Consider the following 48097-nt stretch of genomic DNA (forward strand, 5'->3'; position numbering starts at 1 on the left):
CACCCGCGTCGGTGAGGATCGCGGGAATCCAGGTGAACATCGTGTAGGTGATCAGCGAGGTCACGCCGAACATGCCGGCCAGACCCCATGCGACCGGCGAACGCCAGATCTTGCCGCGTGGCTCGGCCGCCTTGGTGACGTGCTCGAGTCCGTCGTCGCGGCGGTTACGCAAGATCAGCAGCCACGGCAACATCGCGGTGAGGCCGAGCAGCGCCCACATACCTATCGAGATGCGCCACCCGTTCGCTTCGGCCACCGGAACTGCGACCAGTGCAGGCGCGACGGTGCCGAGCTGAACCATCGTGATGTAAATCGTGCTCATCACCGCGAGCCGGTCCGAGAAGTAGCGCTTGACCAGCGGCGGGACGACGACGTTTCCGATTCCCATGCCGCCGAGCGCGAGCGCCGACAGAAACAGCAGCGACCACACATCGGAAACCACAGCGCGCGCCAGCATTCCGAAACCGGCCATCGCCATGGCGAGAAGGGCGGTGCGCTCGAGTCCGAGACGCCGCGCAATTGTCGGCGTGAGCAGGCCGAACACCGCGAACATCGCAGGCGGGACCATGCCGAAGATGCCGACGATGGAATGCGAGAACCCGATCTCGTCGCTGATTCGCAGCGCGAGCGGGGTGAATGCTGTGACAGCGACACGCAACGTGAGTGCAGAGATCAAGATTGCGACGAATACCAGAATGCGTCGTTCGACAAGGCCGCGCCGGGTGGCGACTCGTTGGGACAGCACGCGTTCGGGTTCGGCGGTCACGGTCATCGTCAAATCATAGGATGACCGGATGACATGAGCAAATAGCTGTATCCTCCTTCACATGCAGCCTGTTCAGCGCACCAGTCTGATCGCGCAGGTCACCGACCTACTGCGCACCGAGATCCGCGACGGTCGGTGGGCGGTCGGCGCAAAGATTCCTACCGAACCCGAGCTGACCGAGCTCGCAGGCGTCGGCAGAAATACCGTCCGCGAAGCCGTCCAAGCACTTGTGCACGCCGGCATGCTCGAACGCAGACAGGGGTCGGGCACTTTCGTCGTCGCCAACTCCGACCTCGGAAGCACACTCGGCAAGTACTTCGCCGACGCGCACGAGCGCGATGTTCTCGATTTGCGACAGGCACTCGACACCACAGCAGCCGCATTGGCGGCCCGCCGCCGCGACGACGCCGACATCGCCAACCTGCTGCAGTTGCTCGACGCCCGCCGCAAATCGTGGGACGACGCCCATCCCGGCGCGATCGAAGCAGACGTGCAACTGCACCGCGCAATCGTCGTCGCCAGCCACAATGCCGTCTACCTCGAGTTCTACGACTCACTGCTCAGCGTCATCGAACAAGGCATCCGCCAGCGGACAGCCAAGTCCGGCGAGTCTTTTCACGAGGAGCACGCCGCATTGGTCCACTCCGTGATCGACGGCGACGCCGAGCGAGCCGCGCAGTCGGCGCGTTGCTTCTTCAACGAATTGCTGGCGATCTATCCCGACTAGCCGGGTCTGGCTTTACCGTGACGCTGAGAGACCACTCGATGACTTTTGGAACGGGATCCCGTCCCAAAACCTCAGGAATGGGCGCTCAGCGTCACCGCCGCCACGCCGGCCGCCCGGCGATGGTGATTGCACGCAACACCCATTCCGCCGGACCGTAGCTGTGCGACCGCAGCCACCATCGACTCAGCCAGAGTTGCGCACCGAAGACGACCACGGCTATCCCGATGGTGCCCAGTGGGCTCACGTCAGCGGTCAGCCGAAATCCATAGGCAGTGAACACAATTCCGAGGACCAGCGATTGGCCGATGTAGTTGCTCAGCGCCATCCGGCCTGCTGGAGCGAACCCACGCACCACCGCCGCACCGATACTCGTACGAAACAAGGCAAGACCGAGCGCGACGTAGGACGCCGTCAACAGCGGACCCGTGACTTCGCTGATTCCGAAACCCAGCCATTCCCAACCGGTTCCGGGTCGCATCGTCGCGGAGTAGGCGTAGAACACTGCGCCACCGAGTCCGATGGGCAGTCCGAAGCGCAGGATGCGAGCCAGCAGGGTTCGATACCTGTCGACATCGGCGAAGAATTCGACTTTGCCCGCTGCAAGCCCGAGCAGGAACATGGCGAGCGCGCCCGCTCCCTGCAGGCCGATGATGGCAACGATCGCAACCGGCAACTCGCCGAGGTGGTAGCCAACGACGGTACCGATGCTGCCGTTGTAGGCATCGCTCATGCGGCTCGCGTTGTCTGCTGCGGCAACAGGATCCGCTGAGCCACCCGAGGCGATCGCTGCCGTACCGAGCGCAATCCAGAGTGCCCCTGCGAGGCCGATCAGCGATGCGGCTGCCACGATCGCCGCCCGCGGTGAGATGCGCCTCGCAGCAAGCAAGATCAATCCGAGTACGGCGTAGGTCGAGAGGATTTCGCCGTGATAGAGCAGTGCCCCGTGCAGCAGACCGATGACGAACAGGCCACCGAGACGCCGCAACATACGTGGCCGGAACGAGCGCCCTGCCCTCTCGGCCGACGCCAGCTGCAGCGTGAAGCTGTAGCCGAACAGGAACGAGAACAGCAGATAGAACTTCGTTTCGAACAGCATGGTCACGACGAAGCGCGCAGTGTGGTCGACCCAAGAGTCGAACTGGGGATTCGCGACTCCGCTGCCGTAGTAGCCATCGGCGAACACGCAGATATTCACGGCGAGGATTCCGAACAGCGCGAATCCTCGCAACGCGTCGACGTTCATCAGTCGCGACGAGGTCGCGGTGGAGGCGGGAGCCGACGTGATCATCGGGTTTCCGTCCTGCCGAGTACGCGCGAGACGATCGTCAGCAACGCCTGCGCTTCGTCTGCCGGCCTGAACTCGGGCTGGACCGCACGTCTCGCAAAGACGCCGTCGACGAGGGCCGCGATCCAGGTCGCTGCCGATTCAGCAGACATCGGCGCGCTGATCTGCCCAGCATCGCGCGCTCGTGCAACCAGATCTGCGACGCCGTCTCGCAGCGCAGCGTCGTTCGCACGCAACAACTCCGCGACGACCTCGTCCCGGTGTGCGATTGCGGACGATTCGAGCGCCAACCCCGCGACCATCGGATCGGCGGCAAGTTCGCAGATGGTCGCGAGAAACGCCGTCAGCGCGAGGAAGGGGTCGGCGGCGCTGCGCAACTCCTCGAGCCACACGTCGGCCTGCTCGCCTTCGCGCTCGACGAGCGCACACAGGACGGCATGTTTGGTCGGAAAGTAGTGAAACATGTTGCCCGCGCTCATACCCGCCGCTGCACAGATCTCGGCAGTACGCGTGGCCCGAAACCCTGCCGCTGCGAAGCACCGTGCCGCTGCGTCGAGGATTGCGCGACGACGTGACTCGTTCGCTTCTGGATCGACGGTTCGCATTCGGCAATATTAAAGTGACCAGTCAATTAAAGCGACGCCATCCACTCGTCGTAACTCCCCAACCCCAACAACTAGAACGTGTTCTACACTGAGCGCACTGCCCGACCGGAGGAGTGCGGTTATGAAATTCGGAATCGTGTTGTTCACCAGCGACCGTGGGATCACACCTGCAGCAGCCGCTCGCGCGGTCGAGGCCAACGGATTCGAATCTTTCTTCGTCCCCGAGCACACCCATATCCCGGTGAAGCGAACCGCTGCGCACCCACTGACAGGCGACGCGAGCCTGCCCGACGATCGCTACATGCGCACACTCGATCCGTGGGTCTCACTCGCGATGGCCGCTGCCGTGACCGAGCGCATCGAACTGGCGACCGCCGTCGCGCTGCCCGTCCAGCATGACCCGATCACCCTTGCCAAGACGATCGCCTCGCTCGACCATCTGTCCGGCGGTCGCGTCACACTCGGCGTTGGATTCGGCTGGAACACAGACGAACTCGCAGACCACGGCGTGCCTGCGGGCCGACGCCGAACGGCCCTTCGCGAATATCTGGAAGCGATGCACGCACTCTGGTCACAGGACGAGGCAAGTTTCGACGGCGAGTTCGTGAAGTTCGGACCGAGCTGGGCATGGCCGAAACCCGCCCGCTCGAAGATTCCGGTACTGGTCGGCGCAGCGGGAACGGACAAGAACTTCAACTGGATCATCCGGTCCGCGGACGGCTGGATCAGCACACCACGCGAGGAGGACATCAGCGATCGCGTCCTTCGCCTTCAGCAGATGTGGTTCGACGCCGGCCGCAGCGGCTCACCTCGTATCGTCATCCTGGACGGCAAACCAGACCCGGCGAAACTCGCGCACTGGTCCCAGATCGGCGTCACGGATGTGGTGTACGGCATGCCGGACCGATCGGAGGAAGAAGTTGTGGCCTATCTGCAGCGGCTGGCAGGAAAGCTGTCCGTGCCAGCCGGTTAGAGCATCATCCTGACCAGCTCCGCAGTCCGGGCCAGGCCAGGAAACGCCTCAGCCGTCGAGCGTGGATGCAACGCATGGACCGCGAGACGGAATACCAAGGCACGCAACAACATCTGCGGCCACTCCGGTAGGTCGTCCCAGCGGGCGAGCAGTCCGTCGTCGGCACCGCCCCACGAGATGGCGTCGACGACCGCGACCCCGGCTGCCCAGGGTGCGGGTCGCCAGTAGGGCGTGATGTCGGCCAAACCCGGTGCCGCGTTGCCCGCGAACAGGACAGTGCCGAACAGATCGCCGTGCACGAGCTGCGACGGTGTTTCGACAGGCTTCCGCAGACTGGCCAGCTGCCCGATCAACTCGATACTGCGTTGCCCGTCGGGCGATGTGGACTGCGGCGGACCCGCTCCACGAATGCTGCGCAACGGCACGGTTTCCCACGCTGCGCGGTCGGCAGCAACGAATACATCGACGTCGACCCACGGCGCCACCGGTGGCTGTGCGAGAAACCGCGGACGCTCCAACGTCGCCGTCGCGGCGTGCAACCGCAGCCCGACCGAGACGACCTCGTCGTGGCGTGGCTCTGGAGCGCCCTCGATGAACGTGTCGGCACGCCAGCCGGAAACGACGTACCGACCGTCGGTACCCCGAACAGGTCGCGCCAAACGCACGCCTTCGACCGTCAACGTCTCCCGCACCTTGGCTGACCACGCGGCGCGCGCATGGTCGGCGACCGGAGACAGCACGACGTCACCGCAGCGCCAGCCACCGTCCCAGTCGGGGCCGAGTGCTACCGGAGTCACCTCGCGCAGACCGAAGGTCGAGCGCACGTGTTCAGGGGGTTCTGGTGTGCTCACGACCGCAGGTTACCGCCGCAAACCCGCAGCACCGGGGAGGCGCTGCGCGATCGTGCGTCTTTTCGGCGTGCGGGACCGCCGAAAGGACTCACGAGCCGCGGAGCGGCATCAGTAGACCGGCAGGCTGGTATCGACCTGGCGGGCCCACGCAATGACGCCGCCCTGCAGGTGCGTCGCGTCGGAGAAACCAGCCGCCTTCAGCGCGGCAAGTGCTTCGGCAGAACGAATTCCGGTCTTGCAGTGCAACACGATCGGCTTGTTCTGTGGCAGTTCGGCGAGCGCATCGCCCGACAGAATCCGATCCTTCGGGATCAAGGTCGCACCCGGAAGGTGCACGATGTCCCACTCGACCGGTTCGCGGACGTCGATGATCGCCAGGTCCTTGCCCGCTTCGAGCATGTCGTGCAGTTCCTGCGCTGTGATGGTCGAGCCGACAGCAGCCGCCTGACCTTCGTCGGACACGACGCCGCAGAAGGCCTCGTAGTCGATCAGTTCCGTGATCGGCGTACGTGCGGGGTCGCGGCGCAACTTGATCGTCCGATAGTTCATGTCGAGCGCGTCGTAGACCATCAGCCGACCGAGTAGCGAATCCCCGATCCCGGTGATCAGCTTGATCGCCTCGGTGACCATGACCGATCCGATCGACGCGCAGAGCACGCCGAGCACGCCACCTTCGGCGCACGACGGCACCATTCCCGGCGGCGGCGCTTCGGGATAGAGGTCGCGGTAGTTCAGGCCCAAGCCGTCCGGTGCGTCCTCCCAGAAGACCGACACCTGACCCTCGAAGCGGTAGATCGAACCCCAGACGTACGGCTTGCCTGCGAGCACGGCGGCGTCGTTCACCAGATAGCGCGTCGCGAAGTTGTCGGTGCCGTCGAGGATGAGGTCGTACTGCTTGAACAGCTCGATCGCGTTCTCGGGCTCCAACCGCAGCTGATGCAGCTGGACGTTCACATAGGAGTTCGCTTCACGAATCGAGTCGCGGGCACTCTCCCCCTTCGGCCGACCGATGTCGGACTCGCCGTGGATGATCTGCCGCTGCAGGTTGGACGAATCGACTTCGTCGAACTCGACGATTCCGATCGTGCCGACACCGGCTGCCGCCAGATAGAGCAGTGCAGGCGATCCGAGCCCGCCCGCGCCGATGACCAGCACCTTCGCGTTCTTGAGGCGCTTCTGTCCGTCGACACCGAGGTCGGGAATGATCAGATGCCTGCTGTACCGCGCGACTTCGTCTCTGGTCAGTTCCGCGGCCGGCTCGACCAGCGGGGGCAATGACGCCACGTCCACTCCTCACATCCGAAACAGTTCAACGGCTACAACACCACCGTCGCTCGCAATCATCCCCCGCGAACATCATCCCTCTCGAAAACGCGTCAGCCGCGTGGGTAGGGCCAGGGATTGAATCGACACACCTTGCCGTCCATCGGGACTACACCTTCGGGGTCGAGCGTGGCGATGTCGTTGTTGGCGGTTCCGAACGACTGTTGCATCATCACCGGCGCCAAGCCACCGTCGGTTTCGCACGGCTGATGCTGTTCGTAGCCGATGGCATGACCGACCTCGTGGTTGATCAAATATTGGCGGTAGGAGCCGACGTCGCCCTGGTAGGACACCGCACCCCGCACCCAGCGGGCCTCGTTGAGAACAACGCGGTCGGTGTTGAGGTTGTTGCACGACGTATCGAGCGGAATGTCGTAACCACAGACGTCGCGTGTCGTCATCGTCGAAGTCAGCGACACCCGAAAGTCGGGCTCTCCCTGGTCGATCCGACGAAATCCGAAACGTGGGTCCTGAGTCCAGCTCTTCGGATTGGCGAGGGTCTGATCGACCATGACGGCGAACGATTGATCACCGCCGTAACTCGCGGTGTCCACCCCGTTCTCGACCTCGACCGTGTAGGTGAACACCCGCTCCGTCCCCGCGCCGATCTGAGGCGTCGTGCCTGCGACGACGTGCCATTCGCCCGCTCCCTGTGGCGAAAAGTTACCGCCGGGTGGAAGAACGCCGGTCGGAACATTCTGGTCGAACGAACCGTCTCCTCGCGGCGGCACACCGACGACGCCGGTTCCGTCGGAATCATGAGACAGCTCGCCGAAACCCGGATTGCGGTCCGGGTCTGCCGCTAAGGCGGTATCCACGCTCCGAACAGCATCGACGACGACGAAGGCGGTCACCGCGAGAAGAATTGGAATTGCATATGCGCGCCAGCCGTAATTGGCTGCGAATCGCCCGATCCGACTCTGCCTTTTGGTTCGACGTTCCGGTCGTGGCTGACGGGCGCGACCTTCGTCGCGTGTCGTCGGATCCCATTGCGCGCGAAGCGGTTGATGCGACCGCGCAGGCCCGTAGCCGCCGCCTTTCGCCTCGAAAGGGGACGGAGAACGGGCTCCACTGGGCATGGAGCCACGCAGCCGCGGTCCGCCTTGCTCGGTCACTGTTTCAGAATGTCACAGTCCCGTCGCGGTGCGAATTGCCCCGCCGGGTTCGCACACCGTGAAAATGTGCGCCGACATCGCTCCCTTGCGGTTGCCGAGTTCTGTCCGACGAAACAGCCCTGAATGTTTCGCGTCCACTTCGCGGTATCCTGCAAGATCAGGCGCGCACACAACCGTGCCCAAGCAAAACAGACTGCACACGTGACGATTCAGACCAGAATCAAGACGTCCGAAACGATGGGAACCGAAATGACCGAAATCGCCGACCCGATGTCGTCGATGGGTCGTGCGCCGGCCAAACGCGGTAGCAGGTTGCCCAAGATCGAGCGCCGCCAGCAGTTGCTCGCTGCGGCGAGCGAGGTCTTCGTGACGCGCGGTTATCACGCGTCCGGCATGGACGAGATTTCCGAATGTGCCGGCGTCAGCAAACCGGTTCTGTACCAACACTTCCCGAGCAAACTCGACCTCTATTGCGCCGTGCTGCAGAGTTATGTCGACAGTCTGATCTCAGGGGTTCGGCAGGCACTGCGTTCGACGACGGACAACCGGCAGCGCGTCCGCGCCGCTGTGGCAGCGTTCTACGAATTCGTCGACCACGAACAGCAGGGCTTTCGCCTGATCTACGAATCCGACCTGATGGGTGAGCCGCAGGTCCAGCGTCGCGTCGAGGAAGCAACCGAGGCTTGTGTCGACGCGGTCTTCGATCTGGTCAGCCATGATTCGGGGTTGGACCCCTACCGCGCTCGCATTCTTGCGGTCGGGCTGGTCGGCGCAAGCCAGGTGACTGCTCGGTACTGGCTCGACGCCGATCGCCCGATCCCCAAGGAAGATGCAGTCGAGACGACGGTCGCCCTCGCGTGGGGCGGCCTATCGCACGTGCCGCTGCAACACGGCTGAAGCGAACTTCACTAGCGAGACGTGAATCCGACCCGAGCACCGACGGTCGGTCCAAGTTCCACGTAGGCGATCTTCGCGGCCTGGACGAGGTACTTGCGTCCCTTTTCGTCGGTCAGTGCGACGACGCCGCTGTTGCCACCCGCGAGCGCCTCGGTCACCACAGCCTCGACCTCAGCCGGCGTCTGTTCGCTGGCGATAACCAGCTCGCGCGGGCTATCCGAGATACCGATCTTGACCTCCACGGCCAACCTCCGAACGTTTCGAAATCACTTGTCACTGGTCAGGCTAGTGCAGCCGAGCAGTCACCGAACGCGGCGCAGCTGTGCTGTCAGCGAACAGCGATGCGGGCACTGCACGGGACAGGCGGCCGCCAACTACATGAGGCCGAGGACCTGCATCCGTTGCGAATGGCTTTCCTGCATGCGGTCGAACAGCGCGACGATGCCGTTCAAGGTCCCCGTCGCGGTGATCAAGAGATCGGCGAGCTCTTCGCGCTGAGCCATGACGAATTGCGCCTGAGTGATTGCCTCACCGAGCAGTCGGCGTCCCCACAGCGTCAGCCTGTCCTTCTCCTGGCGGTTTGCGGCGACAGCACTTCGAACCTCGTCGACGACGAACTCCGAATGCCCGGTCTCGGCCAGTACGTCGCGGACGACATCGGCGATTTCCGGCGGCAATGCTCCCGCGATTTCACGATAGAAGTCTGCGGCGATTCCGTCGCCGACGTAGAACTTGACCATCGATTCCAACCAGGTCGACGGGTTCGTCGAGGCGTGGTAGGCGTCGAGCGCCCGAACATAGGGCGCCATCGCATCGAAAACGTCGACGTCGCGTTCCGACAGAGCGCGTTCCAGTGTCGTGAAGTGATTCATCTCGGAGGCGGCCATCTTCGCGACCGCGACCTTGCCGCGCAGGCTCGGAGACAGCTGCGCCTCTTCGACGAGGCGGTAGAAGGCAGATATTTCGCCGTAGGCCAGGACGGCGAACAGATCCGAGATCCCCGGCTGATCCGGTGCGATTTGCGGGGTCACTGACGCGGACGAATTGGCTCCCATAGGTGCCAAGCGTAGCCGTTGCGCGGTTCCGCTGCGGCTGGCGTGCGCAGCCTATTCGCGCGACGCTCGCTCGTTCGATTCCAGCATTTGGACTGGACAAGTTACCATTGGGTTGGGCATCCGATAGTTACCGCAGCAGTCGTAGGTTTCGAGGGTCTTCGAGAACACCGACCAATCGACGCTGCAACCCGAATCTTCACCGCGGATTCCCACAGATAATGTGCGCGCACCTGATCCGCGTCGCAACCGAGCTTCGCCGAATTTCTCCACATTCTGCGCTGAGGCCGGCAGCGAAATCACACCGGATTCGATGGCAGTCTGTTACCGAATACAGACACCGGCTGACAACTCGGCCCGGCCCCACACCTCGTGCGCGCGTGCTGAACGAGGAAGGCCAGACCCCTGAGCAAGATCACCATCGACGACGAACCCGGCGTAGCCGAGACGTTGATCGACGCAACCATCGACGATTCACACACTCCCCCAACCTTCGCTGAGCTGGGCGTTCGCGACGAAATCGTTCGCGCCCTCGCTGAGATCGGCATCGACCGAACCTTCGCAATCCAGGAACTCACCCTCCCGCTCGCACTGAGCGGTGAAGACCTCATCGGCCAGGCTCGAACGGGCATGGGCAAAACGTTCGGCTTCGGCGTCCCGCTGCTTCATCGCATCGCGACTGCGGACACCGGAACGGCCGTGCTCGACGGAACACCTCGCGCACTGATCATCGTGCCGACCCGTGAACTCTGCATTCAGGTCACCAAGGACCTCGAAAACGCCGGCAAGCATCTGCAAGCCAACGACCGCAAACTGAAGGTGCTCGCCATCTGCGGCGGCCGTCCGTACGAGACGCAGATCGACGCGCTTCGCAACGGCGTCGACGTTGTCGTCGGTACGCCGGGGCGCCTGCTCGATCTCGCGAATCAGGGACATCTGATCCTCGGCAAGATCGCAGTGCTCGTCCTGGACGAGGCCGACGAGATGCTCGACCTCGGCTTCCTGCCCGACATCGAGCGGCTGATGAGCATGGTCCCCGACCAGCGCCAGACCATGCTGTTCTCGGCCACCATGCCGGGCCCGATCATCACCCTGGCCCGCACGTTCCTCAACCGGCCGACGCATATCCGTGCGGAAGAGGCGCATTCGTCCTCTGTGCACGAGAGCACGACGCAGGTCATCTACCGAGCACATGCGTTGGACAAGGCCGAAATGATCGCTCGCGTGCTGCAGGCTCGCGGCCGCGGCGCCACCATGATCTTCACGCGCACCAAACGCACAGCGCAGAAGGTGTCCGACGACCTCGCCGAGCGTGGGTTCGAAGTCGGCGCCGTCCACGGTGACCTCGGTCAGGTGGCACGCGAAAAGGCGCTCAACGCATTCCGCAAGGGCAAGATCGACGTGCTGGTCGCGACCGATGTGGCCGCGCGCGGCATCGACATCGACGACGTCACGCACGTCATCAACTACCAGTGCCCCGAGGACGAGAAGACCTACGTCCACCGGATCGGCCGGACCGGACGCGCCGGACGCACCGGTATCGCCGTGACGCTGGTCGACTGGGACGACATGCCACGCTGGCAGCTGATCGACAAGGCGCTCGGTTTGGACAAGCCGGAGCCGGTCGAAACCTACTCGAGTTCACCGCACTTCTTCGCCGAACTCGACATCCCGACCGAGGCGAAGGGCACGATCCGCAAGGCGCGGCCGGCCGCCGAACCGGCACGCGAGGCGCGCACTCGCGACGACAACGCGCCGGCGGCCGAGAAGCCCGCAGGCGAACGTCGTAAGCGAAATCGTCGTCGTACCAGGTCGGGAACTCCGATCACAGGTGACGTCGAGCAATCCGGATCGAGCAAGGAAGCCTCGGCGCAGCCGAATTCCGAGCAGGCAACAGCGGCCACCGCCGAGACTGCCACCGAGTCGACCTCCGACGCTCCTGCAAGGCGCCGCCGCAGGCGTCGGCGTCCGTCCGACACAGGCTCGAGCACGCAGGCAGCCGACGCCGTTTCGGCAGGCGCGGAGTAACCTCCACCCGTGCTTGCACCTGAGCGACGCAGCCGCGGCGACCTGATCGCGGCTGCCCTGATCGTGGTGTTCGTCATCGTTGCAGCAACCGTCGTCTGGTTGCGCAGCGATGCTCGCGGCACCACCTCCATCACCGCCGAATTTCCGGCCGTCCAGCCGGAAACCGCACTATCCGTTCCCGAGAACCTCGGCGAGCGGTGGCGCGCGGACAGCGGTGTCACCGATCTCCCTCTCGTTGCAGAGGGTGCGGTCGTCACCGCGGACGGCGACGCCGTGATCGGTCGTGATCCGGCTACGGGCGACGAAATCTGGCGCTACCAGCGGAACATGCCACTGTGCGATGTCATCAGTGCGTGGGGCGACGTCGTTGCCGTCTATCGAGACCGGCGAGGCTGCAGTCAGGTGACTGCGCTGCGCGGCTCCGACGGTCTGCGGCAGGGCAACAGAACGAGTGACGCCGACGATGCTGTGACCCTCGGCTTCGACGGAACGTACGTGCGTTCGCAGGGAGCGACGAGGATCGAGTTGTGGCGATCCGACCTGGTCCGCACCGTCGAATACGGCAGGATCGACGCACCCGTCAACCCGAACAGCCAACCGCGGTCGGGATGCACGATCGACTCCGCGGCGTCGAGTTCATCCAAACTTGCTGTGCTGGAACGCTGTCCCGGAGAGCCAACCGACCGGCTGACCGTTCAGAACCCCGCTCCGAAAGATGCACAGAAGCCTGAGGAATCAGGTTCGGTTGTGCTGGAGGAACTTTCGCCCGGCACCAGCGGCGTGCGGATCCTTGCAACGGCAGGAGACAAGACCGCTCTCTACCTGCCCGGCGACGGCGGAGCCTCGAAACCGCGGATCGGCGTGTTCGACGGCAACGCGAAAGCTATTGCGCAGTACCCCCTTCCAGCGTTGCTCTCCCCCGACGCGAAAGTATCGAAAGTCGGCACGGGGTACAACATCTGGACGGGTTCGCAGGTCGTCGCGCTGAGTTCGACGGATCTGGCACCGCTCTGGACGTTCGACGGTGCACTCGGCCCGGGTGGTGCTATGGCGGGTCGAACGTTGATTCCCGTCGCCGACGGTATAGCCGTCGTCGATCCGATCACCGGGCAGCAGCAATCGCGAATCACCTTTGCACGCAACGATTCCGCGTCAGGACCCATCACGACAGCGGTGCTCGGCAACTACGTCTTCGAACAGCGGGGAAGCCAGCTCGTCGCGCTCGGTTGACCGTGTCGAACCACCGGTTCACTCAGGCGAACGTCTGCAGATCCTTGCCACCCCACCAGTAGTCGCACAGCGACCCGGCCAGTTCGCGGTACGCGTCGGCGCCCTTGCTGCGTTTGCCTGCCATAACCGACGCACCTGACGCCGATGCTTCGGCGAAACGCACCGTACGCGGAATGGCGGGCGCAAGCACCGGAAGGCCGTAGCGATCCGACACGTCCGCCAACACGTCGCGAGCGTGCGTCGTCCGTGAGTCGTAGAGGGTCGGCAACGCGCCGAGCAGTTCCAGATTCGGATTCGTGATCTCTTTGACCTCGGACACGGTCCGAAGCAGTTGGCCGACGCCGCGGTGGGCGAGGGTCTCGCACTGCAGTGGAATCAATACCGAATCAGCGGCAGTCAGACCGTTCAGCGTCATGATGCCGAGCGATGGCGGACAATCGATGATGATCACATCGAACTCGTCGCGCAGCGGAGCAAGCGCCCGCTTGAGCGCAAATTCGCGACCTGGCTTCATCAACAGCACAGCATCAGCGCCCGCGAGATCGATGGTCGCAGGAAGCAGCGAAACACCGTCGACCGTGTCGAGCAAAACTTCTTTCGCGTGCACACCGTCGGTGAGCACGTCGTAGATCGAGGCCTCCAGTCGATCGGGATTGTGCCCGAGCGAAAACGTAAGACACCCTTGGGGATCAAGATCAACCACGAGGACTCGCTGGTCACGGGCCGCGAGCGCTGCACCCAGTGAGGCCACCGTCGTCGTCTTGGCTACCCCACCCTTTTGATTCGCCACCGCGAGAACCGTAGTCACCGCACCGATCCTTCCGTAGTTTCATGAATCCGGCGACTATTTGCTGGTAGCTAGCACTCTGCGAGCACTATCAGCGTCGGCACGGCCACGTTTGGACACCCTCGCCACGAGCCGCGTCGGTAGAGGTATACCCCGTCGTGGTCGCATTGGAACGCGCGACACCTGATACCCGCCCGAATGCGGTCCAGCGCGAGGCATGATTGGACCATGATTGCCCCGATCGGCCGCCTGATAGTGATGCGTCACGGCGAAACCGAATGGTCGAGATCCGGTAAACACACCGGACAGACCGACCTCCCGCTCACCGACCTCGGCGAGGCTCAGGCCCGTGCTGCCGGTGCCGAGCTGGCACTGCTCGAGTTGGACAACCCGCTTGTGCTTTCCAGTCCGCGAACGCGAGCTCTTCGCACAGCAGAGTTGGCGGGAGTGACCGTCGATCGAGTGTGGGACGACCTCGTCGAGTGGGACTACGGCGACTACGAAGGCCTCACCACCCCCGAGATCCGCGAGACCGTTCCGCATTGGACCGTGTGGACCCACCCCTGTCCCGGCGGCGAGTCCGCCGAGTCGGTGCAAAGCCGGGCCGATACCGTGCTGTCCGTCGTGACGCCGCAACTCGAGGAACGAGATGTGCTGCTGTTCGGACACGGCCACTTCACCCGCGCCCTGATCGCGCGCTGGACCCAATTGCCCGTGTCGGAAGGTCGCCGATTCGGGATGGCGGCCGCATCCCATTCGGTCCTCGGATACGAGCACGGCTGCCAGCAGATCTACCTTCACAACGTGTTTCCACGAGGAGTAACACAGGGAGTTGCATGATCCGCCGCGCCACCCGCGACGACGTACCCGCGATCGCCGAACTCGTCTACGAGTTGGCCGAGTACGAGAAGGCGCGCCACGAGTGCACCCTGACCGTCGAGCAACTCGACGTCGCGTTGTTCGGTCCTTCTCCTGCGCTGTTCGCACACGTCGTCGAAGTCGACGAAACCATCGTCGGAACGGCTGTCTGGTTTCTCAATTTCTCGACGTGGGACGGGGTACACGGCATCTACCTCGAGGACCTCTACGTCACCCCACAGCAGCGGGGCGCCGGGCACGGCAAGGCACTGCTGGCCGCGCTGGCGCGCGAATGCACCGAGCAGGGCTACAGCAGGCTCAGCTGGGCGGTTCTCGACTGGAATGCGCCGTCGATCGCGTTCTACGAAGCACTCGGCGCCCGCCCGCAGGACGAGTGGACGGCCTACAGGCTCAACGGCGAGGTGCTTACTCGACTCGGCTCGATGCCCACATAGGTTTGGCCGACGATCGAAGAACAGCACGAGCGCCCGACACCGCCGAGTACGGCGGGCGAGCGGTTACGAGCACCTCCCCAGACCGCAGGACAACTGTTTCGGATTATCCGTGAAAGGTGCCCAATGGCCCTGACGAATACCTTCGCCGTTTTTCAGACCGTCGTGCTCGCCGCATGGTTCGGTGCGATGGTCTATTCGATCGTCGTCGTACAGCAGTTCCAGCTACGGGTGGCCGATCCGGAATCCTACGAAGACGTCGGTCAGTTGATGGCGAGCGGCTCCCGCAGACGGATCCTGCGACTGGCTTTCCTGATCGGTGTGTCCGGGACCGGTCTCGCGATCAGCCGTGCCACCGCTGACCCCGGTCCGAGCGATACGTGGGTCGTCTTGATGTGCGTCAAGCTGGCGCTGTACGTCGTCGCGTGCAGCGCCTTCGCCTACCAGTCGTGGTGGGTGTGGCCGCGTCGAATCTTCGCGCTGCCCGCAGAAATGCCGGCCGTGCGGCGCACGTTCCTGATCACGTCGCTGGTGATGGCGACAGCACTCGGCCTGATGCTTGCCGTCGACGTGATCGCGGCGACGGCCTGACTCAGGCGCCGCCCGCCATCGCCGACAGGATGGTGATCGCCGAGCCTTCCTTCACCTCGGTGTCCAAGCCTTGCTCGTTGCGAACGTCGTTGTCGTCGACGTAGACGTTGACGAACCGGTGCAGCTTGCCGTCGGACGCGATCCGGCCTTCGAGGCTGGCGTACCGGGACTCGAGGTCGGCAAGCACCGCAGCTACCGTGGATCCGGACGCCTCGACCAGCTTCACCCCGCCGGTGTGGCGACGAAGCACCGTCGGAATTGTGACCGTAACCGCCATGACGAATGTGTCCTCTCCTTGGCCCAGCTTGCTCCGGCACGAGACTGCGCTTGGGCGATGCTACGCCGAGTCGGCATCACGGGATTGGAAATCTCGTCACCGTCTGGACCGACTCGACGCTACGGTGGGAGAATTGGCCCGGCAGGACGCGGCGAATCGGACCGAGAGGACCCCATCGTGAACGACGAGTACGACGTGCTGGTCGCCGGTGGCAGCCTGGCGGGCTGCGCAACGGCAATCAATCTCGGTCGCAAAGGTTTTCGTGTCGGCGTGCTGGAAGCGCATCGCAATCCCGACTTCTACAAGCGTGTGTGTACCCACCTCATCCAACCGACGGCGCTGCCGACGTTGCAGCGCCTCGAGCTCGACACCGCAATCGAGGCAGCCGGCGGAGTCAAGATGCACGCCTCCTTCTGGACGCCCGTCGGCTGGGCGCACGAACGCGACGCAGGCGAAATGGACCGCCACGGCTACATCCTTCGGCGGTCGGTGCTCGACCCCGTGATTCGTGAGATGGCCACCGCGACGCCTGGCGTCGACATGTTGCTCGGCGCGAAGGTGCTCGATCTCCACCGCGACGGCAACGGCCGAATCGACGGTGTGGTGACACGCATCGACGGCGCCGAGCACACGTTGCGCGCACGGCTGGTTGTCGGCGCCGACGGCGCCAACTCGCGAATCGCCGACGCCGCAGCGCTACCTGCGAAGCTGTCACCGAACCGCCGCGCCAGTTATTTCGCGTACTTCCGCAACGTGCCGATTCCCGAAGGCAACTTCCGGGTTTGGTTGATGCCACCCGATGCACTCGGCCTGATCGGCTCGGACGACGGCGTCACCCTCGTCTCGATGTTGATCGACAAGTCACGGGTACCGGAACTGCTCGAAGGCGGCGAAGACTACCTTCGGCGACGCTTCGCCGAGCTTCCCGATGCACCGGATCTGTCTCAGGCACATCGTGTTTCCGACATCGTCGGAACGAAAGACCGACCGAATATGACGCGGTTCCGGGTTGTTCGCCCAGGTTTAGCGCTCGTCGGTGATGCGGCGCTTGCGGCCGATCCGCTGCGCGGTGTCGGGTGCGGTTGGGCGCTCGAAGGTGCCGAGTGGCTCGCCGACGCCATCTCCGACGCCCTGGCCGAGGGCGATCCACAGGCGATCGATGCCGGCTTGAAGCGCTACCAGCGCAAGCATCGCAGGCAGTTGCTGCCGCAGCAGGCGATGTTCAACCGGAACAGCCGCCAGGCCGCACCACCGCCACCTGTGCGAAAGTTGCTCGCGACCGTTGCGGCAGATCCCTATGTCGCGCAACGATTCTGGCCGGTCATTGCCCGAAGCGCGTCCGCGCGGACCCTGCTGGATCGGCGCGTGTTCTCGGCTCTTCGACGCTCCGGTGGTCGCAGCCTCGACGCGTGGCGGATTCCAGAACGCACTCCAGCGGACACGGTCGACACCCGGGCCGACGTCGGCTGATCAGAACGATCCGAATTCCTCGTCCACCAGGTCGAACAGTTCGTCGTCTGTCACCGAGTCGAGCGCCGTCGCCTCGTCTTGTTTCGATCCGAGCTGCGCCCGCATCTCTGCCTCGAAGCGACTCAACGTAGCGCGTGCCGACTCTCGATCGTCCTCGTCGGTCAGCGATGTCAGCAGAGTTTCTATCTGGCGCAGCGCACCGCTGATCCGTTCGAGCGACGACGGAGCCGACCGGGTACCCAGTGCCGACGTCACGAAATCCGCGACCGCACGCGGCGTCGGGTAGTCGAAGACGAGGGTCGACGGCAGTCTGAAACCGGTCGCGCGTGCCAGCCGGTTACGCAATTCGACCGCGGCAAGCGAATCGAGGCCCAGGTCGGCGAACGTCGTTGCCGGATCGACAAGTTGGGTGTTCGCAACCACCGCAACATGTTCGCGCACCAGGTCCAGGACTGCCTTCGCACGGTCCGCGCCGTCCATTACTGCCAACTGCGCCGAGACTCCGGAATGGTGTGGGGCGGATCGAGGTGCCAGTCCACCGAGCAGTTCGTGTTCTTGCCCGGCCCGACGTGCCTGCGGGTCGGTCCGCAGCGCTGCCAACACGGCCTTGTCTGTCGACAGCGCGGCATCGAACAGTTCGAGGCCCGCGTCGCGCGTGAGCGGGACCAGACCGAGCCGTTGCCAACGGGCGAGGTCGGTCGCGGCGAGTTTCGCGGACATTCCGCCGTCGGTCGTCCCATCGATGCTCCAGGGCCCCAAGCCAACGACGTCGCCGGATAACCGGCAGCTCGTCGATCGCGTGCCAGTGCATCGAGTGCGGCGTTCGCCGCAGCGTAATTGCCTTGTCCCGCAGTACCAAGCAGCCCCGCAATCGACGAGAACACAACAAAGGCCGACAGATTCAGACTTCGTGTCAACTCGTCCAGCGCCAGCGCACCGTCTACCTTCGGTGCCCACACCCGATCCAGTTGCGTAGGTGTCATCGACTCGATCGTGGCGTCGTCGAGGACCCCGGCCGCGTGGATCACCACAGAAAGTGGTTGTTCGGTCGGTATCGCCGCCACGACCGATTCCAGCGCGGGTCGATCGGTGACATCGCACGCCGATACCGTTACTGCACAACCCAACTCGGTGAGTTCCGCGATCAGCTCGTTCGCCCCCTGCGCTGCTCGACCACGACGGCTCACCAATACCAAGCGCCGTATTCCGTGCGTCACGACGAGGTGCCGCGCCAACGCCCCACCCAACCCACCGGTGCCGCCGGTGATCAACACGGTCCCAGCCCATTCCATCGGCGCGCGCGTTTCGACCGCGAGGCGGACCAATCGGGGTACCTCGACAACGCCTGCACGGCAACGCACCTGCGAATGTGGCGACGCCAAGATCGCAGCAAAGTCGGTGCCGTCCGGATCGTCGGTATCCACAAGCACGAACCGGCCCGGATGCTCCGATTGCGCCGAGCGGACCAAACCCCACACACCCGCAATCGATTCGGTCGTCAACACGACCATGCGTGAATCGTCGGAGGGTTCGGCGAGGAATTTCTGCAGTTCCGCCAGCACCGACGCAAGGTCGCCGGCACCGTCGATGCGCAGTGTCTGCGTATGGGGTTCTTGGGTGGTCTGGTCGTCCAACTGCACTGGCACCCAGTTCAATTCATAAAGTCCGTCGTTGCGAATCGAGTGGTGGTCGGTCAGCTGTGCCAGCTCGACCGGACGGTATACCAACTTGTCGATCGCGACGACGGGAGCGCCGAAGGGGTCCACCGCTGCGATCGTCCATGCCGAGTCGCCGCCGACACCGACACGCACACGTAGCGCCGTGACACCGGTCTTGAATCGGCGGACACCGTTCCAGCTGAACAGCATTCGCCCACTGCCAGTGCCGTCGAGCGACACCATCGCACCACCGTGGACGGCCGCATCGAAGAGTCCCGGGTGCAATCCGTATGCCGCGCCGAGTTGATCGTCGTCGAGCGAGGCCTCCACATACAGGGCATCATCGACGCGCCATGCTGCCCTGATGTCACGGAAGGTCGGGCCGTAATCGAAACCGGCCGAGGATAATTGGGCGTAGATCTCGTCGACACCCACAGGCTCGGCTCCGACCGGCGGCCAGACCCCGCCGGTGAGGTCGGCAAACGTCTCCAGTCCCGCGTCTGCGGTCGGCGCAATGGTTCCGGAAGCGTGACGTGTCCATTCCGCTTCGGCCGCATCAGCCGCATCGGGACGTGAATAGACCGCAACCGAGCGTGCACCGACGTCGTCGGCGGCAGCGACTGTCACCTGGATCCGCACAACCTCTGCAGCGTCGAACGTGAGCGGGACTTCGAGTGTGAGTTCGTCGACGTAATCGCACCCGATTTGCTCACCGGCGCGCATAACCATCTCGACAAACGCTGTTCCCGGCACGACGATCACACCGAGCAACACATGGTCGGCGATCCACGGATGGGTGTCGACGGACAGGCGACCGCCGAAGATTCGCTCGCCTCGTCCCGCCACCGAGACGTCGCTGTCCAGGATCGGATGATCGAGTGTGCTCTCGGCCTGCGGAGCGGCGAGCCAAAAGCGTTGGTGCTGGAAGGGATAGCCCGGCAGATCCACCCGCTGCGCACCCTGCCCAGCAAAGAACCTGGCCCAATCCACCGCGACGCCATAACAATGCGCATCCGCCACCGTGCGCACCACCGTCTGCACCTGCGAACGACCACGACGCTGCACCGCAACCACAGCATCGGCATCGGCATCGGCATCGATCACCGCCGACAACTGCGCATCCGGACCCACCTCAACGAACCGCGAGCCACCCACCGCCTGCGCCGCACTGATCCCGTCAGCGAAGCGGACCGGCTCCCGCACCTGCCGCACCCAATACCCCGGATCGGCGAACAACTCCGTTTCGAGGCGACCGGTCACAGTCGACACCAACGCAATACGAGGCAAGTTCCAGGTCAGATTCTGTGCCACCGCCGCGAACTCCGCAACCATCGGATCCATCAACTCCGAATGGAACGCATGACTCACCGTGAGCCGTTTCGTGCGCCGACCCGACCACCGCGCTTCCAGTTCCTCGATCCCCGCCACCGGACCCGACACCGTCACCGACGAACGACTGTTGATCCCCGCAATCGACACCCCAGTAGGTAGATCCGCAATGTCAGCCTCAGCGATTTCCACCGCGAGCATCGCCCCACCCGACGGCAACGCCGCCATCAACGCACCCCGCGCCGTCACCAACCGCACCGCATCCGCCAGATCCAACACCCCCGCCACATGCGCCGCCGCGATCTCCCCGATCGAATGCCCCACCACCACATCCGGAATCACACCCCACGACTCGAGAAGGCGACAGAGAGCCACCTCGACCGCGAACAACGCGAGCTGGGTGTTTGCCGTCCGATCCAGATCCGTTCCACTGTCGAACAACCACCCCGGATCACACACCTGTGTGATTGCATCCGCGAACACCGGAAACGCCTCGAACAACTCTCTACCCATCCCCGACGACTGCGCACCCTGCCCCGACAACACGAACACCGTCTTCCCCGCAACAACCTTCACCGGAACCACAGCATCCAACCCAGCCGGACCGACCACCGCCGCCCGCCACGGCAACTGCGCCCTACCCGCCAACGACACTCCGACATCCACCGCAGACACGTCAGGATGCACGTCCAGCCACCGCCGCAGCCGAAGCGACTGTGCAACAACAGCATCCGCCGACCGACCCGACACCACCCACGGCACCACCGACACCACAGGAGTCGGAGTGGGTGACGACTCCACAGCAGAACCAACGCTCGGCGCTTCCTCCACAATCACATGCGCATTCGTCCCACTGATCCCGAACGACGACACCCCCGCCCGCCGCGGCCGACCTTCGGCCGATTCCCACACCCGCGCCTCACCCAACAACCGCACCGCACCCACCGACCAATCCACATGCGACGACTGCGAATCCACATGCAACGACGCCGGCATCACCCCCCGCCGCATCGCCTCCACCACCTTGATCACACCCGCCACACCCGCCGCCGCCTGCGTATGACCCATATTCGACTTCACCGACCCCAACCACACCGGACCACACTCACCCCGACCCTGCCCATACGTCGCCAACAACGCCTGCGCCTCGATCGGATCCCCCAACGCCGTCCCCGTCCCATGCCCCTCCACCACATCCACATCCACCCCAGACAACCCAGCCGACGCCAACGCCGACCGAATCACCCGCTCCTGCGACGGACCATTCGGCGCCGTCAACCCATTGCTCGCACCATCCTGATTCACCGCAGAACCCCGCACCACCCCCAACACCCGATGACCCTTCAACCGCGCATCGGAAAGACGCTCCAACACAACCAAACCCGCACCCTCACCCCACCCAACCCCATCAGCACTGTCCGAGAACGACTTACACCGACCATCCGGCGCCAAACCCCGCTGCCGACTGAAGTCGACGAAGACGGTCGGTGTTCCCATCACCGTCACACCGCCGGCCAACGCGAGGCTGCACTCCCCCGATCGCAATGCCGCAGAAGCTTGATGCATTGCAACCAAGGACGACGAACACGCCGTATCCACCGAAACAGCCGGGCCCAACAACCCGAGCGAGTACGCAACTCGACCCGTTACCAGCGAACCGCCGGGTGTATGCGATCCGTAGTCGTGATACATCACGCCTGCGAACACACCGGTGTCGCTACCGCGCAACGACACCGGATCGATCCCTGCGTCTTCGAGCGCCTCCCACGCCACCTCGAGCAGTATGCGTTGCTGCGGGATGGTTGCCAGTGCTTCACGCGGCGAGATGCCGAAGAACGCCGCATCGAAATCGCCTGCGTCGTAGAGAAACCCACCGGAGTTCGTATATGACTTACCCTCCGCGTCGGGATCCGGATCGTAAAGATTGTCGTCCCATCCGCGGTCGTCGGGAAACTCGCCGATGACATCCAAACCGTCGGATACCAACTGCCACAGATCGTCTCGGGATCCAACTCCACCCGGGTATCGACAGCCCACACCCACGATCGCAATATGCTCTGCCGACTCGGCGATACGCGCCGGTTCAGCTGACACGCGCGATGCGCCGCTCGACTGTTCGACCAGGTAGACGGCGAGCGCCGTCGGCGTCGGGTAATCGAAGACCGCGATTGCAGGAAGCGGCAGTCCCGTAGCCGTTTTCAGACGGTTGCGAACTTCCAGCGCCAGCAGTGAGTCGAAGCCGAGATCTTGGAAATTTCTGTCCGGGTCGATGGCGTCCGGGGCAGTGTGCCCGAGTGCCACCGCTATCTCCGCGCGCACAGTGTCGAGCACCACTGAAAGCTGTTCTTGTGGAGCGATATTCGCCATTCGATCGACGAAAGTATGCGATCGTCCGACAGTGTGCGCCGACGGGCGCGGCTTCGGCGCAATGACACCCCACATCGGTGTACCCAGCCCGGCACGTGCCGCAAGGTTCGCGAGTCGACTGTCGCGGCAACCACGTCCGGGCGCAGGGAACGAATTGCCTCGTCGAAGAGCGTCAGCGCGTCCTCGGTCGGCAGCGGGGTCAATCCGGCGCGACCGAGCCTGGCAGTGTCGGTGTCGCTCAGTACGGCCGTCATACCGCCATCGGCCCTCCACGGACCCCAGGCGATCGACGTCGCGACGGAACCGGCCGCGTGCCGCTGCCTCGCGAGCGCATCCAAAAATGCATTCGCCGCCGCGTAGTTCGCCTGTGCAGGTGACCCGACAACCCCTGCGGCAGAGGAGAACAACGCGAACATCGACAGATCGTGGTCTGCTGTGGTGGTGTGAAGGTGCCACGCGCCGTCGACCTTGGGCCGCAGCACTCTCCTCAGTCGGTCGGGATCGAGCGTGCCGAGCACGCCGTCATCGACGACACCCGCGGCATGCACAACACCGACGAGCGGAACGTCCGCGTCGATCGACGCTACGAGTTCACGCACTGCACCGAGATCGGCAACGTCGCAGGCTACAACCCGCACGGCGGCACCCTGTTCCACCAGTTCCGCCCGCAGTCGCTCCACCCCCGGTGTCGACGCACCACGCCGGCTCACAAGCAGCAGGTGCCGAACTCCATGTCGGCGGAGCAGATGTCGAGCGAGAATCGCCCCGAGCCCACCTGTACCACCCGTGATCAACACTGTTCCGGCCGACAGCTCGAGCGGCGCTGTCAGCGTCGGCCCACCGCGTACCAATCGCGGGACGAACACCTCCGCTCCACGCAACGCAAGTTGTGGTTCGGTGGATTCTGCTGTTGCAGCGAGGATCTCAGCCGTGTCGGTATGGGCACCGTCGGTATCGACCAGCCTCACCCGGTCGGGTTCCTCTGCCTGCACGGATCGGACCAATCCCCAGACCGCGCCGGCACCGAGGTCGACCGGGTCGTCCTCGTGAACCGTTACGCCACCCCGGGTGAGGACGGTGAGGGTGCTCGCGTCGAACCTCGGATCCTGCAGAAAGCGCTGCAGCACAGCCACAACCGTCTGAGACGTCGTGTGCACGTTGGCAACCACATCGGTCTGCGCGTGGGCCGTGCGCACATCCACAACGACATCGGCAGGCACAACTGCTACGGCTGAGTCGACGACCGCGCTCCACTCGGCGTACGACACCGACGCGGGCGGGCAGTGCACCGGTTGCCACTCGACTCGGAGCAACGACGAGGTGTCGGACTCGTTGTCGTCGACCGCGATCGCACGCGCTGTCACTTCGGCAACCGAAAGCACCGGGCGGCCTTGCGAATCCACAACGACCAATGCCATCGTGTCTGGCGCAGTCACCGTGATCCGCGCACGGACCGCTGTTGCACCCGATGCTTGCAGCGTCACGCCTTCCCACACGAACGGCAGGAGGACACCGTCCGCGGAGCGCATCGCCAACTGTGCGTGCAGAATCGAATCGAGCAGAGCGGGATGCAACCCGAAACCGCTTGCGTCCGTCGAATCCGGCAGTGCAGCTTCGACGAACAGTTCGTCGCCACGGCGCCACAGCGCGGTCAGACCACGGAAGGCGCTGCCGTAGTGATAGCCGCTCGTCGCGAGGCGACCGTAGAGATCACCGAGCTCGACCGCGTCGCACCCGGGAGGAGGCCAGGCAGCAAGATCGACAGCGGGCGTATCAATTTCGGGCGAGAGCATGCCACTCGCGTGCAGGGTCCATTCGTCCACGCTCGAACCAGCGGATACCGTCTCGTCCCGCGCGTATATGGACACGGTTCGCGTACCCGATTCGTCTGCTCCACCGACAATCACGTGCACGACCGCAGCGCCGTCAGCGGAGAGTCGCATCGGTGCGGTGATCGACAGTTCGCGAATCGAACGGCAACCCACCTCGTCGCCGGCACGGACGGCAAGTTCGACGAAAACCGTTCCGGCAACGACGATGCTGTTGCCGATCCGGTGGTCTGCCAGCCACGGCTGCGCCATCGGGGACAGCACGCCGGTAACTACGACACCACCCGAATCCGGGTTCGCGACAATAGCATTCACCAGCGGATGGCCAGTCGCCCGCAATCCGGCTGCGTCGACGGCAGCGGCTCCTGCGCTCGCCCAGTACCGAACGGGGGCAAAGGCATACGGAGGCAGGGGCACGTACGTCGCGCCTTTTCCGCCGAGCATCGCACGCCATGTCACCGCGATACCACTAAAAGCCAGGGTTGCTGCCGCGGTGATCGTCGAAACCACACCACCGCGATCCTTACGCAGCAGCGGGACCGCGCAGACATCGTCGATCGAAATCGACTCGTGCAGCAGGTTCGTCAGGCCTCCGTCCGGGCCGAGTACGACGAAACGGACCACTCCTGCCTCGTCGAGCGAACGGATCGCATCGGCGAATCCGACCGGCTCACGCACCTGACGAACCCAGTACTCCGCTGTCGCCAGGTCGAGGTCGGCCGCAACGGTGGAAATCATCGGGATCGATGGTGTTGTGTAGGAGATGCTTTCGGCAACCTGTGCGAACTCGGCCAACATCGGCTCGACGAGCGCGGAATGGAACGCGTGCGACACCGGCAGGCGGCTGCACCGGTAGCCGCTCTGCTCGAGCACATCGACCAGAGCGGCGACGGGATCGGCAGCGCCGGAAACCACTACCGATGTGGGTCCGTTCACTGCGGCAATTTCGGTACCCGCGACAAGCGCCGACCTGACCTGCGCCTCGGATGCCTGCACGGCGACCATCGCGCCGCCGCCGGGCAGCGCCGCCATCAATTTCCCACGTGCTGCCACGAGGCGGGCGGCGTCAGCGAGGGACAACACGCCGGCGACGTGAGCGGCGGCAATTTCTCCGATCGAATGTCCGGCGACGAATTCCGGTGTTATACCCCAGGATTCGACAAGCCGGTACGAGGCGACACCGATCGCGAACAGTGCGCCTGTGCAAAGTCGGTGCGGTCGAGCAACTCCCGGTCACGTCCCCATACGACGTCCCGCAGCGGTTGGGCGGACTCCAGGTCGAGAACGGCTGCCGCCGCATCGAATGCCGCTGCGAAAACCGGGAACTCGGTGTACAGGTCCTGACCCATTCCGACGAACTGCGCACCCTGGCCGGGAAAGACGAATGCGGTTCGCCCGGCGATCGCGCTGCCACCGATCACAGTCGGCGAGGTGCGGCGCGCCGCGATCGCGTCCAGTCCGGCGAGCAGATCCGTGCGGTCGGTAGCCACCACAACCGCACTGCACCCGTGGCTCGACCGATTTGCGAGTGACCAGGCGACGTCCAGTGTGGAAAGGTCGTTCCTGGTGTGCAGCCACCGCGCCAGACGAGCCGCCTGACGTACCAGACCGTCATCGTCACGAGCCGTAAGCACCCACGGCACAACCGGATTCCCGGGCTCGGCGCCCTGGACAGACGGCTGCGGAGTGGGCGCGGCTTCGAGAACGAGATGCGCATTGGTTCCGCTGATGCCGAACGACGAGACTGCCGCACGCCGTGGCCGATCGCCTACCTCCCACGGTCGGGCCGAATCGAGGAGTTCGAGTGTGCCTGCCGTCCAGTCGATCTGGCGACTCGGCTCGTCGATGTGCAGCGATCTCGGCACCACACCATGCTCCATGGCGACAATCATTTTGATCACTCCGGCGACGCCTGCCGCGGCCTGTGTGTGGCCAATGTTCGATTTGAGTGATCCGAGCAGCACCGGTCGGTCGGTTTCGCGTTGCCCGTACGTGGCGAGCAGCGCGTGGGCCTCGATCGGATCGCCGAGTGGTGTACCGGTGCCGTGCGCCTCGACGACATCGATGTCGTCGACCCCCAACCCGGCAACGTCCAGCGCGGCTCGAATCACCCGCTGCTGCGACAGTCCGTTCGGAGCGGTGAGTCCGTTGCTCGCGCCGTCGTGGTTGATCGCACTTCCGCGAACGACTGCCAAGATGTTGCGTCCGTTGCGCTGCGCATCCGACAACCGTTCGACCAGGAGGACGCCGACCCCTTCGGACCAGCCGACACCGTCCGCCGCATCGGCGAAAGACTTGCAGCGCCCGTCTGCTGCGAGTCCGCGCTGGCGCGAGAAGTACTGAAACATTCCCGGTGTCGCCATGATCGTCACACCGCCGGCGAGCGCGAGGTCACACTCACGTGACCGCAAGGACTGGGCGGCCTCGTGTAGCGCCACGAGCGACGACGAGCACGCCGTGTCGATGGAGAGCGCCGGACCGTGCAGGCCGAGGTGACAGGCGATGCGGCCGGATACGACGCTGATCGTGTTCCCCGTCAGCGAATGGCCCTCGATTTGGGCCCAGCCTTCGGTGTTGAGCAGTCGCGCTCCGTAATCGTTTGCACTCGCGCCGGCGAAGACACCGGTTCGGCTGCCGCGCAACGACCTCGGATCGATGTCCGCGTGTTCGACGGCCTCCCAGGAGGTCTCGAGCAGGAGCCGCTGCTGCGGGTCCATGGCCATTGCCTCACGGGGCGAGATGCCGAAGAACTCGGCGTCGAATTCGGTAGCCCCGTCGAGAAACCCACCCTCGCGGACGTACGTGCGTCCTGCCGCGTCGGGGTCGGAATCGAAAAGCGCGTCGGTATCCCAATCCCGGTCGCGAGCGAACGCACCGATGGCATCACGTTCGTCCGCAACCAGCTCCCACAGCTCGTCCGGCGTCGTCACACCACCTGGCAAGCGGCAGGCCATCCCGATCACCGCGATCGGCTCCGTGCGCTCGGCACGCAGCCGACCGACCTCGCTGCGCGCCTCGCGAGCCTCACCAAGCGTCCGCTTCAGGTATTCCCTGAGCTTGTCCTCGTTAGACATGCCGTCATTCGCCGTTCGTCGGAACGTGTCGACATGACTCGGGTCCGCAGCTTGCGTCACGACGCGACCGAGTCGTACGCCCCACATCAGGCAGGGTGATCGACCTCCATCGTCCGGGCTGCAATTGCGCGTCGACGACGATCGCCGACCAACCCGGAAGCGTTGCTTGCCGTGCTGTCGCCCGCAGACGTCGCCCCCAATCGGATCATATCCACACAGATGGCTATCCGTGCCAGGACGGTGAAACCGGAGCGATCCGATACCCGACCATCCGGCCGCAGTATCACGAAAATGATTGCAGCAAGCGCTTTTTCACTAAACAGCCGACACTGATTCGGGCCGGCGAGACTTTCGGATTGGTTCGACCGTACCGCTACTGCAGGCCGTTCAAGATCAGTCGACACTCACCGCGTCGATGACGTTCAGCCGAGTCGCATGTAGACCAGGCGGAATTGCACCGAGGAGACTCAACAGCAACGCGGCAAGGCCGAACACCACAGTCGGCGGCGTCAGCTGGAACGCGATGTCCAAACCGAGCACATGCGAAAACGCAATGGTGTTCACGTACTGGTTGAGCACACCGACGACAAGCCCACAGAGTCCACCGACAATCCCGATCGCCGCTGCCTCCACGAGGACCGTACGCATCGTGAACCTGCGCGAAGACCCCATGGCACGCAGTACACCAAGCTCGCGACGTCGTTCCAGCACCGACAACATCATCGTGTTCACCAGGGCAACGGCTGCGACGAACACCACGATCCACGTGATCGCGCTGATCAGAACCGTGGCCTGCTGCAGGCTGGCGGTCATTCCGTCGAGCACTTCTCGTCCCGAATACACGTTGACCGACGACGGCACTACGCCCTCGATCGCCGCCTGCACCGCGGCGCGATCTGCCCCCGAATCGACCGTCACCTCGAGCAGCGTCGAATCGGGTCGATCGAACCACTGCTGCATCAGCGGCAAACTCATCCCGACGAAACCGGTGAGGGCCGAGAAGTACGGAAATACCTCCAGCACCTGGACGTTTTCGAACCCGTTCGGCGTCGGCACCGTCAGAGTGCCACCCGCCTCGACGTCGAGCACCCGAGCGATGTCACGCGAGACGACCACACCTTCGCCCGCCAGCACTTTCGCACGTGACGGCTCGCTGATCGCCTCGTACAGGGAGGTGCTGCGTTCCCGACGCAAGTCCCTGCACGACCACTTTCGATCCACCGATGGAGGCATACGCCAACTGGCCTGGCACCACGGCGGCCACGCCAGGCAGTGCCCCGATCGTCTGCTCGATATCGCGCGGCAGCAGCGGACCGGTGGGAAAAACCTGACTCGACGTCGGTTGCACCCAGATGTCCACGGCCCGGCGGGGCTGAACGCGGCCGCCGCCGAGTCGACGCCGTTCGTGTTCGAGCCGGTGACCGACACCATCATGGACACGGCGATGAGGACCGAGATCACGGTCACCCAGATCCGCCGGGGCGCGCGCGCGATCGTTGCCGCCGCGACCGCACCCGGCGTTCCGAACAGCCGCGCCACCGCGGCTGTTGCCGCGACCAATTCGTGAAAGAAGGCGAAACAGACAAATACAGCGCCGTTGAGAAACATGGCCACCGACACGATCGACCACAAGCCGAGGTCGATCCACGCCGCAGCGATCGACAGCACGATCGCAGCCGCACCCAATACTCCCGCGACAAGGCGCAACGGCAGGCCGACCTTGTCTGCGGACGAGACACCGACGGGTGCCAGGGCCTCGATCGGGGCCACCTTGTACACCGCTCGCGCCGCGACGGCCGCGGCACCGACGCCCGAAACAACACACGCTGCGACGACGACCGGGACCGTGAACCAGGGCAGCGAGTAGGCGATGTCCACCTGCAGCGACTGCATGAACGTCGCGGGTAGCAATCCGATCGTCCAGCGGCCCATCAACATTCCGATGCCGACGCCGATCACGGCACCGATCGCGCTGAGGATCGCGGCCTCTGCGAGCAGGTCACGGAAGATCGCCCGCTTGTTTCCGCCGATCGCCCGGACTATGGAGATCACGTTGCGGCGCTGGTTGATTGCCATACTCATGGCGTTGTAGATCAGGAAGCCCGCGACGACGAGACCCAACGCCGCAGCCATCAACGTCGTCGACTGCAGCACGGCGATGACGCCGCCCGCCTGCGCCGCACGGAAGGTGGGGTCAGCGACCACAGCACGACCCGCGACAGTGTCGTCGACCGCCGTGCGAACCTCGTCGAGGTCGGCGCCAGGGTCGGTGACCAGCAGCATCGAATCGATCGAACCGGCGCGATTCACCAGTTGTTGCGCCAAGCCGAGCGTGGTCATCACGAAGTTGCCGTCGTTGATCCGCTCGACAGCATCGCCGTCCACCACGGCGGCGACGGTCACCTCGGTGTCGCCGAGTATGACCTTCTGCCCCTTCGACCAACCTGTGCCGTGACCGACGAGTACACCGTTGCGAACGGTCAGCAGCTCGGTGCCGCCACCTGTCTGGTCAAGAACGGCCTGCTGAACGTCGCTGCGCCAGCCCTGTCCTGCCAGCGGATCGAAACCGATGAGTAGGAGGTTGCCGTTCGGCGATCCGATCGACGCCCTGATCATCGGCACGGCCGCCTGTACACCCGGCACCCGAGCCACTTCGGGCTGCAATGACTGCTCGAATCCGGCGTCGGTGACGCCCGAAACCTCGTACTCGGCGTTGCCCCCGATGCTGCTACCGAGTTGGTCGACCGACCCTGTGATCGAGCCGGAAATTCCGATGACAGCGACGAGCAAAGCCGCCGAAACAGCGGTGACCGCAACCGCCATCGAGGTGCGGCCCAGGTGAGCTACGAACTCGCGAACATTGAACAGCCGCAACCGATCCAACGTCGCGAGCATCAGTCGATACCGATTTTCCTTGCGGCACCGGTGAATTCGTCGGACCGTAAACGCCCGTCCTGCAACGTGACAACCCGATCGGTCGAGGCTGCAGCGTCCTGATTGTGGGTCACCATCACGACCGCGCGCCCCGAGCCTTTGTCGTGCGCGACCTCGGCAAGCAGCTCGAGTATCGAGGCGCCGGTGTTGGAATCGAGGTTGCCCGTCGGCTCGTCGGCGAGGATCAGCGGTGGATCCATCATCAGTGCCCGGGCGACCGCAACTCGCTGCATCTCACCACCGGACATCTCCGCAGGCCGATGGTTCGCACGTTTGGCGAGGCCGACCTTGTCGAGCAGTGCAAGCGCGTCCGGCCTCGCCTTCCGTAGGCCGACGCCGTCGAGCAACTTCGGTATTGCGACGTTCTCCCATGCGGACATTGTCGGCAGCAGGTTGAAGAACTGGAAGATGAACCCAACCTGATGCCGCCGAAACTCCGACTGCTGCTCGTCGGTCAGCTGAGCGATCTCCTTGTCGCCGAAGCGGATCGACCCGGAATCCGGTGTGTCGAGGGCACCGAGCAGATGCAGAAACGTGCTCTTGCCAGCGCCGGACGGACCGACGATGGAGATGAAATTTCCGCCTTCGAGGGACAGCGTGACGCCGTCGAGGGCGCGGACTGTTTGACCGCCGACGCGGTACTCGCGAACGACATCGGTCATCGCCACCGTTAGCGACGCCGGGTTACCGATCGGTTCAGCTGCTGGCGGCATAGGCCCTACCCAATCACAGGTCGGCGACGGACGAGCGAACTACGGTCCGCGGTATTTCGCCTACCCGTACTCCTCGGCCATCCAGCGCGACGCAGGCGGCGAGAAGAGCAACGCGAGCGTCGCAACCACCATGACGCCGAGAAGTACGCCGAAGACCGGCTGATGGGAATCGGTCAACAATGCCCATGCGACAGGCAGCAGCAGCACCTGCGCGACGACGGCGATCGTCCGGCCCCATCGGTGCCCGAGAATCAATGCGATGCCACCGGCGAGGACGGCTCCGCCGAGACTGAGGAACCACAACGCCGTGCCGTAGCCACTGGCCTGACTCTGATCGCCGCTACCCGTCAGGCCGCGGATCACCAGGACGATCGCAACGACCGCCGCGGCACCGCCCTGCAGCGCGACGAGAGAGCCCGCCCAACGAATCGGCTTGGGTGTGGCACTCCTTGCTGTCTCCTTCGGCACCCGACCAGCCTATTCGAATGCGGTTGCAGCCGTTGCGGCGGCGGCAAAGGACGTCGAACGCCGGATAGGCTGATTCCCCGTGCGCGCCCTGCTGATCGTCAACCCGAGTGCCACGTCGACCACGCCTGCGGCGCGGGACCTACTCGCTCACGCCTTGGAGAGCAGGGTTTCCCTCGTCGTGGCCCATACCAGCCATCGTGGCCACGCCGCCGAGTTGGCAGAGCAGGCCGCGGCAGACGGCATCGATCTGATCGTCGTCCACGGCGGTGACGGCACGGTCAACGAAGCGATCAACGGCTTCCTCGCACCTCCGACGCGCGGTGCGGCTCCGGTCGGTTGGACTCCGCAGATCGCGGTGCTACCAGGCGGGTCTGCCAACGTATTCGCCCGATCGCTCGGCATCGCTGCCGATCCCGTCGACGCCACGAATCAACTGATCGACCTGATCGGTGCCGGTGTGCGACGACGGATCGGCCTCGGGTACGCCGACAAGCGGTGGTTCACGTTCAACTCCGGACTCGGCATCGACGCACGCGTCTGCGAGTCGATCGACAACAGCCGTAACAACGGTCACATCGTGAGCCCGTCGCGGTACGTCCGCGCGGCGATTACCGAGTTTTTCAAGTCCATCGGCAACGACCCGACCTTGACGATCGAGTGCCCCGATCGCGAACCCGTCGACGGTGTTCATTACGCATTCGTTTCGAACTCGAGTCCGTGGACCTACATGGGTACACGTCCGGTTCACACGAATCCCAATACGTCCTTCGACACCGGTCTCGGGGTATTCGCGATGCGCTCGATGGGCGTCGCCTCCGGCCTGCGGGTGTCGCGACAACTGCTTGCCGAAGGCGCAGAACCCAAGTCCAGCAAGCTCTTTCGCGTCGACGACGTGCCGCGCGTCCGAATCACCGCCGCCGAGCCGATCGGATTTCAGATGGACGGCGACTACCTCGGCATGCGGGAAGAAGTCGAGTTCTTTTCGGTGCCCGCCGCGATCGAGGTCGTGGCCCCGCTCACGCCTGCGTAGCGCTGCTTTGCCCCAAATCCTGCGGTTATAGTGCGAAAACACCGCAGACGGAGTACAAAGGAACGCGGACTTCGATAGGTGAGGCTAACAGAGTGAGTTTCCCCACGGTGCGCGGCATTCCTATTGACATATCTTCAGTTCGTGAAAGCATTCACAAGCAACCGTGCGGAAACATTCGAGACGCACAAGTAAACGTAAGCAAACGAGACGGTGCTTCGATGCACCCGGCTAAGGAGCAAAGGATGGACTGGCGCCACAACGCAATCTGTCGCGACGAGGATCCCGAACTGTTCTTCCCCGTAGGGAACAGCGGTCCGGCACTCGCGCAGATCGCTGATGCCAAAATCGTCTGCAATCGCTGCCCGGTCACTGCGGAATGCCTGTCATGGGCACTCAAGTCCGGTCAGGACGCAGGCGTATGGGGTGGAATGAGCGAAGACGAGCGACGCGCACTCAAGCGACGCAATGCACGGACCCGAGCACGTACCTCGGTCTGAGCTACGACATCTTGCAGGCCCGGCACCGACAGTGGTGCCGGGCTTTTTTGCGCGCCCGAGCGGCGTGAAGGCGCCCCTGACTCCACCGAGCGAGGTGAGCGGCACCCTCGTGCCACGATGGCGGAGCCGAACTAGCCCCGCCCACCCCGGCGGCCCAGGGGCACACGCAGGACCGCATCGGTGCCCCCTCCCGTGCCGGGGTGCAGGCCTATCGAACCGCCCAGTTCGGCGGTGACGAGGGTCCGGACGATCTGCAGACCCAAGCGGTCGGAGCGTTCCAAACTGAAGCCTGGCGGCAGCCCCCTGCCATCGTCGTGAACAACGACATCGAGCCAGCGTGCCGACCGTTCCGCCTTCATCGACACCGTGCCGACGGCACCGGGATCGAAGGCGTGCTCGATGGCGTTCTGGACCAACTCGGTCAGGACCATAACCAGCGGCGTCGCCCGCTCAGCGGAGAAAACGCCGAGTTTGCCTTCACGTCGGATCTTCACGGGGGTACTGACGGTCGCGACGTCGGCCATCATCGGCACAAGACGATCGACCACGTCGTCGAGATCGACCTCTTCGTCGACAGACATCGACAACATCTCGTGGACCGCAGCGATCGAGGTGACACGACGGACCGACTCGGTGAGCGCAACCCGCGCCTCCTCGTTTTCGGTCCGACGAGCCTGTAGGCGCAGCAACGCGGCAACGGTCTGCAGATTGTTCTTCACCCGATGGTGAATCTCGCGGATCGTGGCGTCCTTGCTGAGCAGCGCGCGGTCGCGGCGCTTCACTTCGGTGACATCACGTACGAGCACAGCAGCACCGGCCAACTCGCCGCGTGGACGTAGGACGAGGGTGCGAAGCAGCACGGTTGCGCCGTGCGCGTCGACCTCCATCCGTCGACCCGTCCTCCCCGCAAGCGCGGCCCGAATGTCGTTCACAACTTCCTGCGCGTCGAACGGGTCGGTGATGAGCGAACGTGTCGTGGCGGCGAGGTCGTGGCCGGACAGTTCGCTCGTCAAACCCATACGGTGATAAGCGGATTGAGCGTTCGGGCTGGCGTAGACGACCTTGCCCTCGGTATCGAGGCGGACGAAACCATCACCGGCACGCGGACTCGAATGTGTCGCAGCGCGATCCTCGGGCGTGGGATACGTTCCGTCGCTGATCATTTCGCACAGGTCGTCGGCGCACGTCGTGTACGCGGTTTCGAGGGTGCTGCGAATCTGGCTGCGCGCGAAGTCGGTATCGCGACTCAGCACGGCGATCACGTCCTCGCCACACCGCACGGGAATCGCCTCGCGAAGCGACAGCGGTGGCGGATCGTCTCCCCCGGAGTCGCTGTCCCGAACGATCTTTCCGTCGATCAACGCCCGAAGCACCTGGGGATGCTCGGTTTCGGACGCGAGCTTGCCGACGAGGTCGTAGGCGATGACTGTCGGAGCCGTTGTCGGCCGACATTGCGCGACGCAGACGACCTCGCTGCCCTCGGTGATCGGACCGCTGCCGACCCACAACAGCAGGTCGGCAAACGACAGATCCGCAAGGAGTTGCCAGTCCCCCACCACCCGCTGCAGATGGTCGACAGCAGCGCCGGGTAGGTCGGTGTGGTCTGCGAGCAGTTCGCTCAGCGTCGACATCGGAATCCGCCGATCAGGAGATCACTGCGATGAGGTCGCCCTGCTGGATCACGTCGCCGACCTTGACGTCGACCGAGGAGACCGTGCCGTCGACCTCGGCGAGCACCGGGATCTCCATCTTCATCGACTCCAGGATGACCAGTGTGTCGCCCTCGACGACGGTGTCGCCCGTGCTCACAACTACTTGAAAGACGGTCGAGACCATCTCGGCGCGAACATCTTCTGCCATTCGAGCTCCTCGGTGTCGAGCCTTGCGAAGCTACAGCCTAACCAGCGAACCTGCGGGGCGGTCGGGCGGCGCATCGGCGGGCATTAGACTGACACCCAAAGAAGGGAGACTTATCAAATGGGTAAGCGTGGCCGTAAGAAACGTGACCGCAAGAACAACAAGGCCAATCACGGCAAGCGTCCAAACAGCTGATCACGAACGCTGATCACAAAAAGGGCCGGGAAGCACTCGCTTCTCGGCCCTTTTTCTGTCTGCGGCGCTCCGACCGGTGACTACTCCGCTTCGGTCCGGATCACCACGGTCCGGCGGATCTCGATCGACAGGCGCTGACGCAAGCCCTCGGGCGCGCGCTCACCGCCACATTTGCGGCTGAGCAAGCCCTTGATCTGCTCCTCGATGCCGTACTGCTCGAGGCAGGTACCGCAGGTATCGAGGTGATACTGCAGCCGCTCACGTGTCGCTTGGTCGCACTCGTTGTCGAGCATGAGCCACACGTCGGCGATCACCGCCGTGCAATCGAGCTTGTAGTCGTCCTGTTCGCTCATGATGAGACCTCCTGCCCCGACGGATCCACTGCATCGACAGCGCCGTTGCGGTTGAATCCACGTTCGCGCGCGACCTCGGCAAGCAGGCCTCGCAATTGCTTCCGTCCTCGGTGCAGCCGCGACATCACGGTGCCGATGGGCGTTCCCATGATGTCGGCGATCTCCTTGTACGGAAATCCTTCGACATCGGCGTAGTAGACAGCCATCCGGAACTCCTCGGGCAGCGACTGCAGCGCCGACTTGATGTCGTCGTCCGGCAGCGCGTCCAGCGCCTCCACCTCGGCAGAACGCAGGCCCTGCGAGGTGTGCTCGGCCGTCGCGGCCAACTGCCAGTCCGTGATCTCGTCGGTCGGATACTGGGCGGGCTGCCGCTGCTTCTTGCGGTAGGAGTTGATGTAGGTGTTGGTCAGAATCCGGTAGAGCCAGGCACGCAGGTTGGTGCCCTCACGGAACGACCGGAACGCCGAGAACGCCTTGACGTAGGTCTCCTGAACCAGATCCTCGGCATCCGCGGGATTGCGAGTCATTCGCAGAGCAGCGCCGTAGAGCTGGTCGAGCAGCGGAAGTGCGTCTCGCTCGAACCGTTCGGCCAACTCCGTGTCGGTCTGGTTCGGATCGGTACGGACCGTATCGTCCGCCTGGCTGTCGTCGCCGCGCACACTTGTCCCTTCGATTGCCGTAAGCCCTGAATCTACCGCTAGATAGATCGGGCGTTCCGCGCAGAGCACAGGCACTGGCGACTCCGTTCCGCTGAGGATGACAAGTACGTCGGGTTCAACACCACGCCCTGCGTCGGTGTTCCCGTAGTCGTCGCACCGCCCGGCACCGGCGTATCTACGCTGTTGCGATGGCCGCGAATGCCACACCAGCCACGAAGCTGTTGGCTGCCGAGAAGATTCCGCACAACGTGCATCGGTACACGCACGACCCCCGCTCGCAGCGATTCGGCGACGAAGCCGTCGAGGCGATGGGCGTTCCCGCGGGTCAGGTGTTCAAGACGCTCGTCGTCGAACTGCCGGACGGAAAACTGGGCGTCGCGGTCCTGCCGGTCCCGTCGAAGCTTTCGCTCAAAGCCGTAGCCGCAGCTCTCGGCGTCGCGAAGGCCGATCCTGCGAAGGCCCAGAAGGTGACGGGCTACGTCGTCGGCGGTATCTCACCGATCGGCCAACGACGTCTGCTTCCGACCGTGGTGGACGCATCCGCGATGACGTGGGAGCGAGTGTTCTGCAGCGCCGGCCGCCGCGGCATAGAGATCGAACTGGCACCGAGCGACCTCGTTCGGTGCACCGCCGCCGTACTCGCCGACATCACAGCAGGCTGATCTGCTCCGGCTGCTCCGCGGGCTCGAATCGATCGACGAGGTCAGCCGAATTGTTCTTGACGCTGTTCACTTTCGGTGACACCTGCCGGATTTCGAGCTGCGCGACCAGGTCCGCACTCGGCGACTCGAGCAGTCCCGCGACATCGGCATGATCGGGATCGAGCCAGCGGTCCCAAGCGTCCGAAGGCATGATCAGTGGCATCCGGTTGTGGATCCGTGCCAGCTCGCCGACCGAATCGGTGGTCAGGATCGTGCAGCTGAGCAGTGGCGGCCGATCGCCGTCTCGCCAGACCGACCACAGGCCCGCCATGTACAGGCGCGAGCCGTCTGCGGGCGTCATAAAAAACGGGACCTTGGCAGGCTTGCCATCGGGGCCGGGTTCGGTGAGCCACTCGTACCAGCCGTCCATCGGCACCAGGCAACGCTTGGTCTTCACGGCATCACGAAAAGCTGGCGTTGTCGTTGCGGTGTCGGCACGCGCGTTGAACAGCGGCTTTCCTTTTGCCGGAACGCCTGGTTCGGCAGGCTTGGTCCAGCGTGGAATCAGACCCCAGCGCATCCGCCGGATCCGAAGAGCGGCAGCGGCATCCGGATCTGCGCGATCGTGCCGTTTGACGACAGCGACCACTTTCGTCGTCGGAGCGACGTTGAAATTCGGACCCTCCTCCTCGGGCGTGAGGTCCTCGAGAGGATCGGTCTCGTCATAGGCATCCAACTCAGCGGCGAGCAACCCGGGGTTGACCGTCGTCGCGTATCTCCCACACATAGCTCCATGCTGACACGACGCACCGACACGACCGTTACCTCCGTTCGCGACCGATACGCAAAGATGGGGCCTGTGACTTTTTGGAGTGCCCCCTACGCCGCTGGGCCGGTGCGTGCGTCGGTGCCACTGCCCGGCTCGAAATCGATCACCAACCGCGCACTGGTTCTCGCCGCGTTGGCGGAGGGTTCGTCGACGGTCACCGGAGCGCTGCGCAGCCGCGACACGAACCTGATGATCGACGCGTTGCGGGCGCTCGGAATCGGGATCGAGGGAGTCGATACAACACTCACGATCACCCCGGCACCGTTGACGGGTGCTGCCGTCGACTGCGGCCTCGCAGGCACGGTCATGCGCTTCCTGCCACCCGTCGCGGCGCTCGCAGACGGTGACGTCGAGTTCGACGGCGACGAACAGGCACGCACACGCCCACTCGACACGATTCTCGACGGGTTGCGCGCAGCCGGTGCCGACGTCGACGGCAGCGCGCTGCCGTTCGTCGTGCACGGGCACGGCGCAGTTCGTGGCGGCACGGTCACCATCGACGCGTCCGGGTCGTCGCAGTTCGTATCCGGGCTCCTGCTCTCTGCGGCCCGGTTCGACGAGGGCATCACGATTCACCACAGCGGCAAGCCGGTGCCGTCGATGCCACACATCGAGATGACGATCGAGATGCTGCGGGCAGCAGGCGTTCGCGTCGAATCCCCCTCCGACAGCACCGAAGCCGACACCTGGGTCGTGGCGCCAGGGCCGATCCGTCCGGTGAACTGGACGATCGAGCCGGATCTGTCGAACGCCACCGCGTTCCTCGCCGCGGCCGCGGTCACGGAAGGCGAAGTGAGCGTGCCGTTCTGGCCGCACAGAACCACGCAACCCGGCGACGCGATCCGTGAAATTCTCGAGCGGATGGGTGCCGATGTCGTGCTGGCCGAATCGGTTCTGACCGTCCGCGGACCGAAGCAGTTGCACGGCATCGACATCGACCTGCACGACATCGGCGAGCTGACGCCGACGGTCGCCGCTCTTGCCGCCCTCGCCGAGGGTCCCTCGTGGCTACGTGGCATCGCGCACCTGCGCGGCCATGAAACCGACCGTCTTGCAGCCCTTTCCACCGAGATCAATCGACTCGGAGGACAGGTGACGGAAACCGACGACGGGCTGGAAATCACTCCGGCACCGCTGCACGGTGGGCAATGGCATTCCTACGCCGACCACCGAATGGCAACGGCCGGAGCGATACTCGGCCTGCGTGTCGACGGCATCGAGATCGAGGACATCGGTACCACCGCGAAGACGCTGCCCGACTTCGTCGGACTGTGGTCACACATGTTGGACGGCTCGAGCTGAAACGGCGCGAATACGACGAGTCCGATGTCCGGGTGCGCCCGGGCAGGGCTTCGCGTCCGCGCACCAAAACCCGTCCGCAGCACGAGGATGCGGAATCCGGGATGGTCGTCGCGGTCGATCGCGGCCGGTGGGGCTGTGTTCTCGGCGGCGACCCGGAACGTCCGGTCGTCACCATGCGTGCGCGCGAACTCGGCAAGACTCCGATCGTCGTCGGCGACCGTGTCGGCATCGTCGGTGACACCTCGGGCAAGCCGGACACGTTGGCCCGCATCATTCGCGTCGAGGAGCGAAAGTCGGTGCTGCGCAGAACAGCCGACGACACCGACCCGTACGAGCGCATCGTCGTCGCGAATGCCGAGCAGCTGATGATCGTCGTCGCGCTCGCCGACCCACCACCCCGAACGGGGTTCGTCGAACGCACCCTGATCGCCGCCTATGCCGGTGGGCTGCAACCGATTCTGTGTCTGACCAAAAGCGATCTCGCAGGCTACGAGGAGTTCGCAGCCTCGTTCGCCGACCTCGAACTGCAGGTCGTCCTCGGCGGCACGACCGAACCCATCGACGAGATCACCGAACTGCTGAACGGCAAACTGACCGCGCTGATCGGTCACTCCGGGGTCGGCAAGTCGACGCTGGTGAATCGGCTCGTCCCCGACGCCTACCGCGCTGTCGGCGTCGTGTCCGGCGTCGGCAAAGGTCGCCACACATCCACCCAGTCGATCGCCCTCCCACTTCCGGGAGGGGCGGGCTGGGTGATCGACACCCCCGGCATCAGATCGTTCGGGCTCGCGCACATCTCGCCCGCCGACGTCGTCGCCGCGTTTGCAGACCTCGCAGCGGCCGCTCAGGACTGCCCACGCGGCTGTACGCACCTGGGACCACCCGCTGACCCCGAATGCGCTCTCGACGCCCTGGAAGGCAAATCAGCGCGTCGCGTTGCCGCTGTTCGACTACTTCTCACAGCGGTGCGGTCGAACGACACCTGGGCTGCGCGAGAAAGCTAGCGAGCCAACCGCAGCGCGGTCAGCAGTCCACGTCTCCTGCCGGTCGCAGGATCGAACTTGGGTGTCGGATCGGCGAACTTGCGCTCGGAAGCGGTCTCGGGAGCATCGTCGGCGGTCGCCTTCAGGTACTTGTTCGGCAGCGCGAGCTTGGCGATGGTTCGCCACGACTTCCAGTACTGCACCGCGATCGAGCCGGTCGTGTACGGCAGGTCGTACTTCTCCGCGAGTGCCTGCACGCGAACGGAGATCTCCCGCAAGCGATTGCTGGGCAGGTCGGGGAACAGCAGATGCTCGATCTGGTAGCAAAGGTTGCCACTCATGAATTCGAGCACCGGGCCTGCTTCGAAGTTCGCGCTACCGAGCATCTGCCGCAGATACCACTGGCCCTGCGTCTCGTTCTCCAGATCCGCTTTGGTGAACTTCTCGGCACCGTCGGGGAAGTGACCGCAGAAGATCACCATGTTGGTCCAGACGTTGCGGATCATGTTGGCCGTGAGGTTGGCGGTCAACGTCGTCAGGAACGCGGGGCCGGTGAGGGCGGGAAAGAGGAGGTAGTCCTTCGCGATCTGGCGCCCGACCTTCTCGAGTACCTCGCGACGCTTGCGTTCGAATTCGGCCTGCTCGACCCGTCCGGCGACAACCTTGCCGAGCTCGAGGTGCTGGATCGCAACGCCGTATTCGACGAACAGCTGCAGTAGCAGGTTGTAAACCGGGTTGCCGATGTTGAACGGCTTCCAACGCTGATCGCGGGTGACGCGCAGCAGGCCGTAGCCGACGTCGTCGTCCATCCCGAGCACGTTCGTGTACTTGTGATGCAGGTAGTTGTGGGTCTGCTTCCAGTGCGCCGACGGTCCGGTGTTGTCCCACTCCCACGACACCGAGTGGATCTCCGGATCGTTCATCCAGTCCCACTGGCCGTGCATGACGTTGTGGCCGATCTCCATGTTCTCGATGATCTTCGCAACGCCGAGCATGGCGGTCCCCGCGAGCCAGGCCGGCGGGAACAGGCTCGCGAAAAGCGTTGCGCGGCCGCCTATTTCAAGGGCGCGCTGCAGTCGGATGGCATTGCGAATGTAGCGCGCATCGCTCTCGCCGCGCGAGGATTCGATGTCGCGACGAATCGCATCCAGTTCGATTCCGAGCGCTTCGACATCGGCCTCGGTGAGATGCGCGTATTCCTTGATATCCGAAATCGCCATGGACCTACGGTACCGTAGGTTACGGAACCGTAGATTCCGTCGACGACAAGTGTGAGCTAGTTAACGCCGACGCCGAATGCCCTTCGCCTTCTGCTCGTCGAGCGCAGCACGGGCCTCCAACTTCTTGACCTTCAGCGCTGCTTTCGCCTCCGCTTTGTGTGCCTTCAGCGACGCCTTGGCCTCGGCCTTCTTGAGGTTGAGCGCCAATTTGGCTTCGTTCATCGCAGACCGAAGACCGCGATGCTCACCCGTCGCAGGGTCGATACGCATAGCCGTCATCGTGTCCGTCAGACCGTGGAACCTGCGCTCCGACGACGTCTCGGGTGCATCGTCCGCGGTGCGCTTGAGGAAGCGGTCAGGCAACGCCAACTTGTGGATCGTCCGGAAGGCAAGCAGGTACTGCTTGGCGAGTGAACCCGTCGTGTACGGCAGGTCGTACTTGTCACAGAGCGCGCGGACGCGGACGGAAATCTCCGCGTAGCGGTTACTCGGCAGGTCGGGAAAGAGGTGGTGTTCGATCTGGTAGCTCAGGTTGCCACTCATGAACGCCATGACCGGGCCCGCTTCGAAGTTCGCGCTACCGAGCATCTGCCGCAGGTACCACTCGGCGTGCGTCTCGTCCTCGAACTGCTCGACTGTGAACTTCTCCGCACCGTCAGGGAAATGTCCGCAGAAGATCACGGCGTACGCCCACAGGTTGCGCGCTAGGTTGGCCGTTGCGTTCGCGGTGAGCGTGCTCTTCCACGCGGGGCCCGTCACCGCCGGATGGATGACGAAGTCGCGCGTGACCTGGCGAGCAACCTTGCCGAAAAATGCCTTGTTCGGGCCGGACAGCAGCTGCTTCGGGTCGACGCCTTCGAGCTCCTTCTGCTTGTCCAGATCGTGCAGCGCGATTCCCCACTCGAACGTCGCGGCGAGCAGCACGTTGGCAAGCGGCTGGATCAGGTTGATCGGCTTCCACTCTTCGTCCCGCGTCATCCGCAGGATGCCGAAGCCGATGTCGTCGTCCATGCCGACGATGTTCGTGTACGTGTGATGGCTGTAGTTGTGCGCGCGCTTCCACTGCCGTGACGGGCCGACCTGGTCCCACTCCCACGACGTCGAGTGGATCTCCGGATCGTTCATCCAGTCCCACTGGCCATGGCTCACGTTGTGGCCGAGTTCCATGTTCTCGATCATCTTGGAGACCGCGAGCATGGCGGTTCCCGCGATCCACGCCGGACGGTACTTGCTGGCGAACAGCGTCAGCCTGGCAGCGACCTCGAGCGAGCGCTGCAGCCTGATCGTGCGACGGATGTAGCGCGCATCTGCCGCTCCGCGCGACTCCTCGATGTCACGGCGAATAGCGTCGAGCTCGCGACCGAGCGACTCGATGTCAGCTTCGGTCAGATGTGCGAATTGTTTGATATCGGTGATCGCCACCGGGCCTCCGTCGTCATAGCTCTGTGTAGGTCGTAAGTACCTGAAATGTGAAGTACCCAAATCTTACAAATCCAGCGTGCAGTCTCCCGCGGCTGCCGAAATGCAGGTCTGAACTCGATCACCTTCGCGCCGCTCGTCACCGGAACGAAGATCACGAGTGTGCCCGGCGAGGAGCGGGGCTACGCAGGTCTGACAGATCCCCATCCGGCAACCGAACGGCATCTGCACGCCGACCTGCTCGCCCGCCTGCAACAGGCTGGTCGCACCGTCGACCTCGACCTTTCGGCCTGATTTCGCGAACGTGACCGTCCCACCCTGACCGGACATGTCAGCACGGGCGATCTCGAACCGTTCGAGGTGGAGCCGATCGGAGATGCGCTCGTCACGCCAGAGGCGCTCGATCTCGTCCAACATCTTCAGCGGTCCACATGCCCAGGTCTGCCGTTCCCGCCAATCGGGATACATCGAATCGAGCGACGCGAGGCTGAACTTGCCGTCGGACTTCGTGAGCTGGATGTGGGTGACGAACGTCGCGTGCTCGGTCGCCATTCGTTCGAGCTCGGACCCGAACATCACCGCATCCGACGTCGGTGCGGAATGTACGTGCGCGACGTCCGGCAATTGACCACGACGGTCCATCGTTCGCAGCATCGCCATGACCGGCGTGATCCCGCTACCCGCTGTGAGGAACAGAATTTTGGCGGGCGGCGGATCCGGCAGAGCGAACTCGCCCTGCGGCGCTGCTAGCCGGACGATCGTTCCGGACGGCACGCCGCCGACGATATGGGTCGAGAGGAAGCCTTCAGGCATCGCCTTCACAGCGATCGTGATGACTTTCCGACCGCCGCGCTGGCCTGCTTCCCAGTTGGGCGGCGACGTCAACGAGTACGACCGCCAATGCCAGCGACCGTCGACGTGCAGGCCGATCCCGATGTACTGGCCCGGCTTGTAGTCGAAGTCGAATCCCCACCCCGGCTTGATGACCAGCGTCGCAGAATCCGCAGTCTCCTTGCGGACCTCGACGATCTGGCCGCGAAGCTCACGGGCCGACCACAGTGGGTTCGCCAAATGCAGGTAGTCGTCGGGCAGCAATGGTGTGGTGATCCGCGCGACGGCACCACGAAGGACGTTCAGTCGCGGCCGCCGCGGCGCGGCCACATCCGCGGCCGGCGCTTCCAGCCAGTTCTTCAAACCCATGCGATCGATCCCATGCAAATCTCGTCGGTGACCTCAGATTACCCGACAAGGTTACGGGATCGTAAGTTACCGCTGGGTAACCGACGAGGGATTTACACGCCCTCCAGCACCGCCGACGCACCGATGCCGCCGGCCGCGCAAATCCCGAGCAGCGCGGTACCGCCGCCCGCCCGGGAAATCTCGTTTGCCATCGTCGTCACCATGCGCGCGCCCGTCGCACCGAACGGATGCCCGAGCGACACCGAACCGCCGTGCACGTTCAGTTTGTCGATGTCGATGTCGCCGACCGCCTCGTCGCGGCCGAGTCGCTGCTTTGCCCACTCGTGGCTTCCGAGCGCCGATACCACCGAAAGTGTCTGCGCTGCAAAGGCTTCGTGAATGTCGACGTAATCGATGTCGGCGAGCGAAAGGCCGGCCTTGTCGAGCGCCCGCGGCATAGAAATGGCCGGACCGATCAGCACCTGATCCTTGGGATCGACACTGACGTAACTCCACGACTTGAACGCTGCCAGCGGGAGGAAGCCGAGCTCGCGCGCCTTCTCCTCGCTCATCAGCAACACAGCGGAAGCGCCGTCGGTCAGCGGGCTCGCGTTGCCTGCCGTCACCGTGCCGTTGCGTTCGAATACCGGTGCCAGCTTCGCCAGCTTCTCCACCGTCGAGTCGCCGCGCACGAGTCCGTCGCGCGTGATGGTCTTGCCCTCTGGGGTCGTGACGGACAGCACTTCCGCATCGAAGCGCCCCGAGGTGATCGCCGCGTTGGCTCGACGATGCGATCGGGCCGCGAATTCGTCCTGGTCGGCGCGGCTGATGCCGTGGATCTTCGCCATCTTCTCCGCGGACTCGCCCATCACCTCGCCCGTCGTACGCTCGGCGATCTTCGGCCGCGTCGGGAACAGATCCGTGAACGGCGCAAGTTGGGCGACTGCGCTGAGGTAGTCCTTCGGCTTTGGCTTACCGAGCGCGATCGGCGCCATCGAATGCACGATCTTCTGCGGAAGTTTGATCTCGGCATTGCTTGTCGAGTCGCTGCCGCCGGCGATCATGATGTCGTATTCGCCGCGCTCGATAGCCGCAGCGGCCGACGTCACCGCCTGCAGACCCGACGCGCACGCACGCGTGACGGTGTAGCCCTCGCAGCCGTGATCGAGCTGCAGATCGAGCGCGACCTCACGAGCGATGTTCGGTGCCGCGCTCGGCAGGATCACCCCACCCCAGACGATCGCCTGAACATCGCCGAACGGCAGACCCGTCTGCTCCAGAACGCCACGTACCGCGGCTCCGGCAAGCGCAATGCTGTCCATGCGGGTGTAGTCACCGAAGGCTCGAACGAACGGGGTTCGCGCACCGGAAACGACGACGGCTCGGCGAGTGGTCATATGCATATCCTCAGCTTCTTCGACACCTTCAGCGGCATGTATCGATTACAAGTTTGCAGGAAACGTAATCGCGTGACGCGCAGGGGGTGGCTAAAGCAGTTCGAGCAGGAACGGCAACTCCTGGGTCGCGTACCACGCCAACTCGTGATCCTCGGCGTCGCCGACCACGAACTCGGCATCGGTATCACCGAGATCGGCCTGATCGACGACCTCGATCGCTTTCTGCACCGTCGGCTCGGCCTCGGCAAGATCGACATGCGCCGACGCCACCTGCGCCATCGTGATCGGCGCCGACAACCGCACGACGGCGTCGTCCAGATCGGGGCGCAATTTCACGTCCTCGACGTCGGCCGCAATCACCGCGCGCCTGCGGATGGGCGCGCTGTCCGCATCGAACGGCCCCTCGTCCTCGGCGTGCTCGGAGGCGAGCAACCGCAGCGACGCACGAGCGGCCTCCGCCATCGCGACCTCACCCAACTCGTCGTCGTCGCCGGAAGAATAGGCCTCGCGCAATGCGGGCGTGATCGCGAAAGCCGTGCCGTTGACGGCACGCAACTCGCTGTCGGCGACCAGCTGCCGCAGCATCCGAACGGTAGCGGGGACGTACACCCTCATCGGCGCACACAATCGGGGACACAGCCGGGTTCACGCACACACATCGAGCAGTTCCTCCATCGACTCGTACAGCAGGGACGTGATCACATCGACGTCCGACATCAGATCCCGGTCGGCGTTCAGACCGTAGTAGACCCGGCCATCGTAGGAGGTCAGCCCGATACTGAGCGCCTGATCCTTCAGCAGCGGCGACACTGGATACATCTCGAGCATCCGCGCTCCCCCGATGTACATCGGGACCTGCGGACCTGGCGCATTGGTGATCAGGAGATTGAACGTTCGCTGGCCGTAACCGCTCGCCGCACGCACACTCATCGCGTGCAGACTCGCCGGCGCGAAACCGGACAGCCGAACCAGTGTCCGTGCCGTCACGCTCCGACTGTCCCGCCCGTGCGCTTCGGTCGCATGCGCTATGTGCGACAACCGAATCGAGGGGTTCGGCTCGCCGACGGGTAGGTCGATCAGAAACGACGACAACCGGCTGCCGAGCAGATCGCCCATACCGGGTTCGGTGCCGTAGACCGACATCGGAACGAACGCGCGAATTGCGGTGTAGCCGGTGATGGGTTCGCCACGCGAGAGCAGCCAGTTGCGTAGGGCGCCGGTCACCACGCCGAGCACCGCGTCGTTGATCGAACAGCCGAAATGGGCGCGGATCCGCCGGTAGTCCTCCAGGTCGGTCTTTGCCACGTCGAGACGCCGATTTCGCGAGATCGTCGCATTCAACGGGCTCGGCGGCGCTGTGCTCGCGGACGGATGCAGACCCGCGGCGAATCTGCCGAACGACCCGGCAACCGACGTCGCAGCGCCCGCGACGCTACCGACCGCACGCTTGGCGATGTCGACACCGTCGCCGGGGCGTGACACCAGTTCGCCGACCGCGCGAATCGCCAAACCCGCGTCGCTCGGCTCGGCGCCCGGATGCCACAGGTCGTCGGCGACCTCACGCGGCGTGTTGCTCGAATCGAGGATCACATGCCCGATCTCGAGCGCCTCCTCGCCGTCGACGAGCGCCGAGTGCGACTTCGTGAAGATTGCGCAGCGATTGTCGGACAAGCCCTCGACCAGGTACATCTCCCACAGCGGGAGTGTTCGGTCGAGCGGCCTCGACATAAGTCGCGCCACCAGCTCGTGCAACTGCTCGTCCGAACCCGGCGTCGGCAGCGCTGACCTGCGAATATGGTAGGTGATGTCGAAATCGCTCGCATCGACCCAGACCGGGCGCGCAAGCCCGAGGGGCACCTCGCGAACCTTCTGCCGATAGCGGGGAACGAGGAACAGCCTGCGGTCGACGATCTCGAGCAGCTTCTCGTAATCGAGCGTGCCGTCGGCGTTCTGCACGATCGCAAGAGACCCGATATGCATCGGCGAGCTACTCGACTCGGACGCATAGAACGACGCGTCCTGTGGCGTCAGCCGGGTAACCATGGCGCCAACACTCCCATCCGCTGCAGGTTCGTGCAGACATCACCCTAAGCGTGCGAGGCCGGATAGCTGAACTCGATGCCACACCCGGCAGGTGCGCAGGCGGAAACGCTATGGTCTCCCATGGCGGCCGCGAACATGCGATGCTTGCCACGTCCACGGTCTCCGAGATCGTTTCAGGACGCACGTTCCGGTCGCGTGGGGCATCCGGAAGGCACGGGGGGAATCATGAATCGAGCTCGGTTGTACCTGTCGCGGCCACCGCACTGCGAACCCGAGTTGGGGGCCGACGACCGGACGGCGCCGATCTGCACGACGCCTGCAACGCACAGTGTCCGGCGGTCGGCGCACAGCGGTCGCTCGGGCTCGAACCGGCAGCCGGCGAATCCGGAAACAGCAGCCGACAGCGACCGAACCGTTGCTGCCGCACGACGTTTCGCCGATTTCGCCCTACGTGCGACGCTGGAGGTCGTCGATCGACGGCGGTCCGCCGCCACGCTCCGCGGAACACTCGAACCATCGCTGATCGACATGGTTCGGGTGCTTGCGCAGACGTCGGTCCGAGGTCGGGCACTCGGCGCGGCCGCGCTCGGGCCTGTCCATGTTCGGATGGTCGACGAGGCCAACGCCGAAATCTTCGGCACCTACTCCAGAGGTCCACGGGTGTTCGCGGTTGCGGGTCGCGTCACGTCGAGCGGAAACCCAGCGGCCTGGCGCGTGACGTCGCTACGCCTCTAGGCCGCACGCGGCTCGTGAGTCTTTTCGGCGGTTCCGCCCTCCGAAAGGACTGGCTCGAAAATGGGTAGGTGAGTGGGCAGGCGACAGCACCCGGCGCAG

General features: G+C 64.4%; 44 protein-coding genes (1 of these 44 running past the window's edge). 16 read left to right on the top strand and 28 right to left on the bottom strand.

Annotated elements, in window-relative coordinates:
• A protein-coding gene (locus tag ACHIRB_RS26925) for an MFS transporter (protein WP_395117106.1) crosses the window boundary here: on the bottom strand, positions 1-772 show its 5' portion. Its footprint begins 464 nt before the window's first position; only the first 772 of its 1236 coding nucleotides appear in the window; it begins with the start codon at positions 770-772; its stop codon lies off the left edge, out of view.
• 55 nt (positions 773-827) lie between these two features.
• On the opposite strand from ACHIRB_RS26925, the gene ACHIRB_RS26930 reads away from it, so the two are divergent.
• Positions 828-1493, top strand: a complete 666-nt coding sequence (locus tag ACHIRB_RS26930; protein ID WP_395123198.1) for a FadR/GntR family transcriptional regulator — start codon at positions 828-830, stop codon at positions 1491-1493.
• A gap of 91 nt (positions 1494-1584) precedes the next feature.
• Here the strand turns inward: ACHIRB_RS26930 and ACHIRB_RS26935 are convergent, their stop codons facing one another.
• Positions 1585-2781: a DUF418 domain-containing protein gene (locus tag ACHIRB_RS26935; protein ID WP_395123197.1), complete on the bottom strand. Its 1197-nt coding sequence runs from the start codon at positions 2779-2781 to the stop codon at positions 1585-1587.
• Positions 2778-3383 (bottom strand): TetR/AcrR family transcriptional regulator, encoded by a 606-nt coding sequence (locus ACHIRB_RS26940; RefSeq protein WP_395123196.1) that lies wholly within the window; start codon positions 3381-3383, stop codon positions 2778-2780. The genes ACHIRB_RS26935 and ACHIRB_RS26940 overlap by 4 nt, the downstream gene beginning before the upstream one ends.
• Before the next feature lie 121 nt (positions 3384-3504).
• Between ACHIRB_RS26940 and ACHIRB_RS26945 the strand changes: the two genes are divergently transcribed.
• Positions 3505-4356 carry an LLM class F420-dependent oxidoreductase gene (locus tag ACHIRB_RS26945; RefSeq protein ID WP_395117102.1) on the top strand — a complete coding sequence of 284 codons (852 nt, stop codon included), beginning with the start codon at positions 3505-3507 and terminating at the stop codon, positions 4354-4356.
• Here ACHIRB_RS26945 and ACHIRB_RS26950 read toward each other — a convergent pair.
• The 3 genes from ACHIRB_RS26950 to ACHIRB_RS26960 form a co-directional block, all read right to left on the bottom strand.
• Positions 4353-5207: a TIGR02569 family protein gene (locus ACHIRB_RS26950; protein ID WP_395123195.1), complete on the bottom strand. Its 855-nt coding sequence runs from the start codon at positions 5205-5207 to the stop codon at positions 4353-4355. The genes ACHIRB_RS26945 and ACHIRB_RS26950 overlap by 4 nt on opposite strands.
• A 108-nt stretch (positions 5208-5315) precedes the next feature.
• Positions 5316-6491: an adenylyltransferase/sulfurtransferase MoeZ gene (moeZ, locus tag ACHIRB_RS26955; protein ID WP_395117098.1), complete on the bottom strand. Its 1176-nt coding sequence runs from the start codon at positions 6489-6491 to the stop codon at positions 5316-5318.
• 92 nt (positions 6492-6583) lie between these two features.
• Complete coding sequence (locus ACHIRB_RS26960) at positions 6584-7645, bottom strand: DUF3152 domain-containing protein (protein WP_395117096.1); 1062 nt, start codon at positions 7643-7645, stop codon at positions 6584-6586.
• Between the two features lie 249 nt (positions 7646-7894).
• Here ACHIRB_RS26960 and ACHIRB_RS26965 point away from each other — a divergent pair, with 249 nt between their 5' ends.
• Positions 7895-8542, top strand: coding sequence for a TetR/AcrR family transcriptional regulator (locus ACHIRB_RS26965; RefSeq protein ID WP_395117159.1), 648 nt, complete (start codon positions 7895-7897; stop codon positions 8540-8542).
• 11 nt (positions 8543-8553) lie between these two features.
• Here ACHIRB_RS26965 and ACHIRB_RS26970 read toward each other — a convergent pair whose 3' ends face one another.
• Together ACHIRB_RS26970 and ACHIRB_RS26975 are read right to left on the bottom strand one after the other, a co-directional pair.
• Positions 8554-8784, bottom strand: a complete 231-nt coding sequence (locus ACHIRB_RS26970) for a DUF3107 domain-containing protein (protein WP_199703056.1) — start codon at positions 8782-8784, stop codon at positions 8554-8556.
• Between the two features lie 132 nt (positions 8785-8916).
• Complete coding sequence (locus ACHIRB_RS26975; RefSeq protein WP_199703057.1) at positions 8917-9597, bottom strand: ferritin-like fold-containing protein; 681 nt, start codon at positions 9595-9597, stop codon at positions 8917-8919.
• Positions 9598-9999: 402 nt separating this feature from the next.
• Between ACHIRB_RS26975 and ACHIRB_RS26980 the strand changes: the two genes are divergently transcribed.
• Together ACHIRB_RS26980 and ACHIRB_RS26985 are read left to right on the top strand one after the other, a co-directional pair.
• Positions 10000-11622, top strand: coding sequence for a DEAD/DEAH box helicase (locus ACHIRB_RS26980; protein ID WP_395123288.1), 1623 nt, complete (start codon positions 10000-10002; stop codon positions 11620-11622).
• Positions 11623-11631: 9 nt separating this feature from the next.
• On the top strand, positions 11632-12852 hold the full coding sequence (locus ACHIRB_RS26985) for an Rv3212 family protein (protein WP_395117092.1): 1221 nt from the start codon (positions 11632-11634) through the stop codon (positions 12850-12852).
• A 22-nt stretch (positions 12853-12874) separates the two neighbouring features.
• Here the strand turns inward: ACHIRB_RS26985 and ACHIRB_RS26990 are convergent, their stop codons facing one another.
• Positions 12875-13660 carry a ParA family protein gene (locus tag ACHIRB_RS26990; protein ID WP_199703059.1) on the bottom strand — a complete coding sequence of 262 codons (786 nt, stop codon included), beginning with the start codon at positions 13658-13660 and terminating at the stop codon, positions 12875-12877.
• Between the two features lie 207 nt (positions 13661-13867).
• Here ACHIRB_RS26990 and ACHIRB_RS26995 point away from each other — a divergent pair, with 207 nt between their 5' ends.
• From ACHIRB_RS26995 to ACHIRB_RS27005, 3 genes are all read left to right on the top strand, one after another.
• Positions 13868-14479, top strand: a complete 612-nt coding sequence (locus ACHIRB_RS26995; protein ID WP_395117090.1) for an acid phosphatase — start codon at positions 13868-13870, stop codon at positions 14477-14479.
• The gene (locus ACHIRB_RS27000; RefSeq protein ID WP_395123194.1) at positions 14476-14952 is read left to right on the top strand and encodes a GNAT family N-acetyltransferase; all 477 of its coding nucleotides are present in this window, start codon (positions 14476-14478) and stop codon (positions 14950-14952) included. Before ACHIRB_RS26995 ends, ACHIRB_RS27000 begins: the two co-directional genes overlap by 4 nt.
• Before the next feature lie 123 nt (positions 14953-15075).
• Complete coding sequence (locus ACHIRB_RS27005; RefSeq protein ID WP_199703062.1) at positions 15076-15540, top strand: hypothetical protein; 465 nt, start codon at positions 15076-15078, stop codon at positions 15538-15540.
• A 1-nt stretch (position 15541) separates the two neighbouring features.
• Here the strand turns inward: ACHIRB_RS27005 and ACHIRB_RS27010 are convergent, their stop codons facing one another.
• Complete coding sequence (locus ACHIRB_RS27010) at positions 15542-15817, bottom strand: MoaD/ThiS family protein (protein WP_199703063.1); 276 nt, start codon at positions 15815-15817, stop codon at positions 15542-15544.
• A gap of 177 nt (positions 15818-15994) precedes the next feature.
• Between ACHIRB_RS27010 and ACHIRB_RS27015 the strand changes: the two genes are divergently transcribed.
• Complete coding sequence (locus ACHIRB_RS27015) at positions 15995-17287, top strand: NAD(P)/FAD-dependent oxidoreductase (protein WP_395117086.1); 1293 nt, start codon at positions 15995-15997, stop codon at positions 17285-17287.
• Here the strand turns inward: ACHIRB_RS27015 and ACHIRB_RS27020 are convergent, their stop codons facing one another.
• The 7 genes from ACHIRB_RS27020 to ACHIRB_RS27050 form a co-directional block, all read right to left on the bottom strand.
• Positions 17288-17767, bottom strand: coding sequence for a phosphopantetheine-binding protein (locus tag ACHIRB_RS27020; protein WP_395117155.1), 480 nt, complete (start codon positions 17765-17767; stop codon positions 17288-17290). It abuts the gene before it with no gap.
• Positions 17767-22641 carry an SDR family NAD(P)-dependent oxidoreductase gene (locus ACHIRB_RS27025; protein ID WP_395123193.1) on the bottom strand — a complete coding sequence of 1625 codons (4875 nt, stop codon included), beginning with the start codon at positions 22639-22641 and terminating at the stop codon, positions 17767-17769. The genes ACHIRB_RS27020 and ACHIRB_RS27025 overlap by 1 nt, the downstream gene beginning before the upstream one ends.
• Positions 22578-25664 (bottom strand): SDR family NAD(P)-dependent oxidoreductase, encoded by a 3087-nt coding sequence (locus tag ACHIRB_RS27030; protein WP_395127804.1) that lies wholly within the window; start codon positions 25662-25664, stop codon positions 22578-22580. The genes ACHIRB_RS27025 and ACHIRB_RS27030 overlap by 64 nt, the downstream gene beginning before the upstream one ends.
• Entirely contained in the window at positions 25613-27544 is a 1932-nt protein-coding gene (locus ACHIRB_RS27035) for a type I polyketide synthase (RefSeq protein ID WP_395123192.1), read from the bottom strand. Before ACHIRB_RS27035 ends, ACHIRB_RS27030 begins: the two co-directional genes overlap by 52 nt.
• Before the next feature lie 393 nt (positions 27545-27937).
• Positions 27938-30439, bottom strand: a complete 2502-nt coding sequence (locus ACHIRB_RS27040; protein WP_395123191.1) for an ABC transporter permease — start codon at positions 30437-30439, stop codon at positions 27938-27940.
• Positions 30439-31140 carry an ABC transporter ATP-binding protein gene (locus ACHIRB_RS27045; protein ID WP_395117151.1) on the bottom strand — a complete coding sequence of 234 codons (702 nt, stop codon included), beginning with the start codon at positions 31138-31140 and terminating at the stop codon, positions 30439-30441. The genes ACHIRB_RS27040 and ACHIRB_RS27045 overlap by 1 nt, the downstream gene beginning before the upstream one ends.
• A 111-nt stretch (positions 31141-31251) precedes the next feature.
• Positions 31252-31659, bottom strand: a complete 408-nt coding sequence (locus ACHIRB_RS27050) for a hypothetical protein (RefSeq protein WP_395117078.1) — start codon at positions 31657-31659, stop codon at positions 31252-31254.
• Positions 31660-31738: 79 nt separating this feature from the next.
• Here ACHIRB_RS27050 and ACHIRB_RS27055 point away from each other — a divergent pair, with 79 nt between their 5' ends.
• Entirely contained in the window at positions 31739-32689 is a 951-nt protein-coding gene (locus ACHIRB_RS27055; protein ID WP_395117076.1) for a diacylglycerol/lipid kinase family protein, read from the top strand.
• 242 nt (positions 32690-32931) lie between these two features.
• A complete protein-coding gene (locus tag ACHIRB_RS27060) occupies positions 32932-33186 on the top strand; it encodes a WhiB family transcriptional regulator (protein ID WP_169587535.1) in 255 nt (84 codons plus the stop codon).
• Positions 33187-33317: 131 nt separating this feature from the next.
• On the opposite strand, the gene ACHIRB_RS27065 is transcribed toward ACHIRB_RS27060, so the two are convergent.
• Together ACHIRB_RS27065 and ACHIRB_RS27070 are read right to left on the bottom strand one after the other, a co-directional pair.
• Positions 33318-34817 (bottom strand): sensor histidine kinase, encoded by a 1500-nt coding sequence (locus tag ACHIRB_RS27065; protein ID WP_395117074.1) that lies wholly within the window; start codon positions 34815-34817, stop codon positions 33318-33320.
• A gap of 13 nt (positions 34818-34830) precedes the next feature.
• Complete coding sequence (locus ACHIRB_RS27070) at positions 34831-35046, bottom strand: biotin/lipoyl-binding carrier protein (RefSeq protein ID WP_199703081.1); 216 nt, start codon at positions 35044-35046, stop codon at positions 34831-34833.
• Positions 35047-35163: 117 nt separating this feature from the next.
• Between ACHIRB_RS27070 and ACHIRB_RS27075 the strand changes: the two genes are divergently transcribed.
• Positions 35164-35238: a 50S ribosomal protein bL37 gene (locus tag ACHIRB_RS27075; RefSeq protein ID WP_369299099.1), complete on the top strand. Its 75-nt coding sequence runs from the start codon at positions 35164-35166 to the stop codon at positions 35236-35238.
• An 80-nt stretch (positions 35239-35318) separates the two neighbouring features.
• On the opposite strand, the gene rsrA is transcribed toward ACHIRB_RS27075, so the two are convergent.
• Both rsrA and ACHIRB_RS27085 read right to left on the bottom strand, forming a co-directional pair.
• Positions 35319-35591 (bottom strand): mycothiol system anti-sigma-R factor, encoded by a 273-nt coding sequence (gene rsrA / locus ACHIRB_RS27080; protein ID WP_395123190.1) that lies wholly within the window; start codon positions 35589-35591, stop codon positions 35319-35321.
• Positions 35588-36325, bottom strand: coding sequence for a sigma-70 family RNA polymerase sigma factor (locus tag ACHIRB_RS27085; RefSeq protein WP_372433108.1), 738 nt, complete (start codon positions 36323-36325; stop codon positions 35588-35590). The genes rsrA and ACHIRB_RS27085 overlap by 4 nt, the downstream gene beginning before the upstream one ends.
• A gap of 113 nt (positions 36326-36438) precedes the next feature.
• Here ACHIRB_RS27085 and ybaK point away from each other — a divergent pair, with 113 nt between their 5' ends.
• Positions 36439-36912, top strand: a complete 474-nt coding sequence (ybaK, locus tag ACHIRB_RS27090) for a Cys-tRNA(Pro) deacylase (RefSeq protein ID WP_395123189.1) — start codon at positions 36439-36441, stop codon at positions 36910-36912.
• Here the strand turns inward: ybaK and ACHIRB_RS27095 are convergent.
• Complete coding sequence (locus ACHIRB_RS27095) at positions 36899-37678, bottom strand: SOS response-associated peptidase (protein ID WP_395117068.1); 780 nt, start codon at positions 37676-37678, stop codon at positions 36899-36901. The genes ybaK and ACHIRB_RS27095 overlap by 14 nt on opposite strands.
• A gap of 63 nt (positions 37679-37741) precedes the next feature.
• Between ACHIRB_RS27095 and aroA the strand changes: the two genes are divergently transcribed.
• Positions 37742-39022, top strand: a complete 1281-nt coding sequence (gene aroA, locus ACHIRB_RS27100; RefSeq protein WP_395117149.1) for a 3-phosphoshikimate 1-carboxyvinyltransferase — start codon at positions 37742-37744, stop codon at positions 39020-39022.
• Entirely contained in the window at positions 38992-40026 is a 1035-nt protein-coding gene (gene rsgA, locus ACHIRB_RS27105; RefSeq protein WP_307829517.1) for a ribosome small subunit-dependent GTPase A, read from the top strand. The genes aroA and rsgA overlap by 31 nt, the downstream gene beginning before the upstream one ends.
• Here the strand turns inward: rsgA and ACHIRB_RS27110 are convergent.
• From ACHIRB_RS27110 to ACHIRB_RS27135, 6 genes are all read right to left on the bottom strand, one after another.
• Positions 40023-41225: a fatty acid desaturase family protein gene (locus tag ACHIRB_RS27110; RefSeq protein ID WP_395123188.1), complete on the bottom strand. Its 1203-nt coding sequence runs from the start codon at positions 41223-41225 to the stop codon at positions 40023-40025. The genes rsgA and ACHIRB_RS27110 overlap by 4 nt on opposite strands.
• A gap of 60 nt (positions 41226-41285) precedes the next feature.
• Complete coding sequence (locus tag ACHIRB_RS27115) at positions 41286-42647, bottom strand: fatty acid desaturase family protein (RefSeq protein WP_395117064.1); 1362 nt, start codon at positions 42645-42647, stop codon at positions 41286-41288.
• 63 nt (positions 42648-42710) lie between these two features.
• Complete coding sequence (locus tag ACHIRB_RS27120) at positions 42711-43844, bottom strand: ferredoxin reductase (RefSeq protein ID WP_395123187.1); 1134 nt, start codon at positions 43842-43844, stop codon at positions 42711-42713.
• Positions 43845-43936: 92 nt separating this feature from the next.
• Positions 43937-45220, bottom strand: a complete 1284-nt coding sequence (locus ACHIRB_RS27125) for an acetyl-CoA C-acyltransferase (RefSeq protein WP_395117060.1) — start codon at positions 45218-45220, stop codon at positions 43937-43939.
• A gap of 90 nt (positions 45221-45310) precedes the next feature.
• A complete protein-coding gene (locus ACHIRB_RS27130; protein WP_395117058.1) occupies positions 45311-45835 on the bottom strand; it encodes a DUF6912 family protein in 525 nt (174 codons plus the stop codon).
• Positions 45836-45865: 30 nt separating this feature from the next.
• The gene (locus ACHIRB_RS27135) at positions 45866-47263 is read right to left on the bottom strand and encodes a WS/DGAT/MGAT family O-acyltransferase (RefSeq protein WP_395117056.1); all 1398 of its coding nucleotides are present in this window, start codon (positions 47261-47263) and stop codon (positions 45866-45868) included.
• Between the two features lie 225 nt (positions 47264-47488).
• Here ACHIRB_RS27135 and ACHIRB_RS27140 point away from each other — a divergent pair, with 225 nt between their 5' ends.
• Positions 47489-47998 carry an Rv3235 family protein gene (locus tag ACHIRB_RS27140; RefSeq protein WP_395117054.1) on the top strand — a complete coding sequence of 170 codons (510 nt, stop codon included), beginning with the start codon at positions 47489-47491 and terminating at the stop codon, positions 47996-47998.
• Positions 47999-48097 lie beyond the last annotated feature (99 nt).

The sequence above is a fragment of the Antrihabitans spumae genome, assembly GCF_043944905.1.
Classification (GTDB): Bacteria; Actinomycetota; Actinomycetes; order Mycobacteriales; family Mycobacteriaceae; genus Antrihabitans; species Antrihabitans spumae.

What these genes read in the sequence shown, in the direction of transcription:
- ACHIRB_RS26930 (WP_395123198.1), top strand. Translation starts at nt 828, where the DNA reads ATGCAGCCTGTTCAGCGCACCAGTCTGATCGCGCAGGTCACCGACCTA.
- ACHIRB_RS26935 (WP_395123197.1), bottom strand. Translation starts at nt 2,781, where the DNA reads ATGATCACGTCGGCTCCCGCCTCCACCGCGACCTCGTCGCGACTGATG.
- ACHIRB_RS26940 (WP_395123196.1), bottom strand. Translation starts at nt 3,383, where the DNA reads ATGCGAACCGTCGATCCAGAAGCGAACGAGTCACGTCGTCGCGCAATC.
- ACHIRB_RS26945 (WP_395117102.1), top strand. Translation starts at nt 3,505, where the DNA reads ATGAAATTCGGAATCGTGTTGTTCACCAGCGACCGTGGGATCACACCT.
- ACHIRB_RS26965 (WP_395117159.1), top strand. Translation starts at nt 7,895, where the DNA reads ATGACCGAAATCGCCGACCCGATGTCGTCGATGGGTCGTGCGCCGGCC.
- ACHIRB_RS26975 (WP_199703057.1), bottom strand. Translation starts at nt 9,597, where the DNA reads ATGGGAGCCAATTCGTCCGCGTCAGTGACCCCGCAAATCGCACCGGAT.
- ACHIRB_RS26995 (WP_395117090.1), top strand. Translation starts at nt 13,868, where the DNA reads ATGATTGCCCCGATCGGCCGCCTGATAGTGATGCGTCACGGCGAAACC.
- ACHIRB_RS27000 (WP_395123194.1), top strand. Translation starts at nt 14,476, where the DNA reads ATGATCCGCCGCGCCACCCGCGACGACGTACCCGCGATCGCCGAACTC.
- ACHIRB_RS27005 (WP_199703062.1), top strand. Translation starts at nt 15,076, where the DNA reads ATGGCCCTGACGAATACCTTCGCCGTTTTTCAGACCGTCGTGCTCGCC.
- ACHIRB_RS27010 (WP_199703063.1), bottom strand. Translation starts at nt 15,817, where the DNA reads ATGGCGGTTACGGTCACAATTCCGACGGTGCTTCGTCGCCACACCGGC.
- ACHIRB_RS27020 (WP_395117155.1), bottom strand. Translation starts at nt 17,767, where the DNA reads ATGGACGGCGCGGACCGTGCGAAGGCAGTCCTGGACCTGGTGCGCGAA.
- ACHIRB_RS27025 (WP_395123193.1), bottom strand. Translation starts at nt 22,641, where the DNA reads ATGGCGAATATCGCTCCACAAGAACAGCTTTCAGTGGTGCTCGACACT.
- ACHIRB_RS27035 (WP_395123192.1), bottom strand. Translation starts at nt 27,544, where the DNA reads ATGTCTAACGAGGACAAGCTCAGGGAATACCTGAAGCGGACGCTTGGT.
- ACHIRB_RS27040 (WP_395123191.1), bottom strand. Translation starts at nt 30,439, where the DNA reads ATGCTCGCGACGTTGGATCGGTTGCGGCTGTTCAATGTTCGCGAGTTC.
- ACHIRB_RS27045 (WP_395117151.1), bottom strand. Translation starts at nt 31,140, where the DNA reads ATGACCGATGTCGTTCGCGAGTACCGCGTCGGCGGTCAAACAGTCCGC.
- ACHIRB_RS27060 (WP_169587535.1), top strand. Translation starts at nt 32,932, where the DNA reads ATGGACTGGCGCCACAACGCAATCTGTCGCGACGAGGATCCCGAACTG.
- ACHIRB_RS27065 (WP_395117074.1), bottom strand. Translation starts at nt 34,817, where the DNA reads ATGTCGACGCTGAGCGAACTGCTCGCAGACCACACCGACCTACCCGGC.
- ACHIRB_RS27070 (WP_199703081.1), bottom strand. Translation starts at nt 35,046, where the DNA reads ATGGCAGAAGATGTTCGCGCCGAGATGGTCTCGACCGTCTTTCAAGTA.
- rsrA (WP_395123190.1), bottom strand. Translation starts at nt 35,591, where the DNA reads ATGAGCGAACAGGACGACTACAAGCTCGATTGCACGGCGGTGATCGCC.
- ybaK (WP_395123189.1), top strand. Translation starts at nt 36,439, where the DNA reads ATGGCCGCGAATGCCACACCAGCCACGAAGCTGTTGGCTGCCGAGAAG.
- ACHIRB_RS27095 (WP_395117068.1), bottom strand. Translation starts at nt 37,678, where the DNA reads ATGTGTGGGAGATACGCGACGACGGTCAACCCCGGGTTGCTCGCCGCT.
- aroA (WP_395117149.1), top strand. Translation starts at nt 37,742, where the DNA reads ATGGGGCCTGTGACTTTTTGGAGTGCCCCCTACGCCGCTGGGCCGGTG.
- ACHIRB_RS27110 (WP_395123188.1), bottom strand. Translation starts at nt 41,225, where the DNA reads ATGGCGATTTCGGATATCAAGGAATACGCGCATCTCACCGAGGCCGAT.
- ACHIRB_RS27120 (WP_395123187.1), bottom strand. Translation starts at nt 43,844, where the DNA reads ATGGGTTTGAAGAACTGGCTGGAAGCGCCGGCCGCGGATGTGGCCGCG.
- ACHIRB_RS27125 (WP_395117060.1), bottom strand. Translation starts at nt 45,220, where the DNA reads ATGACCACTCGCCGAGCCGTCGTCGTTTCCGGTGCGCGAACCCCGTTC.
- ACHIRB_RS27130 (WP_395117058.1), bottom strand. Translation starts at nt 45,835, where the DNA reads ATGAGGGTGTACGTCCCCGCTACCGTTCGGATGCTGCGGCAGCTGGTC.
- ACHIRB_RS27135 (WP_395117056.1), bottom strand. Translation starts at nt 47,263, where the DNA reads ATGGTTACCCGGCTGACGCCACAGGACGCGTCGTTCTATGCGTCCGAG.
- ACHIRB_RS27140 (WP_395117054.1), top strand. Translation starts at nt 47,489, where the DNA reads ATGAATCGAGCTCGGTTGTACCTGTCGCGGCCACCGCACTGCGAACCC.